The organism is Arthrobacter sp. GAS37, from assembly GCF_044908325.1.
Lineage (GTDB): Bacteria > Actinomycetota > Actinomycetes > Actinomycetales > Micrococcaceae > Arthrobacter > Arthrobacter ramosus.
In genome coordinates this window covers 55867-112476 of record NZ_JBIYDB010000012.1, presented here as the reverse complement: position 1 = coordinate 112476, position 56610 = coordinate 55867, and the positions used below count along the sequence as shown (strand labels likewise).

Genomic DNA, 56610 nt, shown 5'->3' with positions numbered 1-56610 from the left:
CAATTCCGCGTCGATGTGCATCGCCGGGAACATGCCTTCCTTGTACCAGTCAAGGTGGCCGGAAACTTCGTAGAGGTGTCCCTTGGTGATGTGCGGGGTGTAGACGAACTCGTATCCGGCGTCGACGTGACGCTGGCGCGAATAGTCCTCCATCGCCTTGCGGATAATCCCGCCCTTGGGATGGAACACCGGCAGGCCGGAGCCCAGCTCATCCGGGAAGGAAAACAGGTCCAGCTCCGCGCCGAGCTTGCGGTGATCGCGGCGCTCGGCTTCGGCGATGCGCTCCTGGTACGCCTTCAGCGCGTCCTTGGTGGGCCAGGCGGTGCCGTAGATGCGCTGCAGCTGCTGGTTGTTCTGGTTGCCGAGCCAGTATGCCGCCGAGGAGCGGGTCAGGGCGAAGGCGTTGGAGATCAGTTTGGTGTTGGGCAGGTGCGGGCCGCGGCAAAGATCGCACCAGGCGCTTTCACCGCTCTTGCGGTCCACGTTGTCGTAGATGGTGATGTCCCCGGCGCCCACTTCGACGTTGACGCCCTCGCCGGCGTCGGCGGCGTCGTTCTTCTTGCCCAACAGCTCGAGCTTGTAGGGCTCGCCCTTCATGGCTTCGCGGGCTTCGTCTTCGGTGACGACGCGGCGCACGAACTTCTGGTTCTGGTTGATGATCTTCTGCATCATCTTCTCGAGCTGGCGCAGGTCTTCAGGGGTGAAGGGCTCGGCAACATCGAAGTCGAAGTAGAAGCCGTCTGTGATGTAGGGGCCGATTCCGAGCTTGGCGTCCGGACGAAGCTGCTGCACGGCCTGGGCCATGACGTGCGCGGTCGAGTGGCGCAGGACGTTGAGTCCGTCCGGCGAGTCGATGGTGATGCCATCAACCTGGGCACCCTCGGGCAGTACCTGGTCAAGGTCCTTGAGTTCGCCGTCGACACGGGCCACTACGACGTCGCGGCGCTCGAAGAAGAGTTCCGCGCCGGTGGTCCCTTCCGTCACCTTGGTCTCTTCGCCATCGACGATGAGGGTGATCTGCTGGGCATCTGACACGGGTGTCTCCTATTCATTGATAAGGCTTCATAGCTTGTGGCGTACGGGGACCACAGCCAGCCATCGTCCATCGTATCCGCTCCGGCTGGGGCAGCCAAAGCAGGAGCGGGCATGCCGTTTTTCGCCGAGAAGACCCGGTGCGGGAGGGATTTTTTGGCATGCGTAACTGCGACCCGTCCAACCCGTAATGGGGAGGACCGCGGGACCGGACTGTGGGGCGGTCTGAAACCGCGCTATCGCAGGGCTACAAGCGGCCTGCGGCGCTTCTCACTTCGTGTTTCCGCCATGCCGGTTGGTGGAGCAGATGCAAGCGGTGGGCCTGACGCTCAAGGGACGGGGTCCACCGGCCATGGCTTCTGTCCTTGATCAGGGCCGTTCCGGCGATCTCCCTGAGCGTGGATATCCCGCGGACAGCCGACTGCTTGGTGGCGAAAGTCGTAGACATCGCCAGAATGTCGCCGTCGCCGTCGCGTAGTGCAATCCTGTACCCATCGTCGGGTCCGTCGATCAGCTCAAAGTATCCAGCCATTGTGTAGCCTCCTTTGAAACCTGAGGTTGTAAAGGACACCAACCAGTCTACCAAGCCAAACCCATCTGGGCGGTAGGTTTTTGGGACTACTGCGACGGTTCCGGCAGGTCTGCTAGGGCTTGGCTTGCAGCAATGCAAGGAGGGCACTGCCGTCCGGACTGCCCAGGCCCGTGCAGGGGTCCCAGCCGGTCCCGGCATGGTAGCTCCCGTTGGAGCCTGTGGTGATGTCATGGAAGCCCGACGCCGGTTGTGTGCCGTTTTGGTACAGCAGCGGCTGGATCAGCCCGAAGCGCCTGTTAGTGGCCTGGGCGAGGCGGGCGACCAGCGCCGCCCAGAGTGGTGCCACCGCACTGGTTCCGCCGATCACCATGTCTTTCCCGTCGACGCGCACCCGGTAACCGGTCTGCGGGTCGGCGACACCGCTGACATCGGGAACGCCCCTTCCGGCCTTCTTGGGCGCAGGCTTGTGTTTGGCGTGTCCCGAGATGCCCGACTGCCAGGAGGGAGCCGCAAAGACGTCGCTGTATCCTCCGCCGGTAGCCGAGTTGGGGCCGTCGTTCCAGACAGTTTCCGCGCTGATGACCCCTGTCGCGGTGTCTGCTTGAAGGCGGGTTCCGCCGCAGGCCAGTACATGCGGGCTCGACGCCGGGAAATCGGCGTGATCCTTATTGTCCGTTGCGCCGTCCGCACTGCCGTTGTCCCCGGCTGCGGCTGTCACCGTCACCCCGAGGGCCGCAGCGTCGGCCATGGCCTGGTCGAAAGCCGTCCGGGCTTGGGCGGTCCAGGCGTCTTCGCTCTGGCCCCAACTGATGCTGATCGCGGCCGGCGCCGGATTTGCATGGGAGGCTGCGACAATCGCATCCAGGAACCCGGCGTCGGTGTTGGGGGCAAAATAGACCACGATCCTGGCCTTCGGCGCCAAGGCGCCGACTACTTCGATGTCGAGCAGGACTTCCCCGTCGGCGCCCGCCGGATCCAGCCCCGGCTGGTTCGCCCCGCCGTCGACTCCCACTGCGGTGACGCTCGGCGTGGCGATACCCAGGCCCTGGAAGTAGGTGTCAAGGTCTTGCTGTCCGTAGCCGCCGCCCAGCTCAAGGATGGCAACGGTTTGCCCCGTTCCGTCCGTTCCCTCGGGGAAGTTGTAAATCTTTCCCAGCTGGGGCGGGGTGTAGCTGGTACCGGCCGCGGCCAAGGGAATGGCGCGGAATTGGGCCCGGGCCTGCGGCCGGTCGTCAAGGCCGAGAACGGCGACGACGACGCCGTCGAGGGTTGCAGGTACTTGGAGGCCTCCGGTGCGATGCCGGTGGGTGACAGCGTTGCCGTCCGGGCCGCGGCTCGTCAGCTCGTCAAGGGACGTTCCGAAGATGCTGCCCATCCGCTCCACGGTACCTGCCAGCCGGATCCTGCGGCTTGCAGCGTCCGACTCCACAACGTCGAGACCGAGGTTGGCGAAAGTGCGTACAGCCAAATCCAGGTCTGCGGCCGATGCGCCGTATCGGGAGGCCAGTTCGTCCCGCGAAAGCGCTGCGGAGGGAACTTCGGGCATTTCTTCCTGGCGCCTAAGGATGACTGTCGCCTCGATCCGACGGGAAGGATCGACGGGACCGAGAACGTCCCGGACGCCTGGAGCCGGAGCCCTGTCTGATCCTGGCAGCGGAACGCTTTGCGTTTCCTCAGGCTGTCGATCTTCTGGAGTGTCCTGCATCGACATTGGTGCCTCCTACGCTCGCTGTGAGAGAGCTTCGTCACCTGCGATTATGCACCAGGAGCCACTTTGGCACCATGGAGTGAAGCAGGCATGGTCACTGGCGCCGACTCGAGCGATGACGGCTTGAAGGGCTTGGGCACGGCGGCCGCCCACGGTAGCGTGGGGCCTTGGCGGGCCATGCCACAGCAACGGCCGGCGCAGCGGCGAGTCAAAGGAGCGAACCATCATTAGGTCACACCGAACATCAGCCCATGAACCCGACACTGCAGTTGAATTGAACCCGGTGTTCAGCCGACCGGGAGAATCCAGTATTTTTCCACGGTTCACCATTCCGGACAGCGAGTCCCTTCCTTCGACTGCCTATCAGGTTGTCCACGACGAAGCCATGTTGGACGGCAACTCCCGCCTGAACCTGGCCACGTTCGTGGGAACGTGGATGGAACCGGAGGCGTCGAAACTGTACGCCGAGACGTTCGACAAGAACATGATCGACAAGGACGAATACCCCCAGACGGCTTTGATCGAGACCCGCTGCTGGCGGATGCTCGCAGACTTGTGGAACGCGCCCGATCCCGCCAAGTCCGTGGGGACCTCCACGATCGGTTCCTCCGAGGCATGCATGCTGGGCGGCCTGGCCTTGAAGCGTCGCTGGCAGCATGCGCGGCGGGCGGCCGGCCTTTCCACCGACAAACCCAACCTGGTCCTCAGCTCGGCGGTGCAGGTGTGCTGGGAGAAGTTCTGCAACTACTGGGACGTGGAGGCCCGGTACGTGCCGGTGTCGAAGGAACACCAAATGCTGGACGGCTACGAACTGGACAAGTACGTGGACGAGAACACCATTGGCGTTGTAGCCATCATGGGCGTGACCTACACGGGGGTCTACGAACCCGTGGAAAAGATCTCGGCGGCGCTGGACGAGATCCAGGAAAAGCGCGGCCTTGATGTTCCGATCCACGTCGATGGTGCCTCCGGAGCCATGGTTGCGCCCTTCCTGCAACGGGAGACAGTCTGGGACTTCCGTCTGCCGCGGGTTGCCTCGATCAACACATCCGGCCACAAGTATGGCTTGGTCTATCCCGGCCTTGGCTGGATCATTTGGCGTGACGAGCAAGCGCTCCCCGAGGACCTGATCTTCCATGTCAGCTACCTGGGTGGGAATATGCCGAGCTTCGCCCTGAACTTCTCACGCCCAGGCGCCCAGGTCCTCCTTCAGTACTACTTGTTCCTCCGGCTCGGATACGAGGGATACAGATCCGTTCAGGCAACCTCCCGGGATGTGGCGCTCTACCTATCGAGTGAAATAGGGGCGATGGAGCCGTTTACTTTGTGGAGCGACGGATCGGACATCCCGGTCTTTGCCTGGCAACTCACCGACGGCTACACGGAGAACTGGAGCCTTCATCATCTGTCCGAACGGCTGCGGATGAATGGATGGCTCGTCCCCGCGTACCCCATGCCGGAGGGATTGAGTGAGATCACAGTCCAACGGATCGTTGTCCGCAACGGTTTCACACGAGACCTCGCATCCAGTTTCCTGGCCGATCTCAAGAAGGAAGTCGCCTACTTGGACGGCCTCACCTCACCGATGCCCGCCGGTGGGCAGACCCAGGCGTTCCACCACTAGCCAGCACCTTCAACTCCAGCCGCTTCAAAGAAGGATGTGTGCCATGTGCCGATTGTTCGGCTTGCATGCCGGTTCGCAAGCAGTCCGCGCCACTTTCTGGCTTTTGGACGCGCCGGACAGCCTCGCTGACCAGAGCCGGCGCGAGCCCGACGGCGCCGGCATAGGCACCTTTGACGGTGACGGTAAGGCCCATGTCGCCAAACAGCCGCTCGCCGCATGGGAGGACCACGCCTTCGCGCGTGAGGCAAGGGTCCTGAAGAGCACGACGTTCCTGGCCCATGTGCGGTATGCCAGTACCGGCGCGCACACCATGGTCAACACGCACCCGTTCGAGCAGGACGGGAGGTTGTTCGCCCACAACGGCGCCTTCGGCGATCTTGAACGGCTCGATCAGCGGCTGGCTGAGTTCGGAGTTGAGGATCTGGTGAAGGGCCAGACAGACAGTGAACGCCTCTTCGCATTGGTCACCGCGGAGAGCAGACGCGCAGATGGCGACGTCGGCGAAGGTATCACCCAAGCGATCAGCTGGATCGCCAAGGAGTTGCCAGTGTTCAGCTTGAACCTCATCCTGACGACGGCGAGCGACGTTTGGGCGGTCAGGTATCCGGACACGCATGAGCTGCACATTCTGGAACGGTTGCCCGTGCGGTCCGAGGAAGCGGCTCCCCTGGACGCACGGAGTTCCCGAATCCGCGCCCACAGCAAGGATTTGGCCCGTTCCGGACACGTCCTCATCGCTACCGAACCGATGGATGACAACCCGGAGTGGAGAGCGCTGCCCGGCGGTGCGCTGGTCCACATCAATCCGGATCTTGGTGTGACCATCAGCCGCCCTTTCCCGGCGGCTCCGACACATCCGCTCACGCTAGCCGACCTCTCCCCCTCCGCGGCCGCATCCCAGAAGCCGTGATCCTGGAACACAAAACAGCGTCCGGCGTCTTACCCTGAAGGTCGCGTGTTCATCATGGATGTTGGCCTCGCCGCGCATAAGATCGATCCATGACCGCTGAAGTCGAATCCGAAACCGCCTTCGTCCCGGCCGTCCAACTCGACGGGCAAATGAGCATCAACGACGTCCTGCTTGAGTTGGGACGGGAACCCGTTGTGTACCCGTCCGCGAACGCCGACGCCGGCGACTTCCACATTTTCTAGGACGACGCCCGGGCCTAGGACGACGTCGGGGCATCACCGCCGCTGGAGAATTTCCTCTGATAGAGGTACTGGCAGGGACTCCCTCAGGGCGCTGAAAGGTCACTATCGTTGATCGCATGGACAACCGGAACGACGCCCGCGATTTCCTTGCTTCCCGGCGTGCGAAGATCACGCCCGAACAGGCGGGGCTGCCGACGTCGGGAGGGAACCGGCGAGTACCCGGGCTCCGCCGCGGAGAAGTCGCAACCCTGGCCGGGGTAAGTGTTGAGTATTACACCCGGCTCGAACGCGGAAACCTTGCGGGAGTGTCTGAAAGCGTCCTGGAAGCATTGGCTAGGGCGTTGCACCTTGACGAGGCTGAGCGTGCACATCTGTTCGATCTGGCCCGCGCCGCCGGAACAAGCAAGCGGCAGCGTCGATCTGCGCCTCAACATCTTCGACCAAGCGTCCAGTTTGCTCTTGACGCGATCACTGACGCGCCGGCATTTGTCCGTAACGCACGCATGGACATCCTCGCCGCCAATAGGCTCGGCCACGCATTGCACTCGGAGATGTACGTCAACCCGGTTCGGCCGGCCAATTACGCGCGCTTCATTTTCCTGGATGAGGAGCGGGCCCGGCGGTTCTTCCCGGATTGGGAACTCGCTGCCAACAATATGGTGGCCATCCTGCGCACCGAGGCTGGCCGCGACCCCTTCGACCGCTGGCTGAGCGACCTCGTAGGAGAGCTTTCCACCCGCAGCGATGAATTCCGCACTCGCTGGGCTGCGCATAACGTGCGCCGCCACTACAGCGGTTTCAAGCATTTCCATCACCCCGTGGTGGGCGAACTCCGACTGCTGTTCGAGGCGATGGAATTGTCAGCGGATACCGGCCTCTCGCTGTTCATCTACCCTGCAGAACCTGGTTCCCCCTCGGAGGACGCCCTGCGTCTCCTCGCGAGCTGGGCTGCCACGCAGGAAATGGCGGAGCAACCTCAAGACGCACCCAGTGCGGGTGGAGTGTGACGGCTGACTAAGGCGTTGATCGGGCTTCCGTCAGGCGGGACTTCAGCCACGAAATGGCGTGTCTTCTCTGAACGGCGGGAAAGGCGTGGCCGCCTTCGAAGGGAACGAAATCGGCCACGCCTTCCCTGAAGGAACTGACGAGGCCCTGGACGTCCTGAAACGGAAACAGCGGATCGTCCTGTCCGGCGACAACTAGGACACGTTGGTTTTCGATGGCTTGGACGACCAGATGCACGTCGCCGGCTTTGCGAAGTTCGGGCACAAACCAGGCCGGGTTATGGGAAATGCCCTCTCGTTCGAAGGACTCAAGCGTCCCGATCCCGCAACTGAGAACTCCGGCACGCAGCCTCGGATCACAGGCGAGATTGAAGAGCCCCACCTGGCCGCCCAAGGAATGACCGATAATCCCGAGCGGTCCGCGCACGTCATCGCGAGCTTCGAGCCACGAAGTAGCCATGGCAATATCCCTGGTGTGGACGCCCTGCAGCGTTGACCCACCAGCGAGCAGATCCTCCGCGTCGCGGTTTTCAGCCAGCTGAGGGTCAATGGCGTCACGCTGCCGCTCTTCGAATCCCAGGAGGTCCGGGACGAGTGTCGGAAGGCCGGACTCGGCCAATTCGACGGCGAAAGCCATCTGCGGGTCACCTTCAAGCCCGGCAAGCTCGCTCTTCCCCAGCGCATAGTTTCCCGCGTGTTGGTGGACCGCCACCACGGCACCCACCTGATGAACGTCATCGATTGGCCTAAGGAACAGGCAAGGGACCACATCCCCTCGATCCGTCCAAAGCTCGATCCGCTCCCCCAGGACATTTCCCTGGCGCACCAGCGGGCCGCGGACGACCTCTTCCGCAACATAGGACCGGATAGGATCCAGGCCAATAAGTGAAAGGACCTCAGACCGTGCCGCATCCACCACGCGGGTTCACCTCCATGATCGGTGCTGTCGATTCGCCAGCTGAACCGCCCTTGGCTTCGAAGCGAAGTTGCCGCCATGTACCGTCCAGATCTCGCCTCGGATCACTCCTCGTCCCAGACTACGGACACGGCATCGACAAAGCCCTGATCATCCGAATACTAAGATCTCGAACCTCGGCGCCCCTCCTCGTCGCCTTGGTTATCGTCGCGGTCTCGCCGGTTTCCGTCACCATTCGGGTCCGGGCGGTTGCCCGCGTCGGGGTCCAGCTCTTCTGCCCGACGTAGCCTGTCCTGCGAGACTTCGTTGGCCCGCTCGGCGGCCTTCTGCTTGTCCGCGGCCTCTTTGTGCAACCGTTCCGCTTCGTTCTCGGCACGGGCGGCGTCAGCCGCCGCTCGAGCGGCCTCAGCGCTGCGCTCATGAGCTCCGAGGGCGTCGGCACGGGCTTTCTCGCGGAGGTCCGCAGCGCGCTTGCGGTTAGCGGCGTCCTTCGCACGGCGCCCATAAGCGACGACGGCGACGATCACCGCGATGATCACAATCGCCACCACGATCCAAATCCATAGTTGGCCGTTCATTGCAGCTCCCCTCGAAATTCACTGTGCTTCCGGTGCGCGCCGGTTCTATCGTTCGGCCGACCCGTCGTTGGCCAGCCGGGATCGGCGTCCCCGGACAGCACGCGGATGCTGGTCCCTTGAGTCAACAACTTCGCGTGAAGCATGGCACGAGTAGCCTGTACTTGTTTTCCCCAGAGGTTCAAGCGGATTGCCGCGGCTGATCTACTCAACGGCTGGCGACTGTCGCCGAACACCAAAGGACAGCGAGGGCTCGTCGGGGGTGGCGAGGGTCAGCACCGCCTCCTCGACGGTCTCCTCGTCCTCCAGTTCCCGTTCCACACGGCGCAGTGCGACGGCTACTTCATGCTCCCGAAGGTCGCCCGTGATATCCACAGCCGCCACGAGGTACAGCTTGCGCGGCCCGACAAACTCCAGGTGCAGATACGTCAGGCGCTCGATTTCCCGGTGTTCCATGACCCTGATCGCCATCGACTTCTCGAGTTCCGGAGTAACGCCCTGACCGACGAGGAAGCGACGATTGCGATCTATCAGCACCACCGCGATGACACCGAGAAGGATGCCGACAAATATGGATCCGAGAGCATCCGGAAGTGGCGATCCAGTGAGCTGGTGCAGGAAGATCCCCGAGAAGGCAATGAGCAGGCCTACTAACGCCGCACTGTCCTCCGCGAAGACTGCACGCATGGTGGGATCTGAACTCTTGAGCACTTGCTCCAAGGTGCGGCGTTCAGGCTGCCTTGCCGACTTGCGGGCCTGCCGGAACGCTTGGATGAACGAGGCCCCTTCGAGCACGAACGATACCGCCAAGACGACATAGGCGACCCCGAAATCACCGGCGGGCTCCGGTGCGAAAAGCTGTTGGACACCGTGCATCACGGACACAACAGCACCGGCGGTGAACAAGCCAAAGGCGGCAAACATCGACCACACGTACGCTTCCCTGCCGTAGCCCATCGGATGGGCCACGTCCCGCTTCTTCGAGGATCTCCTTTCGGCCACCAGCAGGAAGATCTGGTTTCCAGTGTCCGCCCAGGAGTGGGCGGACTCGGCGATCATCGAAGCGGAGCCGGTAAGTATGGCGGCGACGGTTTTTGCCGCGGCAACAAGAAGATTTGCCGCAAAAGCCAAGATCACGGTCATGAGAGATGAAGATGGCATCTTGACCTTCTTGGTTTCAACCATGGAACCTACGGTACCCAACAACCGTGGAGGCCACGCCTAGTGCTTGCCGAGGAAGGAACGGAGCGTGTGGGCGTTACGGACCGCGTTGCCGCCGCCGTCGTTATTGAAATAGACGAAGACCTCCTTGCCCGTGAGTTTCCGCCCTGCCAGCCTATGGTCGACCTCATTTAATAAGTAAGCTGATGATATCCGGGATTGATGAGAGGTTGGTCGAAGGCCATGCGATTCGGGGCGATTTTCGGGCTGATCGTGGTGATCTGGCTCATAATTGGAGCGGTAGCCGCCGGACAACGTGGCTACTTCAGTGCAGTTCCCGCGCAGTGTTCCCAGTTGGCAACAATCAGCCTGAATATTGTTGCCGGTCCTCTGAACTACATGGGACTGAACCCTGTGGCAGGTTGCGAACTGCCGCGGCCGTCGTGAGCGGACCGGAAGATCCTCCACTCCCCGGGCCGGCAGCCGACACCAGGCATGAGTCCGAAGACCAGCGGATGGACCGCAACTGGAATGAGCTGCTCCAGGAGATACGCGTCCTCCAGACAGGCGTGCAAATTATCGGAGGGTTTCTGCTAACCCTTCCGTTCCAGCAGCGATTCGGCACCCTGACCGAGCTGCAAAAGTGGTGGTTTCTCCTGCTGGTTGTTCTGGCGACCATGACCACCGGCCTCATGCTGGTTCCGGTCAGCCTGCACCGGCGGCTCTTCCAGCATCACGTCAAGTACCGGCTGGTAGCTGCAGGGGACATGATCGTCAAGGCCGTCGTGGCGTGTGTATCCCTGCTGATCGCAGGATGCGCCGGACTGATCTTCAGCGTTGCCGTGGGGCCCGAGGCTGGCCTCGCCGCCGGCGGCATCATTCTTGTCGCTCTCGCGGCGATTGTACTGATGTACCCGCTGCTTTCCTGGTCTCCCCGGCGCAGGAAGGCAGAGCCGCAGGCCTAGTTCGCGGCCCAGAAACCGAGCTAGTGTAGGCCTTTTCGATCAACATAGTAAGTTTGCTGATCAATTTCCCCGAATCCATGGACAAGAGTCCGTCCGGCCTACTAGTTTCGATGAGGAAGCAAGCTCACGCAGGCGCCGAGAGAAGGCGGGCGTCCTTCTCGTCCGGGGCCAAAGGGCGTGCATCGCTGAGGCCGTTCTCCCGGTCACCGGCGGAAAGGCCTTTAGCAGCCGGTCCTTGATTTTCCCTCAACAAGTCAACCAGCACGGAAAGGACGGTTTGGACATGGACATGGACAAGCAGCACGCAGCCGAGGAAGGGGAAGCCGGAGGCTACGGAACTCCGACGCCCGAACAGGAAACCGCAGGACGCGAGGCCGAGCAGGCGAATCCGGGCGGGCGCAACGGATTAACCGCGGTGCCATCGGCCGATGCCGAACTGGATGACTCGAACTCTGATGGAAGCAAGCCAGGGGGCTCTTTCTCGTCCGAACCGAAGGGCGATGCAACAGGGCTGCCCGAGGATAAGTCCCCGAAAGACGACGACGGCGAAACATTCGACGCTGGCTAGACCGCCCAAACGACCCACCAAACTCCGCAGGAACAAGCCCAAGCAAGGAGCACGAACATGGCTACCGTTAACCGAACAATCGACGTAGAAGTTCCCGTTTCAGTGGCTTACAACCAATGGACCCAGTTCGAGTCTTTCCCGGAATTCATGAAGGGCGTCGAAGCGGTGGAACAAATCGACGAGACCGCCCTGCATTTTTCCACCAACGTGGGCGGCGTCAAGCGCGACTTCAACGCCCAAATCCTTGAGCAGGTCCCGGATTCACTCGTCAGCTGGGCCAGCATTGACGGACCGAGGAACGCGGGCACAGTAAGCTTCGAGCCACTTGGCGCGGACCGTACCCGCGTGAGTGTGGAAATCGAATGGGAGCCGGAGAGCTTTGCCGAAAAGGCCGGCTCGCTGGTGGGCATCGACGATATGCGGGTTTCAGCCGACCTCGACAAGTTCAAAAAATTCATCGAAGAGCGCGGCTACGAGACTGGCGGCTGGCGGGGCTCCGTGGCAGCCGGCGATGTCGACGACTCCGGGACAGCAGTATCCCGTACCGCTAACACTTCGGAACTGCCCGCCGTCGATCCTGACTTGACGGCCCCTGCGGCTACGGAAGCGGCCGACGGCGGCGACGCGGCCCGCGTCGGCCAGTACACCGAGGGCGACTACGGCACGGAGCGCGTCACGGATCTACCCGCAGAGCGGATCGAAGGCGACTACACCACGGAAGAAACGCCCCGTGATCCTTCGGTGGAACGCGGCGGCGAACCTTGGCCCGCTACGGAAGCCGGCCCAGACACACAAACACGTCCGCGTCCGTCGGACCGCTGAGCCCCGTGGGGCCGGCCACGAACAGGCCGGCCCCACGGAAGTCCGCCCGGACTTCATTTTGATTCGAGGAGCAAACAATGAGCGAGTTCCCTCCCGACCCGACACGCGACCCTGACGCTGACCCCACCCGAGAGCCTGGCCCAAGCCCGACGCCGGAGCCGGTGCCGTTGCCGGAGCCAGGGCCGACACCTGTGCCGACCCCTGGCCCGGAGCCCGAACCCGGGCCGCGCCCAGGAACGCCCGAGCCGGTTCCGCTGCCCGAACCGGGACCTTCCCCGGTCCCCGAGCCGGGCCCGGACTTTCCCTCGCCGCCCTCGCGCCCCTTGGGAGAGCCGCCCCTCACGATCTTCTAGGCCCGACACGTAGTGCAGGCCGCCCGCTCGGAGCATATGAAAGGCAACTGAGATGTCAAAAGATCCAGAAATGCGGCCTGCACCGATGCAAGCCGAAGAATCGGATTCCATCCGCGCACTGGCGACGCAATTGCGTGTTGATTCCATCAGGTGCAGCACCAACGCCGGCTCGGGTCATCCGACGTCGTCGTTGTCGGCCGCGGATCTCATGGCGGTCCTCCTGACGCGGCACCTTCGCTACGACTGGGAACATCCGGCCTTGCCGAACAACGACCACCTCATTTTCTCCAAGGGACATGCTTCACCGCTTCTGTACTCCATGTATCGGGCCGTGGGCGTCGTCGAGGAAGATGAGCTGCTAAACACCTACCGTCAGTTCGGTGCCCGGCTTCAGGGCCACCCGACCCCGGTTCTCCCTTGGGTCGATGTGGCTACCGGCTCGCTCGGACAGGGGCTGCCGGTCGCCGTCGGGGTAAGCCTCGCAGGGCGTTACCTGGACAAGCTGCCCTTCCATACCTGGGTGTTGTGCGGAGACAGCGAGCTAGCAGAAGGGTCCATCTGGGAGGCCCTCGACAAGGCGGCCTACTACAAGCTCGGCAACCTCACCGCCGTCGTGGACGTCAACCGGCTTGGCCAGGACGGCCCTACCGAACTTCAGTGGGATATGGACGCCTACGCCAGGCGGGTTGAGGCTTTCGGGGCCCGGGCCCTCATCATCGACGGACATGACCTTGGACAGATCGACGACGCCCTCAGCCGGGCCCGGAGCGAACCTGATAAGCCGACCGCCATTCTGGCCAAGACGATCAAGGGCAAAGGGGTACCTGAGATCGAAGACCAGAACGGCTGGCACGGCAAAGCGCTCCCGGCGGACATGGCCGAGAAAGCCATAGCAGCCCTTGGAGGGCCAAGCAGCGTCCACGTGACCACCCGTCCCCCGGAGTCCGGCACCCCGGCAATCACGCCGGACGCTCACGTTGCCGTCACACTTCCGGATTGGAAGGTTGGCGACAAGGTGGCGACCAGGGCCGCCTTTGGCGCCGCCGTGTCCGCCCTTGCGGACCGCCCCGAAGTGGTGGTCCTGGACGGTGAGGTGGGGAATTCGACCCACGCCGGGGAATTCAAGGAGGTGGCCCCTGGGCGGTATTTCGAAATTTTCATTGCCGAGCAGCAACTCGTCGCCGCCGCCATCGGCCTCTCGGTCCGCGGCTACGTGGCCTTCGCCTCAAGTTTCGCGGCTTTCCTGGTTTCGCGGCCATTCGACTTTATCCGCATGGCGGGAGTCTCAGAAGTGAATATCCGGCTCGTCGGCACGCATGCGGGTGTTGAAATCGGGCAGGATGGTCCTTCGCAAATGGCCTTGGAAGACATTGCCGCTATGCGGGCGGTGCACAGTTCCACGGTGCTCTATCCGTCCGACGCCCCGTCCACAGCGCAGCTTGTGAGCGCCATGGCAGACACGCCCGGAATCTCCTATCTGCGGGCCACCCGCGGAGCCTATCCCGTGATTTACGGGCCGGACGAACAGTTCCCCCTTGGCGGAAGCAAGGTCCACGGAGCCAGCGCCGATGACCAAGTGGCGCTTATCGGCGCGGGAATCACACTCCACGAATGCCTCGAAGCCGCCGAGCAACTGGCGCAGTCGGGAATCAAAGCCCGTGTCGTCGACCTCTATTCCATCAAGCCGATCGACGTCGATACCCTGCGCCGGACGTGCCTCGAAACCGATGGCCGGATTGTTGTCGCAGAAGACCACTACGCACAGGGCGGCATCGGCTCGGCCGTCCTCGAGGCCCTCGCGAGTGCCAACACTCCGAAACTCCATCTGGCACTGCTTGCCGTAAGGGAACTGCCGGGTTCCGGCGAACCCAAGGACCTGCTCAACGCCGCAGGTATTTCCGCACGCCACATTGCCGCCGCCGCGCGCGACCTAGTCATGGACTGAGGCCGCAACACCGCGACCGCCAGCACCGCACACCCGCACGTCCGCCGTCGTCGCTTGCTGAACGAATCTAGACTCTCGCGGTGCGCGGTGTTGCGACCGATCCCCGCCGGATCAGCCGGGCGGAAAATTCAGGTCCGTCGGCCGCGGGCTTTCGGCCCTCGATTTGCCGGATCAGGGCACTGGCAGCGGCCACACCCATTTCGTACACGGGCTGGGCGATGACGGTCAGCGGGGGGCTGGTCAGGCGTGTCCAGGAAAAGTCGTCATACATCAGGAATGAGACGTCGTCGGGGATTGAGAGGCCAAGTTCCTGGATGGCTTCGACGACGCTGAGTGCTATGAGGCCGTCGGACGCCACAATGGCGGTGGCCGGCTCCGGCATGAGTAGAAGCCCGCGGGTAATGGTCCGGATGGAATCCGCGTCGCCGGCGTTGAGCCTCACCTGGTCTTCGGAAAAGGTCAGTCCGCTTTCCGTGAAGGCGCGCTGCATGCCCTCCAGGCGCTCGGAGATCTGCGAGGAGTCCAGCGCCATTCCGGCCCGGTACGGGGAGTCGGTTTTGAGGGTGGAGATGAACGCAATCCGGCGGTGGCCGGCCTCGAGGAGATACCGGGTGGACTCGTAGGAAATCCCGGCCATGCTCACCGCGACGGTCTCCACGTCCAGCCCCTCGGCCTTTCGGTCCAGGAGCACCAAGGGCCGTCCGGTTTCGTGAACGTACTGTAAATGTTCTGTTTCAATGGACGACGCGGGGGCGACGATCAGTCCGTCCACGCGCTTGTCGAGCAGGACGTGGACCGCCTCGATTTCTGCCGTGAGTTCCTCGTCGGTGTTGATCAGGATGACGTTGTAGCCGCTCTTCTTGGCGGTGTCCGTGATGCCCCTCGTCGCCAGTCCGAAGTGCGGGTTTTCGATGTCGCCCACGACGACCCCGATCGTGTTGGATTTCCCCGTGTTCATGCTGCGGGCCAGCTCGTTGGGCCTGTAGGAAAGCTCCTCGGCCGCCGCAAGAACCCGGCCCCGCACTTCTTCACTGACGGCCCCGTAATTTCCCAGTGCCCGCGCGGCCTGGGCCTTGGACACTTGTGCCGCTTTCGCGACGTCGGCGACTGTAATCTCGCGCCGCCTCGAACTGTTGCTGCTCATGCGTGCCTTCCGAAGGGGCCTTGACGGCCTGTGTGGTTTGGGTTACATTTTTTGCAACCCCTTGTGAGTCCGGTCTCAATCCTAGCCACTGAGACCGGACTCAACAAGAGGAATCCCGAAAGGCTTCAAGCCGCTTACCGCTTCTCATGATTGGAAAATTTGCTGTGACTAAACGACTGAACTTCCGCCCCGGGGTGATCGTCGCGGCTGCTGTCGCAGCCCTCCTGGCACTGAGCGGGTGTGGCGGATCGACCCCTGCCTCGTCGTCGACTGCTGGAAACCCGTATGGCCTCATAGAACCCGGCACCATCCGCGTGGCCAGCCTGGGAGATGCCAAGCCTTACACGTTCACGGACGCCACCGGAAACTTCACAGGTTTCGACGTCGAACTGTTCAAGGATGTCGCGCACCGCGCAGGTGTGGACAAGGTCGTCTTCACCGGACAGGACTTCTCGGCGATCCTGCCGGCGGTCGCAAACGGCCAGTTCGACGTCGGGGTCGCGGCCATCGGCATCACGGACAAGCGCAAGCAGACCGTGGACTTCTCCAACGGCTACCTTGCCGGATACCTGACCGTCCTGACGACCAAGTCCTCGGGCATCAAGGATGTCGGCGGCCTCGCGGGCAAGCGGCTTGGCGTGGTCCAGGGCACCCTGCAGGAAGCCTACGCGGTGAAGAACTTCCCCACCGCGAACCTGGTGCGCTTCCCGGACAACAACTCCGCGATCTCGGCCGTGAACAGCGGTTCGGCTGACGCCCACTTCCTTGACTACGAGGCCGCCAAGTCCTATGAACAGCAGTTCGGCCTGGTCAGCGCCGCCGATATTCCCTCGTTTGACGCACCGGCCGGCTTCGCGCTGGCCAAGGACAAGACGGCCCTCAAGGATGCACTGAACAAGGGACTGGCCGCGGCGATGGAAGACGGCACGTGGGAGAAGCTCTACCAGAAGTGGTTCCCGGGATCGCCGATGCCTACGCAATACCTGCCCAAGGCTGAGCAGACCGCCAGCCCGGCGCCCAGCAAGTAGCCCAACCGTCTGGTGGGCGGGCGGACCATTCGCGGTCCGCCCGCCCGGCAGCCACCTAAGTCTGAGAGCAAACCATGGACTGGTTAAGCACCATCACACGTACATTCTTCGATTTCGGCGCGATGGCCGAAGTCTTGCCGCAACTGATCGGCGTCGGCCTGCTGAACACCCTGATCATTTCGGTCTCCGCCACGATCATTGGCGTCGCACTGGGCATGGCAGTTGCCGTCATGGGGATCTCATCCTCGGCCTGGCTGCGCGTCCCTGCCCGCATCTACACCGATCTGTTCAGGGGCCTCCCGGCCATCCTCACCATCCTGCTGATCGGCCAAGGCTTCGCCCGGCTAAGCCAGTCGATCTTCGGCCCCTCCCCCTACCCGCTCGGCATTATCGCGCTGAGCCTCATCGCCAGCGCCTACATCGGTGAGATCTTCCGCGCCGGTATCCAAAGCGTCGATAAAGGCCAGGGCGAGGCGTGCCGAGCCCTGGGCATGAGTTACGCCAAGTCGATGCGGCTCGTGGTGGTGCCGCAAGGCATCCGCCGGGTGTTGCCGGCCTTGGTGAACCAGTTCATCGCCATCGTCAAGGACTCCTCGCTGGTGTACTTCCTCGGCCTGCTGGTCAGCGAACGCGAGCTCTTCCGGGTGGGCCAGGACGCCGCAGTTCTCTCCGGAAACCTCTCACCGCTGGTCATGGCCGGCGTGTTCTACCTCGTCATCACCGTCCCGCTGACCCACCTCGTGAACTACTTCGACAGCCGCTTCCGCACGGGCCGCCGTCGTCCGAGCGCGCCGAGCAGCGGCCTGAAGGAAGTCACAGAACTCGACGCGGCATCGCCGCTGATCACCGGGAGCAACACATGAGCGCCAGCACCAGCACCAACAACACCGCCGCCGGTGTCCAGACGTTCCACGGTTCCAGCCTGGAGCTAAGGAACCTGACCATGGCGTACGGGGACATCGAGGTGCTGCGCAACGTCAGCCTGAACGTGGCTCCCGGCACCACCACCTGCATCATCGGCCCCTCCGGATCCGGCAAGTCGACCCTGCTCCGGGGCGTCAACCGGCTCCACGAACCCAAGAGCGGCGACGTCCTCCTGGCCGGTGAAAGCGCACTCACGGTCAAACCGGACATCCTGCGCAGCCGCATCGGCATGGTGTTCCAGCACTTCAACCTTTTCCCAGACCACACCGCCCTCGAGAACGTGGCCCTGGCGCTCTGGAGCGTGAAGGGAATGTCCAAGGCCGCAGCCAGGGAACGTGCCCGGCGAAGCCTCGCCGAAGTGGGGCTCGCCGAACGCGCGGACCATCGCCCCCGCGATCTCTCCGGCGGCCAGCAACAGCGCGTCGCCATCGCCCGGGCACTGGCTATGGAACCCGAGGTCATGCTCTTCGACGAAGCCACGAGCGCCCTGGACCCCGAGCTCGTCAAAGGCGTACTGAACCTCATGGCCGGCCTGGGACGGCGCGGCATGACCATGCTGGTTGTCACCCACGAAATGGGCTTTGCCCGGAAGGTCGCTGACCAAGTGGTGTTCATGGACGAAGGAGAAGTCGTGGAGTCAGGCACCCCCGCAGAGCTTTTCGACAACCCCCGCAGCGAACGGCTCCAACGATTCCTCTCGGAAGTGTTGTAATGCCGAACCCTGCCCCCGCACCCATCCGCACGGCCGTCGTCGGATTCGGGGTTTCCGGAAAGGTCTTCCATGCGCCCCTGATCGCCGCAGACCCCGGCTACTCCCTTGACGTCATCGTCACGGCAGATCCGCAGCGTGCCGCGGAAGCGGCAAGACTTTACCCCGGCGCGCGGATTGTCCCCACCCCGGAAGCGCTTTTCCTGCTGGCCCCGGGCCTGGACCTCGTGGTCCTCGGCACTCCCCCGCTCACCCACTTCGATCTCGCCGCGACTGCGATCGCCAATGGTCTCGACGTGGTGGTGGACAAGCCCTTCGCCACAACGTCGGCTCACGGGGAAGAGCTCATCGCCAGGGCGTCCGACGCCGGAGTGCGGCTGACGGTATTCCAGAACCGCCGGTGGGACGCCGATTTCCTGACACTCCGGAACGTCATGCGGGAAGGTGCGCTGGGCGAGGTCCGAAGCTTCGAATCTCGATTCGAGTGGTGGCGCCCCGAAGGCTTCGGCAATTGGCGTGACAGCGCGTCCGTGGCCGAAGGCGGCGGCATCCTCCATGATCTCGGCGCCCACTTGATCGACCAGGCCATCCAGCTGTTCGGTCCGGTTGAAGATTGCTACGGCGAAACCGCAAATCACGGACAACACCCGGCGGGCGCCGATACTGAGGCCTTCGTGTCGCTGCTCCACACCTCGGGAGTGCGGTCCAGGCTATGGATGAACGGCATGGCTGCCCAGGCAGGACCGCGGTTCCACGTCCTGGGTTCGAAGGCCGGCTACACCAAGTGGGGACTGGACAGCCAGGAGGCGGCCCTCGCAGCCGGCCTGTCGCCGTCGGATCCCGCCTATGGCGTTGACCCCGTAACTTCATGGGGCGTCCTGGGGACTGACGGAGACCCAGAGTCCGTGCCTGCTCAAACCGGTGCCTACCCCCGGTTCTATGCCGAACTCGCGGCCGCGATTCGGGGGGACGGGCCGTTGCCCGTGGACCCCGCGGAATCACTTGAAACCCTCAAAGTCATCGAAAGAATCCACGCCTTCGCGTAGGTAGATCTTCCAGCTATGCCATCGTCCGCCCCGCGCGGCCAACAACCACACCCCAAAGAAAGGGAGAGCCATGTCCTCCACGCCCCCTACCAAACACGTCGTCGTCATCGGCGGCGGGATCCTCGGAGTCTCCACAGCGGTCCACCTGCTCCGCGAAGGCGCCTCAGTTGTCCTGCTGACCGAAAAGGGCCTCGCGAGCGAGGCCAGCGGCCGCTCGCTGTCCTGGCTCAACTCCGCGGGAGAACGCTCCACCCCTTACCACCAGCTGCGCCTCGCCGGGGTCGACCGTTACCGTACATTATTCGCCCCGGATCCCAACCGTGAATGGCTGCAATTCGGCGGCGGCCTCATGTGGAACGCCGCCGGACAGCAAGCCGTCACGGAAGCTCGCCACGCTTACGAGAAGTCCGTCGGGTACGACTCCAAGCTGCTGGCACCTGAAGAGATTGAGTTCGCCACCCCCGGCATCAATGCAAGCGCAGTGCGGGATTGCGCCATTTTCAACCCCGGCGAAGGCTGGGTCAGCCTGCCGGACCTGATCGAATTCCTCATGGAAGAATTCCACGCCCGCGGTGGCCGGCTTGTCCTCAACTCCGGCAAGGCTTCCGTCACGGTCGAAGGCGGCCGTGCGACCGGCGTCGAGACCGTCGGCGGCGAAAGCTACCGGGCCGACGCCGTCCTGGTGGCTTGCGGTGCCGCCACGCCTGCCGTCGTCGCACCCCTCGGCGTCGACATCCCCAACGGCTCCCCCGTCTCCATGCTCGTGCTGACCAAGCCTGTAGACCACGAGGTGAGAGCCGTCATGAACACCCCCCGCGCAGCCATCCGGCCAAACCCAGGAAACACCTTTGCGCTCGACCACGACTGGTACGAGGAGCACATCACCGAGCACGAGGACGGTTCCTTCAGCATCCCTGATGGCATCGTCCAGGAACTCGCTGACGAAGCGTCAAAACTCATCGCCGGCAACCCCGAGCTCAAGCCGGCCTCCTGGAAGATCGGCTACAAGCCCATTCCGGGCGACGGTGAACCGGTGCTCGGCGAAATCAGTCAAGTGCCGGGCTGCTATGTCGCCTTCACTCACTCCGGAGCCACGCTCGGACTCATCGTCGGCGAACTGCTGGCGGGTGAGATCTTCACGGGAAGCAAGCACCCCATGCTCTCCACCTTCCGCCCGGGCAGGTTCTCCTAGGCGACCACGCTGGATGGTTGGCACCCCAAGGAAAGGCCCGGCCATCCGCAAAAGCATTCGCGTCACAAACCGTCGTTTCGAAGCCATTTTCATCGTTCTGATCCGCAAGCGATGAACAATCCGGGCGCCCTCATTACTATCTAGAGTGGATGGGGGCGAATTCCGGACTCAGCTGGGACTTGCCGGGATGAAATATCAGGAGCTGGCAGTGTCGGAACCTTTGGACTCTGAAGACCCATTTGTCGAGCCGGAACCTGTTCTGGTTCCCGGGGACGACAGTGACAGCCTGGCGGGCCTGCGTGAGCAAGCGCAGGACATCATCGACGAAGTCCTCAGCGGAACCGAACCGAGCGGTGAACACCTCCGGGCAAAACTGAGGTCCAGCATTGCCCGACATCCTGGATTCCCGGAACTGGCGCTGCTCGAGCACCTGATGAACCGGGCGAGTGGCAATTGAGTTGCTGCGCCGCTGCGATTCGGGGGGGCAACCGGCCCCGGTAGGCACGGTCGGCTAGGGCCCGATTGAGTCAAAGAATCGGTAAACGGGGGCTTCTTGGCGGGCTTTGGCCTGGATGAACGCCCTGTCTTCTTCCGTGAGTAAGGTTCCGCCGTGCAGGTCAACCTCGGCGTTTTCGTCGGTCTCCCCGTTGATCGTGGCCGTGATTGTGCGGGGCACGATCACGCATCCCGGATTGTCCATGAACCACTGCTGGGTGACCGGATCGAGTCGGTTCCATTGTTCCTTAAGGTGCATTTCGGCCATTGCTGCCTTTCGGGCGTCGGTTCGGGTCAAACAGGGCGATGATGCTGATCAGAAAACCGGACCATGATTGCGCAGTGATCTTCATAGAACCGAACCGGTGCAACAGACGTTGAGATCTAGCTGGATGTCCGCAAGGCTTAGCGCCAGCAGCGTTGTCGACGGCGCCAGGCGTCGTCCTTTGCTCCGGCTATTTCAACCCTAGGCTCCTTCGCTCGCAAAGGACCGCCCGCGAAGATCTCGGTTTGCCTGTCAATCCGGGCATTCGCTCGGTATAGCGGGCACCCCCCGCTTTGGTCGGGGAACCGGGTGTTGCACACGTTTTACACAGGGTTTACTCACGCGGTCTTGTTAGCGTCAACGGAGTCAGCACAGACTGAATATCACGTGAAAGACGATTCACGGTGGTTGTTCAACCAGAGCAGCGGACGAGGAATGCAGTGATGCTCCGTCCCGCTCGTAGTGAAGTCGCTACGGCGCAGGATCCGCAAACCGGGAGGTAGCAGTGGCCGGCATATTTGAAGTGTTTGTTGACGGGGAGTCCTTTTTCAGGTTCCGCCTCAAATCACCTGACGGAGTCGTCATCGCTGTTTCGACGCCGTTCGAAGACAAGCCCTCGGTTGTCGCCGGCATCGCCGCTGCGCGGGAGTGCGCAGGCATGGGACTGGTCACCGACCTTTGCCCGGCTGCGGGCGCACGCGAACCGGCCTCGACCGTTCGTCCGAGCGCAATCCCCCACGGTGCAGGTGCCCAGGCATGCGACGAACCGCGCAAGGCGTCCGACGGATTCCGCACCCGCGCCAAGGAACTCCGGCGCGCGGCAACCGCGCCCAGATGGACCGGCGCGGCGTAAGAGTTCGGCAACGTCAGGACCGACGGCGCACTGGGGGACTCACCTGGGTCTCAGCAGGCAAGATGCGCCGCCGGCCGTTTTGGTCCAGCCCTAATTCTCCCACTCATTGTCTGCCGAGGCCACCTTCCCGGCCCGTCAGTCAGTCGTGCTTGCGCGCTCGACTTGGCTGTACACGCGGTGGTTCGCCCGGCATCTTCGGGTAGTCCGGCGGGAACGGCAACTCCCCGAGCCCGGCGCCGACGTCGCGTTCCCACCATTGAAGCAGGACGTCAATTTTCCCTGCTTTGGAGTTCATGTCACCCCAAGGGTCCCCCACGGATTTAAGCCTTCCGGGCACGGTGAGGATCGTGAAGTTCTTCGGGTCGGCAGTTTCCAGTTCCTCCCAAGTGATTGGACATGAGACCGGAGCATGAGCGAGCGCGCGCGGGCTGTAGGCGCCGGCTATCGTGCGGTCGCGGTTGGCCTGGTTGAAGTCCACGAACACCCGTTCGCCTCGTTCTTCCTTCCACCAAGCCGTGCTGACCTTGTCCGGCATCCGCCGCTCGAGCTCCCGTGCGGCGGCAATCACGGCATGCCGGACGTCCAGGAACTCATGCGAGGGTTCAATCGGGGCGTAGACATGAAGTCCCCGGTTTCCTGAGGTCTTGATAAAGGTGGTCAGCCCGGCCTCGGCAAGTACGTTCTTCAGCTCAAGCGCGGCGGGAATCGCGTCGTCGAAATCTGTTCCGGGCTGCGGGTCCAGATCGATCCGCAACTGGTCGGGGTTGTCCGTGTTTTCGGCACGTGACGGCCAAGGATGAAAGACCACCGTATTCATCTGGACGGCCCACACTGCCGCGGCCGGCTCGTCGAGGACCAATTGGGGATGCGAGCGCGCACTCGGATAGATCACCTTTACCGACCGGACAAAGTCCGGGGTTCCTTTCGGCGGATTCTTGGAGAAGAACTGTTCTCCGTCGATGTTGTCCGAAAAGCGCTGCAGCGAGACCGGCCGGTCACCGTTCGCCGCTAGGAATGCTTCCCCGACATCAGCAATGTAATGCGCGAGGTCCAGCTTGGTCAGGCCCAACTCCGGCCAGAGAATCCGGCTGGGACTGGAGATCCGCATTTCCCGGGAACCGTTCGGCCCATCAACGGTGAGGGTGATTGCTTCGGTAGCCATGGGGACAAGTTACCCCAGCGCTGCCCCGGACGTCAGCACCACGGCGCTCTCAGCGACTCGGACACCATGCTTGCCCTCTGGATTCAGCTCCGGCCCACCTTTGCGGCGGTAAAGAACCGCCCTTGTCCATACACATCTCATGGCGACGGTTTCAGCACCATCGCCGAGCCGCCGCCGCGTCTGACCGGCTCGGCGGCCGCGATCATGCGCCCGTTCGGCCTGAACTCGATCGCGGTTGCGGCACCGATCTCGGCCGCCGAAGTGAAAGCGTCGCCGGATGGCGTGAACCGGTGGCCATATGGTGTGAGTTGGCTCCCGTACGCCGTGATGAACTCCGGTTCGGCCGTGACCGTTGCCGTGTTCCGTTGAGAGGCGCGCGGTGCAGCGATCGCGTCGGAAATGCTCATGCCCAGGTCCACCCTGTTCAAGATGGTCTGCAGCACCGTGGTGATGATCGTCGATCCGCCGGGCGAGCCGAGAGCGAGGAACGGCTTGCCATCCTTGAGGATGATGGTCGGGGACATCGAAGAGCGTGGGCGCTTGCCGGGATCGATTCGATTGGGGTCGCTCGCGCTGTAAACGGCCGAGAAATCGGTCATCTCGTTGTTGAGCAGGAACCCGCGTCCCGGCACCACGATGCCTGATCCGCCGGTCTGCTCGATGGTGAGCGTGTATTCGACCACGTTCCCCCACTGGTCAGCGACTGTCATGTTGGTCGTCGAGATGTTTTCGGTGTCCTTCCCGTCGGCGAGTGCCGCCGCGGAAACCGGGCACACGCCGTCGTACGTGGACACATCTCCCGGCGCGACGGGCTTCGTGGCCGCGTGCTGTGGGTCGATCTTGCAGGCGCGCTCCTTGCCGAACAGCGGGTCAGTGAGCGCGGCGGTGGGAACGTCGACGAACGCAGGGTCGCCCACGTACTTTCCACGGTCGGCGAAGGCGAGCGCGCTCGCCTCGAGGTAGTGGTGCAGGGCAGTTGGCTTGGACATCTCCGAAAGGTTGACGGTGTCCAGGATGTTCAGCGCCTCGCCTACCGTGGTACCCCCGCTGCTCGACGGCGCCATGCCGTAGACGTCGAGGCCGCGGTAGTCGACGTGGGTGGGCGCTTGGTCCAGGGGCTCGTACGCGGCGAGGTCGGCTGTGGTCATGTGCCCCACGGGGATGGGCAGCGTGGTGGTGGCGGTCTTGGGCGGGGCCTCGACAGTTGCCGCGATCTCGGCTGCGAGCGGACCGCTGTAAAAGGCCTGGGTGCCCTGCTTCGCGAGAAGCCGGTACGTCGCGGCGAGGTCGTGGTTCTGGAAGATGCTGCCGACGGCGGGTGCGTCGCCTCCCGGTAGGTACAGCTTGCTGGTGGAGCTGAACGCCGCGAAGCGGAGCTTGTTGTCGAGTGTCTGTTGGCGGAAAGTCGGGTCGACGACGAAGCCGCGGGTCGCGACCTTGATGGCAGGCTGGAGGGCGTCGCCAAGGCTCAACGTACCCCAGCGTTCCAGTGCGCGCTCCCAGGTGGCCGCCGTGCCGGGGACGCCTACAGAGACCCCGCTGGTGACGAGTTCGGGGGTGAAGTTGTACGGCTTCCCCGTGGCGGGATCGATGAACGCGTCATGCGGCATCGCCGCCGGGGCGGTCTCGCGCCCGTCGATGGTGCCGATCTTGCCGGTCTTCGCGTTGTAGAACACGAAGTAGCCGCCACCACCGATCCCGGCACTGTACGGTTCGGTCACGCCCAGCGTCGCGGCGGCGGCGACGGCGGCGTCGGCTGCGTTGCCGCCCTTGCGGAGGACCTCGATGGCGGTAGCGGATGCTTCAGGGTCTACGGTGCTGACCGCGCCGCCGTATCCGGTGGCGGTGGCGGTCTTTTCAGTCTGGCGCGGATCGGCAAAGGCGGGGTTGGCGACGGCGCCGCTCGTCACGCTCAGCGCGAGTACTGCCGTCATGGTGGCCAGTCGAAGTTTGCGATGTGACATGGTCGCTCCTCAAATGGTGGTGCGAGGTGGGTGGGGCCACCCTACTCCGCGGCTACGCGACGCTCAACGGGTCCAGGCAACCCGGCAGTCCCAACAACCTTGTGCAAGCCATTGACAAACTTGTACAAGTCTTTCCATACTTGCAGGACAAGGTTTCAACGAAGCAACTGGAGGACAGATGTCGGCAAAACTCACGGATGTCGCAAAGCTGGCAGGGGTGTCCCTGGCAACGGCGTCGCGGGCATTCGGAGACCCCGGTCGCCTGGCAGCCGAAACGCGGCAGAAGGTCATGTCCGCGGCCGAGCAATTGGGTTACGACGTACCCGGAGTCACGGGCAGCCGAACATTCGGCGTCATCGTCCCGGACATTTCCAACGCCGTTTTCGCTGCCCTCATCAAAGCCATCCAGGACCAGGCATGGCACGGCCGCCACCGGATGGTCCTCGCTGACACCTCGGAATCCTCCTCGCGGGAACGCGCCCACCTCGAATCCTTCTCCACCGGCGTGGACGGCATCATCCTTTGCTCGCCCCGCCTGCCTTCCGCGGAGATTCACCATCTCGCGGGTAGCGCACCGCTGGTTGTCATCAATGGCGAGGCCGAGCACGCCGCACGGGTGCTCATGGAGGCCGGCGAGGGAATCCGCCAAGCCGTCGAGCATCTCTACGCCCTCGGCCACCGCAAGCTGGCCTACATTCCTGGACCCGCGTCGTCATGGGCCAACGGCCAGCGCAGTGCAGCGATCACCCGCTTCTGCGCCGACTGGGGCATCGAACTGGTGACCGTGGGGAACCAGAATGCAACGGTCGACGGCGGACTGGCCGCGGCGGCTTCGGTAGTCGCCAGCGGCGCCACCGCAGTTATTGCGTACAACGATCTGGTCGCCATCGGCATGCTCGCCGGCGCCCGGACCCTCGGCTACCACTGCCCGGAGGACATCAGCGTTGTCGGCATCGACGACCTCGACATCGCCGCCGCGGCAGAACCCGGACTTACGTCTGTCCGCGTACCCATTGACCGAAGCGGCGCCCTCAGCCTTGAGCTCCTCCTCGAGCAGATGGCCGGAAAGCCCACCGCAACGGAGGCCGTCCACCTCAGTTCACAACTCATCGTGCGTGGCTCCACTTTTGCTGCGCGCACCGCAGAGCAAGCCCTCCAGGGAAAGTAACCATGAGAATCGTCATCGCAGACCCCAACCTGATGCCCCACCGCTCCACTTTCGAGGCCGCGCTCCCCGAGGGCGCCCTTACCTCCTGGCACGACAGCTGGAGCGAGCATGCAGTACTCACCGACCTGAAAGATGCCGACGTCTACGTCGGACCACGCTTCACCGAGGCCATGGGCGCGGCCGCCAGCAATCTGCGGCTCGTGCATGTGGGTGGTGCCGGCTACGACGGCATCGACGCCTCCGCGTTGCCCGCCGGGGCGGTCTGCGCGAACACCTTCCACCACGAAAGCTCCATTGCCGAACACATCGCCTCCGTTTTGGTGGCCCTCCGGCGCAACCTGATCGGCCAGGACGCGGCGCTTCGCAGCGGCGTCTGGTCTTCGTCTGTCTATTCCTCAGGGATCCGCCAGCCGGAAACACTCCGCGGTGCTGTGGTGACTTTCCTCGGGTTCGGGCACATCGGCGGGATGGCATGGTCGCTCCTGACAGCCTTCGGCGCCGAGGGTATCGCCATTACCCGTAGCGGCAGCGTGGACGCAAAGGCCAACTCCTTGCGCTGGGCCGGCACTACCGAGCGGCTCGGCGAGGCCCTCAGTGAATCGGACATCCTGGTGGTCAGCATCCCGCTTACGGAGCAAACCACCGGCATCATCAGCGCAGCTGAACTCGACGACCTTGGCCCGGACAGCTTGCTCGTCAATATTGCCCGCGGACCCGTCGTCGACGAAGCCGCACTCTACGAAGCCCTGAAAGACCGGCGGATCGCGGGGGCAGCGATCGATGTCTGGTACCAATACCCGGGCACTGACGGCCGCGGCGAACCATCCACCCTGCCGTTCGGCCGGCTGGACAACATCATCATGACCCCGCACTCCTCCGGCGTCACGGCAGAGACCTTCCGCAGCCGCGCACTCGAGATCGCCGAAAACATCACCCGCCTTTCCACAAACCAGCCGCTGAAGAATGTAGTGATTTCCCGATGACCCGAAAAATCGTCGACGTCGACGTCCTGGTAACCAGCCCGAGCCGCAACTTCGTCACCCTCAAGATCACCACCGACGACGGCATCGTCGGATGGGGTGACGCCACACTAAATGGCCGGGAACTCTCCGTTGCGAGCTACCTCCGCGATCACCTCGGCCCAGCTTTGCTGGGCAGGGACGCAGACCGCATCGAAGACACTTGGCAATACTTTTACAAAGGCGCGTACTGGCGGCGCGGGCCGGTGACCATGGCCGCGATCGGCGCCATCGACCTCGCCCTCTGGGACATTAAAGGCAAGGCCCTTGGTGTTCCCGTGTACCAGCTCCTGGGCGGCGCAGCCCGGGACAAGATCCTCACGTACACGCATGCCACCGGCTGGGACCTGCCTGAATTGCTGGACTCGGTGGACCAGCGCCGTGAACAAGGCTTCCGCGCCGTCCGTGCGCAGTCGGGCGTGCCGGGGCTCGACAAGGTTTACGGGGTCACCAAGGGTGCCGCGAGCTACGAACCCGCCGGCCGCGGCGCCGGTCCAGTCGAGGAAGACTGGGATACCGCGGCCTACCTTCGCCACGCACCAAAGATCCTCTCCGCGGTGCGCGAGCACGTCGGCCCCGAGCTCAAGCTCCTCCACGATGTCCACCACCGCCTCAACCCCACCGAAGCCGCCCGGTTGGCCCGCTCGCTGGAAGACGTGGACCTGTTCTGGCTGGAGGACGTCACCCCCGCCGAGAACCAGCGCTTGCTCCGTACGCTGCGCCAGCAGACCACCATTCCGTTGGCGATCGGCGAAGTGTTCAACACCGTCTGGGATGCCGAGTTGCTCATCACGGAACGGCTCATCGACTACATCCGCACCGCCGTCGTTCATGCCGGAGGCATCTCCCACGTCCGGAAGATCCTGGCTTTCGCCGAGGTGTACCAGATCAAAGGCGCACCCCACGGTCCGTCCGATGTCTCCCCCATCAACCTGTCCGCATCACTGCACCTCGGCCTGGCCACGAGCAACTTCGCCATCCAGGAATACATGGGCTACGACCCCACGGTGTCCGAAGTCTTCCAATCGAGTTTCCGTTTCGAAGACGGTTACCTGCACCCTGGCGACGAGCCCGGCCTGGGCGTCCAGGTGGACGAAGATGCCGCTGCGAGGTTCCCCTACACGCAGGCTTACTTGCCCATCGCCCGGGAGCTCGACGGCTCCATGAAGGACTGGTGAAACATGGCCAGGTCAAGCCTCCCGCAGCTGAACGCGGAAACCCCTGGAATCCTTCGCCGGACCGTCGCCCCTGCTCCCGGCATCGTGCACCTCGGCTTCGGAAACTTCCATCGCGCGCACCAGGCGGTCTATACGGATGCCGCCGTCGCGGCGCAGGGCGGCGACTGGGGAATCATCGGGATTTCCAGCCGTTCCTCAGCCATCACCGATGCCATGCACGCCCAGGACATGCTGTACACGGTCGTCGAAATCTCGCCCGAGGGATCCACGTTCTCTACTCCGCGCGTGCATACAGATGCCTTCGTTGCGGCAGAGGACCCTCAACGCGTTGTGGCCGCCATTGGTGCCGAGACCACGCGAATCGTGTCCCTGACTGTCACCGAAAACGGCTACACCTATAGCCCGGCAACAGGCTCGCTGAAAGTTGCCGATCCTGACGTTCAGCACGACCTCGCCAACAGCTCAGTCCCACGCACGCCGATCGCTCAGATCGTCCGCGGACTCCAGCAGCGGGCCCGGACCCACGGTAAGCCGCTGACGGTCCTCAGTTGCGACAACCTCGCTGACAACGGACACCACACCCAGCGGCTCGTCCGCGAATTCGCATCACTATTGCCCACAGCTGAGGCCGCCGAAACGTTGCGCTGGATCGGTGCCAACGTCACGTTCCCGTCATCGATGGTGGACCGGATCGTGCCCGCCACGACGGATCACTACCGCAGCCTCGTCGCCGAGCAACTCGGCTACGCGGACCAGATCCCGGTGCCCGCCGAGCCCTTCACGATGTGGATCCTGGAGGACAACTTCATCGCGGGCCGCCCGGCCTGGGAGGCTGGAGGTGCGATCTTCACCGACGACGTCGCGGCCTACGAGCAGCTCAAGGTCAGGCTCCTCAACGGCACCCATTCTCTGATCGCCTACCTTGGAGCCCTGTCTGGTGCAGCCACCATTCCGGACGCCACGGGCATCGGCTACATCGAAGCCGCCGCCCGTCACGTCCTCCGTGATGAGTACCTGCCGAGCGTCACGGTGCCCGCAGCCGTCGACGTGGAGGCCTACGAGGAGCAACTCTTCTCGCGTTGGCGTAACTCGGCATTGGGGCACCGGACCAGCCAGGTAGGCAGCGATGGTTCCGTCAAGCTCCGCCAGCGGATCCCGATCCCAGCCTTGGAAATGCTCGACGCAGGCGTGATGCCCCACTACCTCGCCCTCACCGTCGCCGCGTACTTGTCGTGCATCGCTCCTCTTCGGGGATTCGACCCCGGCAACCACGCCAACGAAATGCAGGACCCCGCCCGGGAAACTCTCCAAGAGCTCGCAGCGGGATCCGGCTCCGGGCGGGACCTCGCCGCCAAGGTACTCGGCGAACACCATCTTCTAGGTGACGAACTCGCGACTCGTGAAGACTTCATCCGCCGCACTGGTGAGCTGATCGACGTCATCCACCGGCAAGGCCCCCTCGCCAGCGCAAGCGCGGCAGCCGAATCCACCTCACTTGTTCCCGCACAGACCCGGAGCATCCGATGACCACCCAAGCAATCCGCCGTGCCGACGGATCCTTTCTGCCGCTGACCACGGAAGCGGCCGTCCTGCACGGCGCAGGAGATCTCCGCATCGAACAGAAGCCACTGAAGACCCTCGGGCCGAACGATGTCCTCGTTGAAATGCGATCGGGCGGCATCTGCGGCTCGGACATGCACTACTTCGCTGACGGCCGCAACGGCACCAATGTCCTCCGGCAGCCTACTGTCCTCGGCCACGAGGGAGCGGGCGTCGTCACTGCGGCCGGTGAGGCGGCCAGCGTTGCCGCGGGCACCGCCGTCGTGATTGAACCGGCGTTGCCATGCCGGAACTGCCCCGCGTGCCTCTCCGGACGCTACAACCTCTGCCCGGCGGGGACGTGCTTCGGTTCCCCGCCCACCGACGGGCTGTTCGCCCGCCACGTAGTGGTTCCCGAAACCGCGCTTCACGTTCTGCCGGAAATTGTCCCGGCGGAGATCGGGGCGGCCATCGAACCGCTCGCCGTCGCCGTCTGGGCGGTTGAACGCGCTCAGGTGCAGGCCGGACACCGGGTGCTGATCACGGGCGCAGGGCCGATCGGCCTGCTCGTGGCGCAAGTGGCGGCCTCCCGCGGCGCGTCCGAGGTCATCGTGACTGACGTCAACGACGACCGTCTGGCTGTTGCCGCCCGGTTCGGCGCCACCCGGACGATCAACACCTCGGTCACGGCCCTGGATCTGAAAGACATGGATCGCCTGATTGAATGCTCCGGCAACACCAGGGCGCTGGCTGACGGCATCCTGACACTGGCCCCAGCCGCCCGGGCAACCGTCGTCGGCCAGGCTCGCCCCACCGTCGACGGGATCCCCCTCGGTTTCCTCCAACGTTTTGAAATCGATCTGGTGACCGCGTTCCGGTACGCGAACGCGTTCCCGACGGCGATTCAGCTCGCCTCCACGGGGGTGGTGGACCTCCGGTCGATCATCACTGCAACATTCCCCCTCGCCAACGCCGCGGCCGCACTCACGGCCCCCGTGACAGACCCCACCAACCTCAAAGTCCTCATCACCTACTGACTCGGCCCAAGTACGGGCCAGCGGACATCCATTCAAAGGAGTATGGAAATGACCACAGCAGCAAACCTCCCGCCCACGCCGGTGGACCAAAGCAAGGTCCGGAAGGCCGCCGTCGCCGGCCTCATCGGCACCACGCTTGAACTGTACGATTTCGTCATCTACGGCACTGCATCGGCACTCGTCTTCAGCAAGCTCTTCTTCCCCAACATTTCCCCCGCGGCGGCGCTGCTGGCCAGTTTCAGCACTTTCGCCGTCGGATTCCTGTTCCGGCCCCTCGGCGGGATTTTCTTCTCCCACTTCGGTGACCGCCTTGGCCGCAAGTGGGTCCTGGTAGTCACTCTGCTCCTCATGGGTGGGGCGACCCTGGCGATCGGGCTTCTGCCGACCTTTGGCCAGGTAGGACTCCTTGCCCCGATCCTGCTGTGTGTCTGCCGCGCGGCGCAGGGCTTCGGCGCCGGAGCGGAGCAATCGGGCGGCGCAACACTGCTCACCGAATCCGCCGCGCCTGGAACCCGAGGCAAACTGGCCTCCCTCATCATGGTCGGCGCCGCCGCCGGAACGGCACTCGGAGCACTCGTGTGGATCGCGGCCCAGTCGCTTGCACCCAACGACATGCTCACGTGGGGCTGGAGGCTCGTCTTCCTCTCCAGTATCTTCGTCACCATCGCCGCGCTGGTCATCCGGCGGAAGCTTGACGAATCACCCGTCTTCGAAGAGATCAAGCAGGCCCGCACCGAACCCCCGGCACCGTTGCGGGAGGTTGCCAAGTACGGCAAGGCCAACGTCCTGCGCGTCATCCTGATGAACCTCGGCGTCAGCACCCAGTCCTACACCATCCAGGTGTTCATGGCCTCGTACCTCATCACCGTGATCGGAACGGACCCGAAGTTCATTCCCCCGGTGCTCCTCATCGGCTCGCTCTGTGGCGGAGTCGCGGCGGTGTCCTTCGGAATCCTTTCCGACAAGATCGGGCGCCGGCGCGTCGTCTCACTCATCACCGGGGCACTCATCCTCTTCCCCGCCCCTGCGTTCCTGCTCCTGACCACCGGCTCGCCGGTAGCCATCGTGTTGGTGATCGTGGTCGGCTTCGTCCTGGCATGCCAAGGCGTGGTGGGCGTGCACATGAGCTACTTCCCTGAGATCTTCGGCAGCCGTTACCGCTACGCGGGTGTCACCTTGGGCCGCGAATTCTCGTCCATCATCGGCGGAGGCATCGCTCCCATGATCTGCGCGGCGCTGCTGGGCATGTTCAGCAACTCATGGATTCCTGTGGCGATCTATATGTCGGTGACCATGCTCATCAGCTTCATCGCCACCCGCATGTCACCGGAAACCCTCAACCGCGATTTGACGGATCCTGAGGACGCCGCGCACGGCAAAAGCGGGGTTGTCCCGGTAACCTCCGAAGCGCAGCACGCCCAGTAGCACCCAGGCCCCCCGACGGCGGCCCGTGCCGCCGTCGGGAACGCCCGCCAGCCAACCACGATACGAAGGACATCCAATGCTCAGCCTCGAGAACCCGGGCACTGCCTCCCGTCCGGCCCCGTCCGCAATCCTCCGCTCCTCCAGGGTCGTGGCAGTGCTGAGGGCCCGGCATGCAAAGGACTACGCCCCCGTCATTGAAGCCCTCCGGGACGGCGGGGTGCTCAGTATCGAGCTGACGCTAAGCACACCGGGAGTATTCGAGGAGCTTCCCCTGCTGCTGGAGCGGTTCGGCGAGTCTGTGGAAATCGGCGTCGGCACGGTGACCACTCCTGCCGAGGCCGAAACGGCACTCAACCTGGGCGCCGCGTACATCGTTACACCCATCACCGAACCGGACGTCATCACCGCCTGCACCCGACGCGGCGTGCCGGTCTTTCCCGGCGGGCTCACCCCCACCGAGCTCCACACCGCTTGGAAGCTGGGCGCCACCGCCGTCAAAATCTTCCCAGCTTCCACTGTCGGCCCCGGCTACGTGTCCCAACTGCGCGGCCCCTTCCCGGACATCCAAGTGGTCCCGTCCGGCGGCGTCGACATCGATGACGTCCCGGCTTGGATTCGCGCCGGCGCATTGGCCGTCAGCCTCGGAGGACCGCTCCTCGGCGACGCGTTCAAAGGCGGGAGCCTGGCTGAACTGACCGCGCGGGCCCGGCGGGTCCGCGCCCTCGTTGACCAGGAAGGTGGCGAGAAGAAATGACCACCAAGCCTTACGTCGTCACCCTTGGCGAAACCATGGCGCTCATGGCTTCGGAGACACCTGGCCCGCTGGCCCATGCGTCCACCTTGAGCCTTGGCATCGGAGGGTCCGAGTCCAACGTGGCCATCGGCCTGCAACGCTTGGGCGTCCAAGCTGTTTGGTGCGGCCGCATCGGGGCGGATTCCCTCGGCCGGCTTGTTGAGCGGGAGATTCGCGCTGAGGGGGTGGATGTCCGCGTTGCCGTCGACGACGACGCGCCCACCGGCCTGATGATCAAGGAACGCCGCACCCCCACGGCCCAGAAAGTTGCGTACTACCGCTCCGGCAGTGCCGGTTCCCGGATTGCCCCCGACGACGTCGACGATCAGCTGATCGCGGGGGCGGCGTTGCTCCATGTCAGCGGCATCACCCCGGCGCTTTCTCCCCAGGCAGCGTCCACTTTCCGCTATGCCATCGCTGCAGCCAAGGCGTCCGGCGTTCCGGTATCTTTCGACCTGAACTACCGCAGCAAGCTCTGGAACGCCGAGACGGCCGGAAGTGCCTACCGCGAGACTATCCCGGACGTGGACATCGTTTTCGCCGGTCTTGAAGAGGCCGAACTCGTGGTCGGGACAGTCCGGGACGCCGAACAGGCCGCCAGGTGCATCGCCGCCATGGGTCCCAGCCAAGTGGTGATCAAGTTGGGTGCAGACGGCGCCTTGGCATTCGTCGACGGCAAGGTTGTCAGGCAGGACGCACTCGTCATCGAAGCCATCGATACTGTGGGCGCCGGCGACGCTTTCGTCGCCGGCTACCTGGCCGAATTCGTAGAGGGCTTGCGGGCTGAGGAGCGTCTTCAGACAGCCGTCAGCACGGGTGCTTTTGTGTGCCTCGTACCCGGCGACTGGGAGGGACTCCCCCGGCGCGACGAACTGCGGCTCCTTGGCAGCCATGAACCGGTCAGCCGATGAGCACATTCTTTGTAGGGGCCATGCGGCTGCGCCAAGCTTGAGCGGATGGGATCCGTCGGGTGAAGGCAATCGGGATGGGCGTGCTGGCGCCGGCCTTCTGGCGGGGAATCCCTCCAGGGGACTTTCGGCTGAACCATGATTTCCAAACATTCCGCCAATCTTCACTTGAGGTTCAGGTTACCGCCGGTCCACAGGGATAGATTGCGTAGGCAAGCAGCCATTGTCGTTGGTGGACCAGGCAGGAGAACGCCATGGCCGGAGCGGGTTTTCGCAGCGACTCCCGGATTCCAGCAAGATTTGGACAGAACGACCCAGGGACGAGCCAGTTGCTGCTGATCCATTCCGACCGGGAAATCATGCTCTCCGTCCGGATGGGCGAGCATGTGCGCGGCCCGGGCGAAATCCTGGTGGGCTTCACCGCAGACGCCATCTTTGCCGGTAGCGTCCGATGTCTGGGCATTCGGTTCCGTGAGCGAAGAGTCTTGGGATCGTTCGACCTGCTCCGCGCATCGTCCGCGGCGCGTTTCAGCGCGTCGTTCGGTCGGGAAGACGGGTCGCCGGATGCAACATTCCTACTCGACGATACGGTTTCGGTGCTTTTCCCGATGGCAGGGCTCAAGGAATTGGATGTCGGGCGGCTCTATCCGTTCAAGGTCCGTGACGGCAGACTTACCGGAGAGAGCCTTCGATTTGCACGCCTTGACGCCCAGGAGTGACCGCCGGACTACAGCTTTTGCGTCGCCAGTACCCAGCCAAGGTTTACGCCGGGGGCCTCCGATTTTGCAGTCAGGGGGCGAAGCGACGGAAGCATCTGCGAGAGCGGTAAACCATCGAAGTCCATTTGCCGGCCGCTATCTCCGACGGCACCATCGATGAGCTTGGCGAGTGATGGGGACGGGCCGACGCCGAATTCCTGTCTCAAGTCGGCAGCGAAGCTCCGATAGGTTTCAAGGGCGGAGACGAGGTCGCCGGTCGCGAGGTGCGCCTGTATGAGCAAGCGGTACGAGGACTCCCTGAAAGGTTCCAGGGCAATGGCCAGTTTGCTCGCAGCTTTGGTTTCCTCGGTGTTTCCCTGGCTGAGGTGGTATGACGCGATGGAGTCGAGGGCCGCCGTACGCAAAGCCCGGAACCGTTCCTGTTCGACCAGAATCCAGTCCTCGTACCATCCCGGAAGAAGCTCCGCCGTTCGTAGCCGTTCCCATCTAGGGTACGAATCGCTCAGCTTAGACGCCGGGGCGTCTAGTTCGCGTTCAAGGGCGATGATATCGACCATGACCTCGCGGCTAAGGGCTACGGAAACGTCGGTGTTTCCGTCGGCGTCAAGCAGGCCGGGGAGCTCATGGTTGATGTGCCAGATACTCACCCTGAGGCCAACGGCAGCCTGCGCGTCGGACGAGTCGGGCCAAAGAAGTCCGGAAAGGAAGGTACGCGGTCGCTCGCCGAGCAGTGCCAGCGCCGTGATCAGGCGTTGCTGCCGATGCGCAACCTTCTGTCGGCGGCCGTCCCGGGTCAGCCTCCACCCGTTGAGCAGGGTCAGGGACCACTGCGGATCTGATGATAAAACCACGTCTATACCCCAATCGAACGCCGAATCACTGGCGGGCAAGCGTCATGAGAATAGACACTATTGAATAATGACCAGCCCGGTCGCGAGTGGCCGCTACTTGAATCGGGGCACTCTATCGGATGCCCTACTTACTCGGTCCAGTGATCGCCCGGCACTCAAAACTCCCCTACCTTCACCAACTGCCCGAACATCCGGTAACGGCGCTGTAACGGGCACGGTTTCATGCTCGTCATTACACGCACCTGACCAGGCGCATGTAACCGCGAGCGAGATCGAGGTGTGGCCATGAACCATACAGACCTCCTGTCCCGGCGACCACGCAGTCGTTGCCTCGGGACTTTTGTCAGACGGTGTGCCGTCTTCGTGCCGATCGATGGTCAGGGGTGATGGCGATGTCTATCGGACAGTTGGAGCCTGCTGCCGGCCGGACCCCGGCGGAGTCGACATCGGGGAATTCGCTCCCGGCTGCGTCGATCAGCGTGGTCATTCCTACTTTGAACGAGGCATTGAATCTGCCGTGGGTGCTCAAGCGGATGCCGTCATACGTTGACGAAGTCATCGTCGTGGACGGTCGATCCGAAGACCTCACCGTGGATGTGGCGCGCGCGCTTCGCTTCGACGTCGTCGTGGTGAATGAGCTGCATGCCGGCAAGGGCGCCGCCATGCGCGCAGGGTTCGCCGCGGCCACCGGGGACATCATCGTCATGCTCGATGCGGACGGGAGCATGGACCCTAGGGAGATCGGCTGGTTCGTTTCACCCCTTCAGCACGACCACGATTTCGTCAAGGGCTCCCGATATGTCACCGGCGGCGGTTCCGACGACTTGACGCGGTTGCGCAATCTCGGGAACCGTGCGCTCACAGGGCTGGCAAACAAGGCCCTGCACTGTAACTTCTCGGATCTTTGCTACGGGTATATCGCCTTCCGCAGGGAGTGCCTGGAGGTCCTTGAACTCAAGTCCGATGGTTTCGAAATCGAGACCGAGCTGGTGTCGCGGGCGGCCCGGGCGGGGCTTCGCATCGCTGAGGTGCCAAGCCACGAGTTGTCCCGCATCTCAGGCAACTCACATCTGCAGACCTTCCGCGACGGGTGGCGCGTCCTGCGAACGCTGACCCGTGAGTGCGTCGGATGGGATGCGCCGACGGCGGGGGTACGTCCGGAGGCCCTTCGGCGCGTGAAGTACCGGTATCCGGACATGAGGTTTCCTCATGTTCCAACCGACCCGCAGACGGTCCTTGCGATGCTGGCGGACGGCTAATGCCCGGCGGTGCCGACTGGCCCAGTGTCAGCGTCGTGATCTGTTGTTTCACCGAAGCCCGGTGGGAGTTGCTGCTCCACGGGCTCGCTTCGGTTCAGTCTCAAACGCTCCGGCCGGAACAGCTTGTCCTCGTGGTTGACCACAACGAGGATCTGTACCGGCGGTTGGGTGTGTACCGGCGACTGACGGGTGCGCTGCTGGGGGTCGAAGTAGTGGAGAACTCGGGGCCCCGGGGGCTTTCCGGCGCCCGCAACACCGGAGTGAAGGCGGCAACCGGTGACATTGTGGCCTTCCTCGACGATGACGCCGAAGCCGCCCCGGACTGGCTGGCCCGGCTCGTCCTGCTCTATGACGATCCGGATGTGTTGGCGGTCGGGGGCAGGGTTGAACCCGTGTGGGAATCAGGTCGTCCGGCGCACTTTCCCGAAGAGCTTGATTGGATTGTCGGGTGCACCTATAAAGGCTTGCCCAGAGTCGCGGCTCAGGTGCGTAACGTGATCGGCGCGAACATGTCCTTCCGCTGCGATGTCTTTGAGCGGGTCGGCGGGTTCAATGCTTCCCTTGGCCGGCAGGGTGATCGTCCGCTTGGATGCGAGGAGACCGAATTGTGCCTGAGGGCATCCATGGCCTCTCCCGGCACCCGCGTGGTTTACGAACCGGCAGCCGTGGTGCGCCACCATGTGCCTGCGACGCGCGGTACCCTGCGCTACATGTTGTCGAGAGCCTGGTCAGAAGGTGTTTCGAAGGCTCAGGTGACCCGGCTTCTCGGGCGGAGCCAAATCCTTGGACCGGAACGCCGATATGTCCGCCGAGTGCTGCCGCGCGCTGTTCTGGCCGGACTGCGCTCCTGCGCACACGACGGCGACGTCGGAGGACTGGCCCGGGCGGGAGTGATCGTAGCTGTCCTTGCTGTCACCGCGATTGGCTATCTGCAGAGCCTGTGGCAGTCGTCATCGCTTCCGGCGCGCGCATCCGGCTCCGTTATATACCGGCTTATTCGCGACAACAGTGGAGGCCGGCCCAGTGATTAACCAGCAGATTGCCACGTCACCGGCCGTTGCCTTCGACATCCACGGACGTGTCGGAATCAGGGTCGCCCAGGGGACGCCAGGTGAGGCACAGCTACGTGACATGCTTGCCCCGTTCCTCGGCCCTTCGGCTTCAAACCTTCAGTTGAACATCAGCGGCGGCGTCACTCCGGTTCCCGCGCAATCCCACGCCGAAGACGCCTACCGGTATACAGACGATTCACTGTTCCTCCCGGAGGATCGGGTTCAGGTCACCCGCACGGAAAACGGCTTCACGGTCGAGGGGTCGGGCGAACTGCTGACGGCGGTCGTGCCGCTGTTGGACCACTTGTGCATCAGGCAGGACACAGCGATGGTTCACGCGGCGATGGTGAACTACCGGGGAGCGGGCATCCTGATGCCCGCATGGGGCGGCGTCGGGAAAACAAGTACGGTCGCGAAACTCTTGGCCATGCCGGGCGTCGGGTTCATGGCCGATGACTGGGGATTCATCACCGCGGAGGGCACGCTTCTGTCCTACGCAAAACCGATGTTCATCAAACCCCACCACCGGCCAATTTATCCGGACCTCTTCCAAGGAATCCGCAAGCCCCTCGCGCCGGGCTGGCTGACTTCGACCATCAGCAGCGTGGCCACCGCTGTACACCCTGTCATCGTCCGCTATCCACGCACGGCGGCGTTCACGCGTCGGTGGTCACCCGAGCACAGAATGGTCCACCCGGCAGACGTATTCGGCCCAGGGAAGATCGTTCCCCAGGCGCCCGCCCGGATCGCCGTCTTCCTCGAACGCTTCGACGGAGCGGAGGCCCGGTTGGAGCGCCGGACAGAAGCCTGGATGGCAGCGCGCATTGTGGGCAACTTTCATTCGGAATTGCCTTTGGTGTCGCGGCGACTCATCGAGGCCTTGGGGGCCACGGGTCTTGTGCCGTTGGGCGAGCATTTCTCCGCAAAAGCCTCCGTCATCACACGTGCGTTGAGTGATGTTCCTTGCTTCGTGCTTCGCCTTCCCGTGGCCTGGTCCGCCGACCGGACCTCAGATTTTGTCGCAGGCACCGTCACCTCCATGGTGGACGGCCGGCCGTGAGCAGGAATGCGGACGCTGGCCGCGTTCTGGACGTGTCTGTCGTGATCCCGGCCCGCAACGCTGCCAACTGGCTCGGCGAATGCCTGAAGTCTGTCTTTGACCAGAACCCCCGCGAGGTGATCGTCATCGACGGATGTTCGCACGACTCCACCGTGCAGATCGCCCGTTCCTACGGGGCACGCGTCATCTCCGACAAGGGGCGCGGACTCCCGGCGGCGCGGATGCTCGGTGCCAGGGCCGCGCACTCCGATCTTGTCGCGCTCATCGATGCCGACGTCGTCGTACCCACAGGCGTCCTGGCAAAACTGATTGCGGAGTTCAAAGCAGGCGGCTTCGACGGTTTGCAGTTTGGACTTGTGAGCGAGCCCGACGGCGCCGGCTACTGGGGAGCCGCCCTAGCCTGGCACCATAACCACAGCAGAGTCCGCTCATGGTTTGGTGTCAGTGCCACGCTCATGCGCCGCAGCGTGCTGCTTGAGGCCGGGTTCGATGAAAGCTTCCGGTCGGGCGAGGACATCGAGCTCCGGATCCGGCTCGAGGACGGTGGATACCGCCTCGGCGTCTCCCCCACGACTTTCGTGAGGCACCGGTTCGCTGACACCTTCGGGTATGCCCGCGACCAGTGGCTCCAGGACGGGGCAGGCTTGGCGCGCACAATGTACAAGCACCCCGGCCGGGCCGGATGGCTGGTGCTGTTGCCTTTGCTCGCAACGGTACGAGGCGTCCTTCTCTCCCTAGCCACAGCCCCCCGATATCTGCCCTACTGGGCTGGCTTCCTCGTATACAACTACGGGGCCTTTTGCAGCACCTTGCTGCGCCTTCCCAAGCAAGGACTGTCCCTCGGCGGGAATGCGGTGTGGCTGGCCGCTGCCCGTATCACGCCAATGGCGGCCGGGCTCGTGTTCTGGGCGCTCGCCGCGGTCATGATTCCTCCCGATCGGCTGGGGTTGGCCTCTGCCGTGGTCTCCGCCACCATGCTGACGGTGCAATTGGGCATGCTTGGCGTCGGCCCCGCAACCCTGACGCTTCTGCCAGCCCAAGCGGACCGTGGCGGAAACCTGATACCGGCAAGCGTCGCAGCCGTAGGCTTCTCGTCGCTGCTCACGGCAACCGGGCTGGTCGTTGTGACCTATTTCTTGGGATCCGGCGTCGGGACCGCTTGGAAAGATCCGGCCGTGAGCGCCGCCTTTTTCGCGGCAGCGCTCCTTGCCGCTGTCGCGTACCAGTTCGACCACATCGCCGTCGCCCAGGCAAGGGCAGATCGGGCACTGACGCGCAGCCTGATGCAGGCGGTGTTCCAGCTTGTTACCTTAGCGGTTTGCCTGTTTGCGGGTTACCGAGCCCCAGCCGCGATCGTCATCTCCGTGGCCACGGGCGCCTTGGCGAGCGTACTGCTTGGCCTGCACCAGCTCAGACGCACCGATACGGTTCCGGACTGGACGCGGGTGAATTGGCGCGACACGATGAAGGTCTGGGCGCCGAGCCTCCGGCAGCATGCACTGATGCTTGCCGACCGCGCGCCCGGCTACGTCCTTCCACTCGTCGTAGCAGCGGCCCTGAGCACGTCGGCCGCGGCGGCCTGGTACGTCGTCTGGATGCTGGCTTCAGCAATCTTTTTCGTGCCGCAATCAGCTGGCTACTCGCTCCAGACCGCCATCGCGGCGGACACCCCCGACCCTCATCTTTCCTCACTCCCGGCCTTGATCCGAAAGGCCTTGCGGACGAGTCTTTTCCTTACCGCCTTTGCCGGGGTTCTGCTGCTGGGAGCCGGTTCACTGTTGCTGCCTCTTTTGGGGTCCGGCTACGCTTCGGCGTGGGTGCTGCTACCTGTGCTGGTCCCGGCGCTGATGCTCACCTGCTTTACACAGGTCTATTACGGGGTGTGCCGATCCACCGGACGTTTAGCTGAATCCACGGTGGTCGCGATTGCGGCGTGCGTCCTCGCTGTGGCGCCGGCTCCGGCCGTCGCCCAATACTACGGGCTCACAGGGGTATCCGTACTCTGGTTGACCACCCAACTGTGCGCGGCCTTAGTCGCCGCGGGGCGGCTGCACCGCTTCGTACGCGGCCGTCGCATTGCCCCCGTCAAACACAATATCGAGGGGGCGGCCGGGTCGCGTGCGCACGGAGTACCGGCTCCGTGATGGCCGAGCGAACCCTCCGAGGGGTCTCCGTCACCCGCGTGCACCGACCCGACGTCGGCATAGTCACCTTCGGCACAACCGGCAGGAACCGTCCCCACAAAGCCCAGCATCGGGCCGACCGGGGAGACCCCCGGGTTGTGGCGGTACTCGCGGGGATAGCGGCGATCGCCTTGATCCTGGGCGTTTGGACGCTCAAGACCGTGAACACGCAGGACATCGGCGGCGCCGGCCTGATCCAGGCGCTCCCCGCCACCTACTTTGTCGCGTTGGGGCTGAGCCTGACCGGTTTCGTCGGCGCCCTTGGACAAAAAGTTCCTCGCCCGTGGTTGCTCGCCATTCAGCTTTTGGTTCTCATCGTCGTCCTGCACGGGGCTGATCCGATCATTCACGGATTGCCCCGGCTGGAAGCCAGCTACCGCCACTTGGGCATCACCGACTTCATCGCACAGTCGGGCGGCCTGGGCCGGAAGCTGGACGCGTATTTCAACTGGCCAGGGTTTTTCGGCATGCTGGCGATGCTCTCCAACACCACCGGAGTCCATGACCTGACCTGGGCGGCCACCTGGGCGCCTGTCGGCGTCAACGTCTTACTCATGCCCGCCCTGCTGGCCCTGGCCCAGCGCCTCACCTCCGGCCCAAGGCAAGCGTGGGCAGCGGTGTGGATGTTCTACCTGGCCAGCTGGGTCGGGCAGGACTACCTCGCCCCTCAGGCCTGCGCTTTGCTGCTGCTCCTGACCCTGACGGCCTGTGTCCTGGCGGCATTCCCCGGGTGGCCGTGGAAGTCGACAGGAAAACTCGCCCACCGGCTTAAGGACCTCGTGCATCGACTTGAACCCGGGCGTCCGGCTCCGGTGCCAGCCGAACTATCGTCGGCCGGCACCGTCATGCCAGCTGTGGTGTGCCTTGTATTCCTGGCAGGGATGACCGTTGCCCATCAGCTCACGCCTTTCGCCGCAATCCCTGTCCTGATGCTACTGGCCCTGAGCGGACGGTGCCGGCTACGGTCCCTACCGGTCCTGGCGTTGCTGTTTCCCATCTGCTGGCTGGTCCTGGCCGCTACCCCCTTCCTCATCGGACATCTGCAGACCCTCTTCGGGTCCATCGGCAACATCAACGCCGCCACGTCCGCCTCGCTGCTCAACCGGGTGGGCGGCAGCCCGACCCATCAATTCATTGTCTATTCCCGGCTCGCGGAAGGAGCCGTGGTCTGGATCCTCGCGGGACTGGGTGGCCTCCAAGGACGACGGCTACGGATGCCATGGCTAACTGCCGCGCTGGGCACCGCGGCGCCTTTCGTCCTGTTCCCGCTCCAGTCCTACGGCGGCGAGCTTCTGCTACGGATATACCTTTTCAGCCTCCCGTTCGCCGCCAGCCTCGTCGTGCTTCCGTTCTTCCCCCGTGACTCCAGTCCACCCGGCGTGCGCCGCATGATCGCCCTCCTGCTGCTCGGATCCGTCATCGCCACGAGCACGGTGGCCGCCCGGTATGGCAATGACGCCATCGAGAATTTCACACCCGACGAGATCGCCCTGGTCGACCGGCTCTACACCACCGCGCCCCCTGGTTCAGTCCTTATCGAGGCAGTGCACGACACGGCCTGGCGGTACAAGCACTACGCCGGATACCGATACCACACGGTCCTCCAAGCAGAGCCGGCCCGCCCTGGCGATCCGCCGCCCGGCTGCGCATCGATAAACCAGCTTGTCCCTTCCACCGGCGCCTATCTCGTCGTCACTTCAAGCCAGGCCATTGCTGCCGACGTGCTCAACACCGGACCGAGCGAAGGCCTGCAACACTTCATCGACAGGTGCGCCCAGCAAGGAGGCTGGTCAATGGAGTACCGCAACGCTGGCGGAGTGATCTACCACCTGCAAGGAGCACCGAATGGCATATGAGCAAAGGGCAGTGGGCATCACCAGCGCCGTCATAGGCGCCGTGGCACTTGCTTCGATTCCCCTATCCTTCACCGGACCAGCGGAGCTGCGCCTTGCCGTCATAGGGCCGTTCCTCCTCGCCGGACCGGGAACGGCGCTCATCCTGTTCCTGAAACCGGCCCGGCTTCAAAAAGGAACCGGATTCGAGGTGCTACCACTGGCCGCCGCAATAGCGGTGAGCTTCAGTCTTGCCTCCGGGATCCTGCTCTCAACGGCGATGCTCTACACCGGTTTCTGGCATCCATCGGTGGCTGTGTCCCTCCTGGCTGTGCTCACTCTGGGCCTCCTCGCCGCCGTGGACCGACGGTCCCGGCGAAAGGAAGCGGCGCGATAGCGAATGGGCGGGCAATGCACCTACCCTTTCGCCCAGATTGCCACCCAGGCCACCTGCAGGTGCCCGGCTGTTGCCGGTGCGGGGCAGCCGGTCAGGCAGGATTCGGTCTGGAGGATGTAATGCATTGGCTTGTCGGGGATGCCGACAGCGTTGACACCGATCGAGACACCGTCGAGGAAGAACTCAACGCGCCCAGGCGTCCATTCGGTTGTCGCGGTATGCCAGGCCGTGAACCGCGCACCAGACTGGTTTTCATGGAAGATGTTCTTGTCCGACCCGGCCTGATGGACGGCACCGTAAAAGGACTTGGACAGATCACCTTCGGGGTAATCGATCTCTCCGTCACGCGGCCACACTCCGCTATCGGGCCACAGCAGCCACGCCGTCTTGAACCCCTGCAAGGCCTCGGACCTGAACCGCACCGAATACCGCCCGTACAGCAGGCTGTCGTACGGGCGCCCGTTGGCCGGCTGAAGCTTTGGCGCGGGTGCCGCCCCCATCGAGACACCCTTTTCGGTGTGCAGGTACATGTCGAGCATCCCGTCCTTGACGCTGAGCACCTTCGATGGGTAGTACCCCGACCTACCGCCGCTTTGCTGACCGGCTGTGTCCGGTGTGCCGTCAGCGTAGTTGACACTCCACTTCGCGCTGTACGCCGGCCCGGGGAAACCCCCAAGCGGGACGTCCCCCTCGCTGAAATCTTCACCGAATACCCGCCGCCATCCGGGCAAATCCCCCACGGGCATTTGTCCGGTCGCCGCGGACTGCCCTGTGCCAGCCCCAGCCGTCGAAGGTGCGGCGGTCTTGTGTGGGTCAGTGGGGCCCGCGATCGTCGGAACGTCGGCGACACATCCGGAGGCGGCCAGCGACAAGGCCGCGACGAGCACGATCATCATGTTGGCACGGAGGACCGCCCCCACGGCCTTTTTGTTTCGCCGTTGCTCGGTGCGCATGGGAGCAAGTTTGGCGGCAAATCCACGCCGAAACAAGGCCCGGGCGGCGATCCGTCTGCGCCCTTCCGTCAGCGCGCCCATCCTTCGGTCCGGACCGGAGCCACTGCATCCGCAGGCCGGGCACGGGCGCAAACTCACAGGGAACCCGAAGCTGGGGACCATAGCCCAGTTGAACTTAGTGTGCGACAGTGTCCGGACCGGACGCTTCGTAATACCTGATACACCAAGACGAGGCATGCCCCTTCGTCGCAGGCCTGCCAGCAGGCCAGTCACGGCCGCTGACCACGGTCGGAGGAATTGGGAGGAAGCAGGATCACATGAGACTCAAAATGAAATCCGGCGGAAGGGTCCCGGGCCACCGCCGTCCACGGGCTGTTCGCGTCGTCGTCGCAGCCGCGCTTTTGGTGATCAGCTCGGCTTGCCAAGGTCCGTCCGGTGGCGGAACACCGGTTCCCGATCCCACCACCACCATCACCGGTTCCTCCCCGTCCCCAACCTCTGCTTCTTCGCCCCCCGGCAGCCCCGCGCCCACAGCCGCCGCCGGGAAGATCGGGCACGTCTTCGTGATCAATTTGGAAAACCAGAGCTACAACAAGACCTGGGGTCCGGATTCGGCAGCCCCTTACCTCTCCCAAACTCTGCGCAGCCAAGGCGTCCTCCTGACCCAGTACTACGGCGTCGCTCATCATTCCAACCCCAACTATCTGGCCCAGATCTCCGGACAGGCATCCAACCCGATGACGCGCAATGACTGCACGACTTACGCGCCGTTCATCCAAACCGGAACCGCCGACCCGGGCCAGGTGCTCGGATCGGGCTGCGTCTACCCCGCTTCAGTCCCGACGCTGGCCGGGCAACTTAGCGACGCCGGGAAGACCTGGAAGGGATACATGGAAGACATGGGCACGCCGTGCCGTCACCCTAACCCAGGTGCAAAGGACAACTCCCAGAACGCCAAGATCAATGACCAGTACGCCACGCGCCACAATCCCTTCGTTTATTTCACCAGCATCACTTCCTCCCCGGGCTGCCGAGACAACGTAGTGGACTACTCCAACCTCGCGAAGGACCTGCAGTCTGCCGCAACCACTCCGGACCTGGCTTACGTCAGCCCCAACCTCTGCCACGACGGCCACGACAGCCCTTGCGTCGACGGACAACCCGGCGGACTGGAGAGCGCCGACCTCTGGCTTAAGGAACAAGTTCCGGCCATCCTCAATTCACCGGCCTATCGGCAGGACGGCGTGCTCGTCATCACCTTCGACGAGGCCGACGGTAACGCAACCGGCCCTTCCGGCCTGCCAGGCGGAACAGCTGGAGGCCTTGTCGGCGCGCTTGTGCTCTCCCCGTTCACCAGTCCGGGCACCAGCAGCGGAACGATGTACAACCACTACAGCCTGCTCGCCACGATGGAGGACATCTTCTCCCTCCCCCGCCTGGGCTACGCAGCGGCCCCGGGACTGCCCAGCTTCGGGCCGGACGTCTTCAGCGCCCACCCGTGACCTTGCGGAGGTCAACCGGTGATGGCTCCACGCGACCGATGTTATCTACACACCCCCGGATTTGGTAACGCACCTGTAACCACCCCCGTGGTGCCATAGGTTCTCGACGGTGTTGCCGGGTGCCTGGGCCACGAACCTCCGCACCTACCGGCAGCTTTTCGGCACCACTGTGGTGGCGGACGATGACCGAAGTGGGAGGACAGATCAGTGAAACGACTGCTTGGCTTGGGCTTCATCAGCGCACTTGCTGCGCCCGTAATGGCACTGGCCCTTGTGTCCGGTCCGGCCAGCGCCGCTGCCCCGCCGCCGACCACTTGTTCAGCGGGAGTTCCAGCTCCCACGAACACTTATCCCGGAACAACGGTTGTGGCCAATAACTTCGAATCCGGAACGCTGGCCGGGTTCACCGTTAATACCGGAACAACCGGAACGGCAACCATCGACAACTCACAGGCCCACTCAGGCTCGTGTTCGGCCCACTTGCATGTGACCACCGACCCCGGTTCCCTGGCCAACCTGGTGACCACGCTCCCCGCAAACTCCAATGATGTTTATGCGGACGCGTGGTTCAATATCACCACCGCGGGCGTTGCAGGAAACGATGTCCCCTATTTCCGGTTCTTCTTCGACACCACAAGGTTCGTGGACATCTACCGCTACAACAGCAACGGCCAAATTTGGCTCCGGGTAACATCCTCGACGGGCTTTACTTACACCAAGCTGGTGTCCGGCTCCATTGCGTTGAATGCGTGGCGGCATGTTGGAATGCATGTCATAGCCAACGGGGCTGCGTCCACGGTTGAAGTCTGGGTTGACGGAACATCCATCTTTTCAAGCAACCAAGTCAACACGACAGCGACCACCGTGACGGCACTCCAGCTCGGTGCTGAGCATCTGACGCAAATGGGTGACGAGTATATCGACGATCTCGTCATAAAAGTCGGAGCAGCCGCGGCCGGAGGAACGTCCGGCGCGCTTATCCCGATAGCACCGACCCGCTTCCTTGATACGCGGAATACCTCGCCTGTAGCTGGGGGCTCCGCGGTCTCCTTCCAGGTTGCCGGCGTGAACGGCATTCCGGCAACGGTCTCGGCGGTGACCTTCAACCTCACGGTGGCCAACCCGACGTCGTTCGGATTCGTCACGGCCTACCCATCGGGAACCGCCCGTCCGAACGCTTCCAACGTGAACTACGCGAGCGGACAGATCGTCCCTAATCTGGTCACGGTTCCCGTGGGGTCGGACGGGAAGGTCACCCTTTACAACCAGTCGTCGGGATCCGCGCAACTCATCGCGGACGTCTCCGGGTACTACCTCCCGGCTGCTGCGTCGGCGCCCGGGGACTTCCAAGCGCTGGCGCCAAGCAGGTTCCTTGACACCCGCAACAGCACCGCGGTAGGGCCGGGCGGCACGGTCTCCTTCCAGGTCGGCGGGGTCAATGGCATCCCGGCGACGGTCTCGGCGGTGACCTTCAACCTCACGGTGGCCAACCCGACGTCGTTCGGATTCGTCACGGCGTTCGCGTCCGGAACAGCACGGCCGAACGCCTCCAACGTGAACTACGCCAGCGGACAGATCGTCCCTAATCTGGTCACGGTTCCCGTGGGCGGGGACGGGAAGGTCACCCTCTACAACCAGTCATCGGGAACCGCGCAACTCATTGCGGACGTCTCCGGGTACTACCTGGCCGGCACCGCAACGGCATCGGGAACGTTCCAACCCATCGCACCAACTAGGTTCCTGGACACCCGCAACAGCACAGCGGTGGCACCGAACGGAACAGTGTCCTTCCAGGTCGGCGGTGTCAGCGGCATCCCGGCAACGGTCTCGGCAGTCACCTTCAACCTCACGGTAGCCAATCCGACGTCGTTCGGATTCGTCACAGCTTACGCATCCGGAACCACTCTGCCGAACGCCTCCAACCTGAACTACGCCACCGGACAGATTGTTCCGAACCAAGTCGTTGTACCTGTCGGAGCTGACGGAAAAGTAACCCTCTACAGCCAATCTGCCGGCACGGCACAACTCATCGCGGACGTTGCAGGTTACTACCTGCCATGAATCAATAGGCATTTCAACAGGCATGGATCGGCGGCTCCTGGTTTAGTCCGGGGCCGCCGATCCACGTAGTAGCCTTTCGGCGGTCAGGGTCGCTCAGCGTTAGCTGAGGCGGTCGCACCTCGTATGATGAGGTTGCGTCAGTCGGACCAGGCATGTGGCCGAGGCCGGCCCGGGTTGCCTGGAGGACGCAGGATTTGTCGGGTTGAAGAAGCGAGGTGAAACCGTGCCGGATGGCCGTATTACTGGAGACAGCGATGCTCTTGTAGCGGGTCGGTACAGGCTGGGAACCTTGATCGGCCGCGGCGCGACGGCGTCGGTGTACCGGGCGCAGGATGAGAGGCTAGGCCGCGACGTGGCACTGAAGCTCTTTGCTCCCCTGCTGGGCGGGCCGGATGAGCTTGCCCGGCATGAAAACGAGATGCGGCTCCTGGCGACATTCAACCATCCGTCACTCGTCACTCTCTTCGACGCCGGTACCGACCATCGGGATCCGGAGCATGCCCGGACATTCCTCACCATGGAACTGATTCACGGTCCGGACCTGTATGCCAGATTGCGGGGCCGACCGCTGGCGCCCCAGGACGTAGCCCACATCGGGGCGGATCTGGCTTCGGCCCTGGAATACGTCCATGGGCGTGGGATCATCCACCGCGATATCAAGCCCGCGAATGTCCTCTTGGCTGATGCCCCCGCAGGATCCCCCATCCGGCCCAAACTCACCGACTTTGGAATCGCCCGCATCATCGAGGGAACGCGCCTGACCGCAACAGGCACCATGGTGGGAACCGCCGCATACCTGAGCCCGGAACAGGCCACCGGCTCTGTCCTCGGACCGTCAAGCGATATCTACTCCCTCGGACTTCTCCTCCTCGAATGCCTGACCGCAAAGCTCGAATACCCGGGAACGAGCGTGGAGTCGGCCGTTGCGAGGCTCCACCGCCCACCCCGTGTACCGGAGGACCTTGGGACGCGGTGGGTTGACCTCCTCACGGCCATGACATCGACTGAGCCTTCTGCACGGCCCGGCGCACTAGAGGTTGAGCAAGCACTTCGGAGTGCCTTCAGTTCCGGCGTCCCTGCGGCGACGCCCGCTCGCGCCAACGGAGCCACGCAGACCCTTCCCCGCATGCCCGACCGCCCGCCCCGCACAGCCAAGGCAACCATCCAGATGCAAGTGCAGCCCGCGGCAATGGCGGGCGTAATCGCGGGCGTAAGCGCGGGCGTAAGCGCGGGCGGTGGCGCCGTCGTCGGGCCGGCCGTACGAAACAGGCGCCAATGGCGAGGGAAACCGGCAAGCCGCGCACGCAGATCGGCGTGGGCTGTCGGCGCCGCACTCCTTACGACCGCTCTGGTGACCATTGGTGTGAGCGCCTTCCAGCCGCCTGCTCCCGCCGCCCCGGACCCGTCCGTCTCGGCAACGCCCAGCACCCAAACGCCAACGCCCTCGCCGGGCGTTGAGACATCTCCGCCGGTTGCGCCGGTTCCTTTAGCGCCGGCGCCAGGACGCCACAAGAGCAACGGCAAGGGCAATGGCGGTTAGGAACCGGCGCTGAGCTGACAAAAGCTAGCTTTGCGGGTCGTACATGAACTCGCGGAGCTCCTGCGGGCATCGGCAAGCCACCGCGATCTTCCTCGCCCACTCGACCGCGTCCCCGCGCGTCGGCAGCTCCAGCACGGTGAACCCACCCTTGATTTCGGAGCCCGGATAGATATCGGTGCTCACCGAGCCGTCGGCGGAAACCAGCACGGGATCGGTTTCCTCCTCGATCCCGCCGCCGAAGACGTAGGCGCCTGCCGCCTTCGCCTCCTCGATCACAGCGTGGGCTTCGGCGGAAACGATAGGGAGCTCCTCGTCGGTGATCATCATGGCTTCGCTCGGGAAGGAGATGAGGTATTTGGTCATGCCTCGATGGTCCCCCACGGACGGGCCGGACGGCAACGACTTCCTGCCGTTGCTAGATTCCGCCGTCGCGGGTGTCCCTCGTCACGATGCGGTCCCCCGTGACCGGGTCCACTGTGGCGCGGCTTTCGCTGATTCGGCGGGTCCGGCGCGGGCCGAACACGAAGAGGGAAACGATCAAGCCGATGACGCCGACGACCATGAGGATATAGCCGACCATATGGAGATCGATGAATGACACGACATCTCCAGGGATGGCGAAGGCCAGAATAGCGCCGATCGCGATAAGGAAGATGGATGATCCGATACCCACTGCTGTACCTCCTGCTGAACCGCGGACCCGGCGGTGGCGGGTATTACTAAGGTTACTTGGCATCGCCAAAGCTACACGTCAGCACCTCATCCGGCAACCACGCGCCGCCGATCCGGCACCTGGGCGGCACAAAAAGCAAAACACTAAGGGTGCTTTGCTTTTTGTTGACCTCCGGGTACGGTCGATGAAGGACCATATGTCTCTATTGGGGAGGTCAGCGAATGGTAGGAAAGTTTGAACTGTTTGTCGATGCCCGGGAACGCTATCGGTTCCGGCTGAAGGCAGCGGACGGGACTGTCATGGCGGTCTCGAAGGATTTTGAGACCAAGCGCGCCGCAGTGGTGGGAATCCGCGAAGTGCGGGCGTGCGCGGGGATGGGACTGATCACTGACCTGTGTCCGAGCCAGCCGGCAGCATCCGGACCAGCACCGGAAATCTCCTCGCCGGCCCTGGCCGAAGAGGGGCCGGCCCGGGTCCGGAATTGGCTGGGCCGAACCTCTATCGTCCGTAGGCGCGGCCACAAAGCCCTGACGTCCAAGCGCTGGCTGAACCTGGTCAAATAGAACCTGGTCAAATAGCGCCGGACCGCAGAAATGGCCGGGACTCAAAGAGTCCCGGCCATTTCCATTGCGCTTAGTAGGGCTTTATGGCTTCTGGCGGCTGGGTGGTCCATTCGGTCTCGGTGGCCCGCATCCAGGGATAAGGCAGGAGTTCCCCTAGGCCGACAGTTCCAACCTCTCCCCCGGCATCAACCAGGACAGTCGCCTCGGCCCCATAATTCCGAAGCAACTCCCGGCAAACGCCACACGGATTGGTGACCTGGGGTTCGCCGTGTTCGTCCATGCTGACTGCGACGGACGACCGGATGGAGGCTTCCTGCGCAATGCGGGCGTTGGCGAGGGCGCTGGATTCGGCACACACGTTGATTCGTTTCGAGCCGATGTGAAGGCCGAGGTAGATCGCCCCTGAGGCGCCCCGCATGGCGGCAGCCACCCGGTGGTTCTCACTGTGATGAGCCGTGAGGAGCAATTGACGGGCCGCGGTGTAGAGCTCCACATCGGATTGACTGAGGTCAAACGAGATCACATTCCTAGCTTCCAATGAAGATGTCATTCTTCTGCCGTGCGAGCACGTAGAACACAATGCTCAACACGGACAGGACGGCAACGTAAACCGGGAAAATCCACGATGCATTCATGGACTGGAGCCAGACCAGGAGGTAGGAAGCCGTGCCGCCGAAGATCGCGACGCCAACACCGGCGAAGTACTTCCCAGCGGGCCTCCAGGACACCACCATCACCACCCGGCGCGAGCCGCTCGGCGTCGTCGGGCTCACCACCCCCTGGAACTTCCCCATCGCCATCCCCGCATGGAAGGCCGCCCCGCACTCATCAGCGGTAACGCGGTGGTCATCAAGCCGGCCGAACTGACCCCGCTCTCCGCGACGCACCTTGCCCACGCCCTGCAGGACGCCGGACTTCCCGCCGGAGTATTCAACGTGGTCCACGGCAAGGGCCGCGTGGTCGGAGACGCTTTGGCACGCGATCCCCGCATCGCCGGGCTGTCCTTCACCGGATCCACCAAAGTGGGGCTCGGACTCCAGGAAATCCTGAATGCGCGCCGCGCCCGCGTCCAGCTCGAAATGGGCGGCAAGAACGGCGTCCTGGTCCTCGACGACGCCAATCCGCAGAAGGCCGCCGCGGTAGTCGCAGCCGGCGCGTTCGGACTCACGGGCCAGGCGTGCACCGCAACGTCCCGCGTCTACGTCACCCCGGGCGTCCGCGATGCCTTCCTCGACGCCCTTGTTGCAGAGGCCGCCAGCTACACCGCCGGTGACGGGCTCGACGGCGCCAAGATGGGCGCCGTGGTGAGCAGCCAGCAGTTCGAGCAGGACCAGGCAGCGGTGCGCACCGCCGTCGAACGCGGCGCTACCCTCCTTCACGGAGCGTACGACGGCGACCCCTCCGGTGCGTTGCTCTTCCCGGCCGCTGTCCTCACCGATATTCCGTTTGACGACGCCGCGGTGACCGAGGAAATCTTCGGTCCGGTGGTCGCGGTCCTCGAAGTCCCCGATTACGAGGCCGGACTCGCCGCGATCAACGAGTCCCGCTACGGCCTCACCGCAGGGATCTGCACCGACTCCTTGGCCCTGGCCACGGACTTCGCCGCGCGGGCGCAGGCCGGAGTGATCAAGGTCAACCGTCCCACGGCGGGCCTGGATTTGAACGTGCCGTTCGGTGGCGTCAAGGACTCCTCCACGAACACCTTCCGCGAGCAGGGCAAGTCGGCACTGGACTTCTTCACCTGGGGCAAGACCGTTTACACCGGTGTGTAGCGCGTCATGACCTACGTGATCGCGCAGCCCTGCGTGGACGTCAAGGACAAAGCCTGCATCGACGAATGCCCAGTGGATTGCATCTACGAAGGCGAACGCTCGCTCTACATCCACCCGTCCGAATGTGTGGACTGCGGCGCCTGCGATCCCGTCTGCCCGGTCGAGGCGATCTACTACTCGGACGACGTTCCGGATGAGTGGACGGATTACGTCCGGGCCAACGTCGAGTTCTTCGAGGAACTCGGATCCCCGCAAGGAGCATCGGCGCTGGGGAACCTCGGGCGGGACCACCCGGTGGTTGCGGCGGCACCAGTTCCGGGCTGATGTTAAGGGGCCCGCCTGGCCTGGATCGCCTGTCGAAGCGACTCCAGGCTGGGCAGGCCCGAGAGGCCCCCGGCCGTACGGTAGACGCGACACGTCATGGCTGGTTCTGCCATCGAGGGGAAGAGGTCAATTCCGTCCACCATGAATGTCGGGGATCCGTGGAATCCGGAGGCTTCGGCCTCTTCGTCGGTCAGGATCTGCCTGACCTCAATCAAGGCCGGGTCGTTCCCTTCCAGTTCCGCAGCCCGGGAGAACAGTTCCCGGGCCGCAGAGCTGTGCGGACAGTCCTGGATGGTGAGCAATTCGAAGTCCATGGCCCCATTATCGGGCCCCGCACGGTAAAGGTCACAGCAGGTCGGCGTGATGCTCTGCTACGACGTTCGGGTGGGCCCGAAGCCGGTAGCGGAGGGCGTTGTCCCCGTAGGTGTCCAGAATCGGACTGTTCGTCGGGTCAACCGACAAGCCGCGGGCTTTTGCCTGGAACTCCGGACTGACGGCAAGCTGCGGCATGGTCGCGTCAAGTGCAGGATTGTAGAAGAAGGGAAGGGAAATCCGGTCCGTGCCTCGAAGCGGCGAGATGACCCGGTGCAGGGTCGCCTTGAGGTAGCCGTTGGTGGCCAGTTCCAGCATTTCGCCGATATTGACCACGAAGGTCCCCGGCACTTGCGGCGCGTCAATCCACTTCCCTTGGTACTCCACCTGGAGACCCCCCTTGCCGGGCTCAACCAGTAGAAGCGTGAGCACTCCCCCGTCACGGTGGGACCCCACGCCCTGCTTGGGTTCCGGATTCGACTCCCCCGGATATCTCACGATCTTGAGAACAGGGAAAGCCCGTGCAGCGAATGCTGCGTCAAAGGTGTCCTCGGGCGCTCCGAGGGAAACGGCCAGAGCCCTCAGCAAGGCCAGCGAGACGGTGCTCAGCCGTTCGGTCCATTCCGAGACAATTTCCCGCATTTCCGGCAGCGCGGCCGGCCACAGGTTAGGCCCCTCCAGGCGCCAATATTCCGCGACACCCGGGCCTGGCTCAACGGCGTCCCGCTCGACGCCGATGTCGATCTGCTCCCGCCAGTCGATCCCGCCGTCCGTAAGCTCGCCGCCAACGCGGGTGTAGCCGCGGAACTGGGGGCTGTGGACATTCTCGATCGCAAGCTTTTCTTCTTCCGGCAGCTCAAAGAAGCGGCGCGACACGTCGAGGATGGCGTCCGTCAACTCCTGCGGGATTCCGTGGCCGGCGAGGTAGAGAAAGCCAACCTCATGCATGGCGTCGCGCAGTTCGTCACGGAACCGAGAGGCCTCCGCCGGGCCTGCGTCCAGACGGGAGAAATCGATTACGGGCAATGTATCGAGTGTCAATGCACTTTGTCCTTTTCATCGAATGTCGCAAGCGTGCGCATTGTCCGTGTAGCTTCAGCCCTGCTGTTTGAGATGCCACACACCGAAACGGTTGCCGTGCGGGTCCAGGAGGTGCGCAAACTCGATCGTGCCGTTGTCAACGAACGGGATGGCCACGCTCGCACCGAGCGACTCGGCCCTGGCGATCGCGGCTTTCACATCGTCGACTTGCACGTAGAAGATTGCCCACGACGTTCCCTCGGGCGAGGACGTGTCCCACAGCCCACCCTGGTCGCCATTCACCATCTGGTAGCTGGCAGGCGAGGACTCACCGAAAGTCCAGTCGAAGAGTGGGCCGTAAAAGGCCCGCGCGCTCTCGGGATCGGGAGAACCGATTTCGAAGTAGTTCACTATGGAGGCCATGACTTTTTCCTTTCCACTTCCGCCGCTGATAGACGAAGGCCGCCCGCGAGACCTGGGGGCGGCCTTCCGAATAGTTACGGCATGATCTTGTAGAGATCGACGACGGTCTCTTCCGGGGGCGACTCGAATCCGCCCTCGATGCCCGCCTGCAGGAGACCCTCTCCTGGGTGGACAGCGGCAATAGACGCCTCGTATTGGTCCTTGGTGCCGCCTGGGAAGAAGTGCACGACTCCGTAGGGCGCGGCTTCCATCTCTGCTCCTTGCTGGTGTGGACGGGTGTGGACATGCCAAGCAATAGACCCCGCTACGCGGGATGTCAATGAGTTTTCATGGGCGGGATCCGAATCCGATATTCAGGTCCAGAATTCGTCTGCCTTGGCCGTGTCCTCGGAGAACTCCCGGCCTTCGACAACCTTTCCGTCGCGGAGTACGAAGGAGATGGCAGTCGCAATGTCCAGCGTTTTTCCATCGCTTTCGGCGCGGCTTTGCTGGAGCCCGATTGTGTGGTTTTCTCCGCCGACGATGTCCTGGACCGTCGCTTGGAAGGTACCTTGGGAGCGCGCCCCGAGCTCGCCGAAATACGCCAGGATCGCGTCGCGTCCTTGCTTCGTCCCGGACAGCACGCCATTTCCAGCTGCGTACCAGACTGCGTCCTCCGCGAACAGCTCGCTGAGTGCCGCCAGATCACCTGTGTTAAAGGCCTCGTATCCCCGCCGGACCAATTCGGCGTTTTCTGTAGCTCCCATGTCGGATACCTCTCCGTCATCCTCGTCGGTCAATGGGACGGCTTAAGGCTATTCCTGGGCAAGGTGCCTGTCGATGGAAAGCTCGAAGTTCGGGAACCACAGTGGCAAGCTTGACCACAAAGACGCCGCACCCACAGGGAGGGTAAAGCCGTGATTGACACCGCTGAGGCCGTTCTTCACGACGGCACGATCATCGCCGTAACCATCCACGGAAACGGACGCGCCCTGATGCTCCCGGCCCGCTTCGCCCCCTATCCCCCGGACGAAGCCGAAACGATGCGCCGCTGGGGCGCTGACCCGGATCTGGGACCCAAGCTGGTGAATGGACTCGCGCGATCCCACCGTGTCGTCGTCGCCGATTATGAAAGCCACCGGATGGGACACCCCGCACCGGACACCCTTACTCCAGGGAATGTCACGGCTGATCTCCTTGCCATCGCCGACGCCGCTGATGCCGGCAGCTTCGCCTACTACGGTTACTCCTGGCTGGCACTCTGCGGGCTGCAACTCGCAATCCGTACCGACCGGCTCTGGGCACTAGTGATGGGCGGATTCCCACCCCTCGATGGGCCTTACGAGAGCATGTTGGCGGTGACCCGGGCAGCACATTCGATGTCCACGCAATCCGCCGACCTGGTTCCTTCACCTAGCCCTGACGTTGAGCCCGGGGACTGGGATTCGGTGCCCGTTCAAACGAACGACGCACAGACCCGTCAATTCGTCACCCTCTACGAAGCCCTTCAGGACTTCGACGATTCCTCCGCCGAAGTCCCGCCGGGCTTGCCCCGACTCGCCTTCGCAGGGGCGGACGACCGGATCGATTACGGCCCGGCATGGGGCAACGTTCACGTAAGGATCGGCGAACCCCTGACGACACACAAGCAAGCCCTCATTGACGCCGGGTGGGATGTCCAAGTGCTCCCTGGCCTCGATCACATCGGGGCGATGCATAGCTCCGTCGTCTTGCCTCTCCTGACGGACTGGCTACGGAAGGTCGGCTAGGCCTGCTTGTATTGACGCCTGCTTGTATTGCCGAGGCTCTTGAGACACATCCGGGCCGGTGGGACGATGAAGCCGTGAATCCCTTCCTCGAATTTGTCGGCCACTACTGGTGGCTGGTCTTTCCGCTGAGCGGATTGGCTGGTGGTTGGGCGCGGTCCTG

General features: G+C 63.7%; 57 protein-coding genes and 3 pseudogenes (2 of these 60 cut by a window edge). 38 read left to right on the top strand and 22 right to left on the bottom strand.

Annotated features, from left to right (window positions below; genetic code table 11):
* The 3 genes from thrS to ABH924_RS12325 form a co-directional block, all read right to left on the bottom strand.
* Positions 1–1035 carry the 5' portion of a threonine--tRNA ligase gene (thrS, locus tag ABH924_RS12335; protein ID WP_404499167.1) on the bottom strand. 975 nt of this gene lie to the left of the window's left edge, so 1035 of the gene's 2010 nt are visible here — the first part of the coding sequence; it begins with the start codon at positions 1033–1035; its stop codon lies off the left edge, out of view.
* Positions 1036–1279: 244 nt separating this feature from the next.
* Positions 1280–1564, bottom strand: coding sequence for a YegP family protein (locus tag ABH924_RS12330; RefSeq protein WP_234753639.1), 285 nt, complete (start codon positions 1562–1564; stop codon positions 1280–1282).
* A gap of 112 nt (positions 1565–1676) precedes the next feature.
* Entirely contained in the window at positions 1677–3275 is a 1599-nt protein-coding gene (locus ABH924_RS12325; protein WP_404499165.1) for a protease pro-enzyme activation domain-containing protein, read from the bottom strand.
* Positions 3276–3495: 220 nt separating this feature from the next.
* Here ABH924_RS12325 and ABH924_RS12320 point away from each other — a divergent pair, with 220 nt between their 5' ends.
* The 4 genes from ABH924_RS12320 (at position 3496) to ABH924_RS12305 (ending at position 7055) form a co-directional block, all read left to right on the top strand.
* The gene (locus ABH924_RS12320; RefSeq protein WP_234753734.1) at positions 3496–4896 is read left to right on the top strand and encodes a glutamate decarboxylase; all 1401 of its coding nucleotides are present in this window, start codon (positions 3496–3498) and stop codon (positions 4894–4896) included.
* 43 nt (positions 4897–4939) lie between these two features.
* Positions 4940–5806 carry a class II glutamine amidotransferase gene (locus ABH924_RS12315; protein WP_404499163.1) on the top strand — a complete coding sequence of 289 codons (867 nt, stop codon included), beginning with the start codon at positions 4940–4942 and terminating at the stop codon, positions 5804–5806.
* An 89-nt stretch (positions 5807–5895) separates the two neighbouring features.
* The gene (locus tag ABH924_RS12310) at positions 5896–6048 is read left to right on the top strand and encodes a hypothetical protein (RefSeq protein ID WP_172465612.1); all 153 of its coding nucleotides are present in this window, start codon (positions 5896–5898) and stop codon (positions 6046–6048) included.
* Between the two features lie 116 nt (positions 6049–6164).
* The gene (locus tag ABH924_RS12305; protein WP_404499161.1) at positions 6165–7055 is read left to right on the top strand and encodes a helix-turn-helix transcriptional regulator; all 891 of its coding nucleotides are present in this window, start codon (positions 6165–6167) and stop codon (positions 7053–7055) included.
* A gap of 7 nt (positions 7056–7062) precedes the next feature.
* Here ABH924_RS12305 and ABH924_RS12300 read toward each other — a convergent pair whose 3' ends face one another.
* From ABH924_RS12300 to ABH924_RS12285, 4 genes and pseudogenes are all read right to left on the bottom strand, one after another.
* Positions 7063–7971: a dienelactone hydrolase family protein gene (locus ABH924_RS12300; protein ID WP_404499159.1), complete on the bottom strand. Its 909-nt coding sequence runs from the start codon at positions 7969–7971 to the stop codon at positions 7063–7065.
* Positions 7972–8129: 158 nt separating this feature from the next.
* Complete coding sequence (locus tag ABH924_RS12295) at positions 8130–8546, bottom strand: hypothetical protein (protein WP_404499157.1); 417 nt, start codon at positions 8544–8546, stop codon at positions 8130–8132.
* A gap of 201 nt (positions 8547–8747) precedes the next feature.
* Positions 8748–9728 carry a cation diffusion facilitator family transporter gene (locus ABH924_RS12290; RefSeq protein WP_404499155.1) on the bottom strand — a complete coding sequence of 327 codons (981 nt, stop codon included), beginning with the start codon at positions 9726–9728 and terminating at the stop codon, positions 8748–8750.
* 36 nt (positions 9729–9764) lie between these two features.
* A pseudogene (locus ABH924_RS12285) lies at positions 9765–9857 on the bottom strand (DUF72 domain-containing protein); the annotation flags it as partial.
* 269 nt (positions 9858–10126) lie between these two features.
* On the opposite strand from ABH924_RS12285, the gene ABH924_RS12280 reads away from it, so the two are divergent.
* The 4 genes from ABH924_RS12280 (at position 10127) to ABH924_RS12265 (ending at position 14357) form a co-directional block, all read left to right on the top strand.
* A complete protein-coding gene (locus ABH924_RS12280) occupies positions 10127–10669 on the top strand; it encodes a DUF6328 family protein (protein WP_404499153.1) in 543 nt (180 codons plus the stop codon).
* A 289-nt stretch (positions 10670–10958) separates the two neighbouring features.
* Positions 10959–11237 carry a hypothetical protein gene (locus ABH924_RS12275; protein ID WP_404499151.1) on the top strand — a complete coding sequence of 93 codons (279 nt, stop codon included), beginning with the start codon at positions 10959–10961 and terminating at the stop codon, positions 11235–11237.
* Positions 11238–11294: 57 nt separating this feature from the next.
* Positions 11295–12059, top strand: a complete 765-nt coding sequence (locus tag ABH924_RS12270) for an SRPBCC family protein (protein WP_404499149.1) — start codon at positions 11295–11297, stop codon at positions 12057–12059.
* 405 nt (positions 12060–12464) lie between these two features.
* Positions 12465–14357, top strand: a complete 1893-nt coding sequence (locus tag ABH924_RS12265) for a transketolase (protein WP_404499147.1) — start codon at positions 12465–12467, stop codon at positions 14355–14357.
* Positions 14358–14424: 67 nt separating this feature from the next.
* Here the strand turns inward: ABH924_RS12265 and ABH924_RS12260 are convergent, their stop codons facing one another.
* Positions 14425–15501 carry a LacI family DNA-binding transcriptional regulator gene (locus tag ABH924_RS12260; RefSeq protein WP_404499145.1) on the bottom strand — a complete coding sequence of 359 codons (1077 nt, stop codon included), beginning with the start codon at positions 15499–15501 and terminating at the stop codon, positions 14425–14427.
* A 164-nt stretch (positions 15502–15665) separates the two neighbouring features.
* On the opposite strand from ABH924_RS12260, the gene ABH924_RS12255 reads away from it, so the two are divergent.
* From ABH924_RS12255 to ABH924_RS12230, 6 genes are all read left to right on the top strand, one after another.
* Positions 15666–16529: an ABC transporter substrate-binding protein gene (locus ABH924_RS12255; RefSeq protein ID WP_404499143.1), complete on the top strand. Its 864-nt coding sequence runs from the start codon at positions 15666–15668 to the stop codon at positions 16527–16529.
* Positions 16530–16603: 74 nt separating this feature from the next.
* Positions 16604–17392, top strand: coding sequence for an amino acid ABC transporter permease (locus tag ABH924_RS12250; protein ID WP_404499141.1), 789 nt, complete (start codon positions 16604–16606; stop codon positions 17390–17392).
* Entirely contained in the window at positions 17389–18165 is a 777-nt protein-coding gene (locus ABH924_RS12245) for an amino acid ABC transporter ATP-binding protein (RefSeq protein WP_404499139.1), read from the top strand. The genes ABH924_RS12250 and ABH924_RS12245 overlap by 4 nt, the downstream gene beginning before the upstream one ends.
* Positions 18165–19208 (top strand): Gfo/Idh/MocA family oxidoreductase, encoded by a 1044-nt coding sequence (locus tag ABH924_RS12240; RefSeq protein ID WP_404499137.1) that lies wholly within the window; start codon positions 18165–18167, stop codon positions 19206–19208. The genes ABH924_RS12245 and ABH924_RS12240 overlap by 1 nt, the downstream gene beginning before the upstream one ends.
* A gap of 70 nt (positions 19209–19278) precedes the next feature.
* Positions 19279–20400 (top strand): NAD(P)/FAD-dependent oxidoreductase, encoded by a 1122-nt coding sequence (locus tag ABH924_RS12235; RefSeq protein WP_404499135.1) that lies wholly within the window; start codon positions 19279–19281, stop codon positions 20398–20400.
* Between the two features lie 208 nt (positions 20401–20608).
* A complete protein-coding gene (locus ABH924_RS12230) occupies positions 20609–20857 on the top strand; it encodes a hypothetical protein (protein ID WP_234753650.1) in 249 nt (82 codons plus the stop codon).
* Positions 20858–20911: 54 nt separating this feature from the next.
* On the opposite strand, the gene ABH924_RS12225 is transcribed toward ABH924_RS12230, so the two are convergent.
* A complete protein-coding gene (locus tag ABH924_RS12225; protein ID WP_308193886.1) occupies positions 20912–21163 on the bottom strand; it encodes a hypothetical protein in 252 nt (83 codons plus the stop codon).
* Between the two features lie 502 nt (positions 21164–21665).
* Here ABH924_RS12225 and ABH924_RS12220 point away from each other — a divergent pair.
* Positions 21666–22013, top strand: coding sequence for a DUF1508 domain-containing protein (locus ABH924_RS12220; protein ID WP_234753651.1), 348 nt, complete (start codon positions 21666–21668; stop codon positions 22011–22013).
* Between the two features lie 139 nt (positions 22014–22152).
* Here the strand turns inward: ABH924_RS12220 and ligD are convergent, their stop codons facing one another.
* Positions 22153–23175, bottom strand: a complete 1023-nt coding sequence (ligD, locus tag ABH924_RS12215; RefSeq protein ID WP_234753652.1) for a non-homologous end-joining DNA ligase — start codon at positions 23173–23175, stop codon at positions 22153–22155.
* 137 nt (positions 23176–23312) lie between these two features.
* Entirely contained in the window at positions 23313–25139 is a 1827-nt protein-coding gene (gene ggt, locus ABH924_RS12210) for a gamma-glutamyltransferase (RefSeq protein ID WP_404499132.1), read from the bottom strand.
* A gap of 178 nt (positions 25140–25317) precedes the next feature.
* Between ggt and ABH924_RS12205 the strand changes: the two genes are divergently transcribed.
* The 9 genes from ABH924_RS12205 (at position 25318) to ABH924_RS12165 (ending at position 34925) form a co-directional block, all read left to right on the top strand.
* A complete protein-coding gene (locus ABH924_RS12205; protein ID WP_404499130.1) occupies positions 25318–26307 on the top strand; it encodes a LacI family DNA-binding transcriptional regulator in 990 nt (329 codons plus the stop codon).
* A 2-nt stretch (positions 26308–26309) separates the two neighbouring features.
* The gene (locus ABH924_RS12200; RefSeq protein WP_404499128.1) at positions 26310–27290 is read left to right on the top strand and encodes a 2-hydroxyacid dehydrogenase; all 981 of its coding nucleotides are present in this window, start codon (positions 26310–26312) and stop codon (positions 27288–27290) included.
* Positions 27287–28504, top strand: coding sequence for a D-mannonate dehydratase ManD (manD, locus tag ABH924_RS12195; protein WP_404499126.1), 1218 nt, complete (start codon positions 27287–27289; stop codon positions 28502–28504). The genes ABH924_RS12200 and manD overlap by 4 nt, the downstream gene beginning before the upstream one ends.
* A 3-nt stretch (positions 28505–28507) precedes the next feature.
* Entirely contained in the window at positions 28508–30031 is a 1524-nt protein-coding gene (locus ABH924_RS12190; RefSeq protein WP_404499124.1) for a mannitol dehydrogenase family protein, read from the top strand.
* A complete protein-coding gene (locus ABH924_RS12185) occupies positions 30028–31080 on the top strand; it encodes an alcohol dehydrogenase catalytic domain-containing protein (RefSeq protein ID WP_404499122.1) in 1053 nt (350 codons plus the stop codon). Before ABH924_RS12190 ends, ABH924_RS12185 begins: the two co-directional genes overlap by 4 nt.
* 48 nt (positions 31081–31128) lie before the next feature.
* Positions 31129–32505, top strand: a complete 1377-nt coding sequence (locus ABH924_RS12180; protein WP_404499120.1) for an MFS transporter — start codon at positions 31129–31131, stop codon at positions 32503–32505.
* Positions 32506–32581: 76 nt separating this feature from the next.
* Entirely contained in the window at positions 32582–33259 is a 678-nt protein-coding gene (locus ABH924_RS12175; RefSeq protein WP_404499118.1) for a bifunctional 4-hydroxy-2-oxoglutarate aldolase/2-dehydro-3-deoxy-phosphogluconate aldolase, read from the top strand.
* A complete protein-coding gene (locus tag ABH924_RS12170) occupies positions 33256–34209 on the top strand; it encodes a sugar kinase (RefSeq protein ID WP_404499116.1) in 954 nt (317 codons plus the stop codon). Before ABH924_RS12175 ends, ABH924_RS12170 begins: the two co-directional genes overlap by 4 nt.
* Positions 34210–34460: 251 nt before the next feature.
* Positions 34461–34925 (top strand): hypothetical protein, encoded by a 465-nt coding sequence (locus ABH924_RS12165; RefSeq protein ID WP_404499114.1) that lies wholly within the window; start codon positions 34461–34463, stop codon positions 34923–34925.
* An 8-nt stretch (positions 34926–34933) separates the two neighbouring features.
* Here the strand turns inward: ABH924_RS12165 and ABH924_RS12160 are convergent, their stop codons facing one another.
* Positions 34934–35776, bottom strand: a complete 843-nt coding sequence (locus ABH924_RS12160; protein ID WP_404499112.1) for a BTAD domain-containing putative transcriptional regulator — start codon at positions 35774–35776, stop codon at positions 34934–34936.
* A 392-nt stretch (positions 35777–36168) separates the two neighbouring features.
* Here ABH924_RS12160 and ABH924_RS12155 point away from each other — a divergent pair, with 392 nt between their 5' ends.
* From ABH924_RS12155 to ABH924_RS12130, 6 genes are read left to right on the top strand one after another with little or no spacing between them, the layout of a single operon-like run.
* Positions 36169–37035 carry a glycosyltransferase family 2 protein gene (locus tag ABH924_RS12155; RefSeq protein ID WP_404499110.1) on the top strand — a complete coding sequence of 289 codons (867 nt, stop codon included), beginning with the start codon at positions 36169–36171 and terminating at the stop codon, positions 37033–37035.
* Positions 37035–38066, top strand: coding sequence for a glycosyltransferase family 2 protein (locus ABH924_RS12150; RefSeq protein WP_234753665.1), 1032 nt, complete (start codon positions 37035–37037; stop codon positions 38064–38066). Before ABH924_RS12155 ends, ABH924_RS12150 begins: the two co-directional genes overlap by 1 nt.
* Positions 38059–39147, top strand: coding sequence for a hypothetical protein (locus ABH924_RS12145; RefSeq protein ID WP_404499108.1), 1089 nt, complete (start codon positions 38059–38061; stop codon positions 39145–39147). The genes ABH924_RS12150 and ABH924_RS12145 overlap by 8 nt, the downstream gene beginning before the upstream one ends.
* Entirely contained in the window at positions 39144–41291 is a 2148-nt protein-coding gene (locus ABH924_RS12140; protein ID WP_404499106.1) for a glycosyltransferase, read from the top strand. Before ABH924_RS12145 ends, ABH924_RS12140 begins: the two co-directional genes overlap by 4 nt.
* Positions 41291–43186 (top strand): hypothetical protein, encoded by a 1896-nt coding sequence (locus ABH924_RS12135; protein WP_404499177.1) that lies wholly within the window; start codon positions 41291–41293, stop codon positions 43184–43186. Before ABH924_RS12140 ends, ABH924_RS12135 begins: the two co-directional genes overlap by 1 nt.
* Complete coding sequence (locus tag ABH924_RS12130; RefSeq protein WP_404499104.1) at positions 43176–43559, top strand: hypothetical protein; 384 nt, start codon at positions 43176–43178, stop codon at positions 43557–43559. Before ABH924_RS12135 ends, ABH924_RS12130 begins: the two co-directional genes overlap by 11 nt.
* A 20-nt stretch (positions 43560–43579) precedes the next feature.
* On the opposite strand, the gene ABH924_RS12125 is transcribed toward ABH924_RS12130, so the two are convergent.
* Positions 43580–44512: a glycoside hydrolase family 16 protein gene (locus ABH924_RS12125; RefSeq protein WP_404499102.1), complete on the bottom strand. Its 933-nt coding sequence runs from the start codon at positions 44510–44512 to the stop codon at positions 43580–43582.
* 317 nt (positions 44513–44829) lie between these two features.
* On the opposite strand from ABH924_RS12125, the gene ABH924_RS12120 reads away from it, so the two are divergent.
* The 3 genes from ABH924_RS12120 to ABH924_RS12110 all read left to right on the top strand — a co-directional run bounded on the left by ABH924_RS12120 (position 44830) and on the right by ABH924_RS12110 (position 49615).
* Positions 44830–46014 carry an alkaline phosphatase family protein gene (locus ABH924_RS12120; RefSeq protein WP_404499100.1) on the top strand — a complete coding sequence of 395 codons (1185 nt, stop codon included), beginning with the start codon at positions 44830–44832 and terminating at the stop codon, positions 46012–46014.
* A 207-nt stretch (positions 46015–46221) separates the two neighbouring features.
* Complete coding sequence (locus ABH924_RS12115) at positions 46222–48075, top strand: hypothetical protein (protein ID WP_404499098.1); 1854 nt, start codon at positions 46222–46224, stop codon at positions 48073–48075.
* 223 nt (positions 48076–48298) lie between these two features.
* Positions 48299–49615, top strand: coding sequence for a serine/threonine-protein kinase (locus tag ABH924_RS12110; protein ID WP_404499096.1), 1317 nt, complete (start codon positions 48299–48301; stop codon positions 49613–49615).
* A gap of 24 nt (positions 49616–49639) precedes the next feature.
* Here ABH924_RS12110 and ABH924_RS12105 read toward each other — a convergent pair whose 3' ends face one another.
* Complete coding sequence (locus ABH924_RS12105; protein ID WP_234753674.1) at positions 49640–49978, bottom strand: YciI family protein; 339 nt, start codon at positions 49976–49978, stop codon at positions 49640–49642.
* 52 nt (positions 49979–50030) lie between these two features.
* Complete coding sequence (locus ABH924_RS12100) at positions 50031–50288, bottom strand: DUF6458 family protein (protein ID WP_078107972.1); 258 nt, start codon at positions 50286–50288, stop codon at positions 50031–50033.
* Positions 50289–50509: 221 nt separating this feature from the next.
* Between ABH924_RS12100 and ABH924_RS12095 the strand changes: the two genes are divergently transcribed.
* Positions 50510–50851, top strand: a complete 342-nt coding sequence (locus ABH924_RS12095) for a YegP family protein (protein ID WP_404499093.1) — start codon at positions 50510–50512, stop codon at positions 50849–50851.
* Between the two features lie 70 nt (positions 50852–50921).
* Here ABH924_RS12095 and ABH924_RS12090 read toward each other — a convergent pair whose 3' ends face one another.
* Positions 50922–51374, bottom strand: a complete 453-nt coding sequence (locus tag ABH924_RS12090; protein WP_404499091.1) for a hypothetical protein — start codon at positions 51372–51374, stop codon at positions 50922–50924.
* 4 nt (positions 51375–51378) lie between these two features.
* Positions 51379–51546, bottom strand: a pseudogene (locus tag ABH924_RS12085) (MFS transporter); the annotation flags it as partial.
* Between ABH924_RS12085 and ABH924_RS12080 the strand changes: the two are divergent.
* Together ABH924_RS12080 and fdxA are read left to right on the top strand one after the other, a co-directional pair.
* A pseudogene (locus ABH924_RS12080) lies at positions 51538–52623 on the top strand (aldehyde dehydrogenase family protein); the annotation flags it as partial. The pseudogenes ABH924_RS12085 and ABH924_RS12080 sit on opposite strands and share 9 nt — an antisense overlap.
* Positions 52624–52629: 6 nt before the next feature.
* The gene (gene fdxA / locus ABH924_RS12075; protein WP_404499089.1) at positions 52630–52947 is read left to right on the top strand and encodes a ferredoxin; all 318 of its coding nucleotides are present in this window, start codon (positions 52630–52632) and stop codon (positions 52945–52947) included.
* 2 nt (positions 52948–52949) lie between these two features.
* Here fdxA and ABH924_RS12070 read toward each other — a convergent pair whose 3' ends face one another.
* The 5 genes from ABH924_RS12070 to ABH924_RS12050 all read right to left on the bottom strand — a co-directional run bounded on the left by ABH924_RS12070 (position 52950) and on the right by ABH924_RS12050 (position 55448).
* Positions 52950–53261 carry a hypothetical protein gene (locus tag ABH924_RS12070; RefSeq protein WP_404499087.1) on the bottom strand — a complete coding sequence of 104 codons (312 nt, stop codon included), beginning with the start codon at positions 53259–53261 and terminating at the stop codon, positions 52950–52952.
* A 31-nt stretch (positions 53262–53292) separates the two neighbouring features.
* The gene (locus ABH924_RS12065; RefSeq protein ID WP_404499085.1) at positions 53293–54300 is read right to left on the bottom strand and encodes an isopenicillin N synthase family dioxygenase; all 1008 of its coding nucleotides are present in this window, start codon (positions 54298–54300) and stop codon (positions 53293–53295) included.
* A gap of 54 nt (positions 54301–54354) precedes the next feature.
* Positions 54355–54702: a VOC family protein gene (locus ABH924_RS12060; RefSeq protein WP_404499083.1), complete on the bottom strand. Its 348-nt coding sequence runs from the start codon at positions 54700–54702 to the stop codon at positions 54355–54357.
* A gap of 74 nt (positions 54703–54776) precedes the next feature.
* Positions 54777–54953 (bottom strand): hypothetical protein, encoded by a 177-nt coding sequence (locus ABH924_RS12055; RefSeq protein ID WP_404499081.1) that lies wholly within the window; start codon positions 54951–54953, stop codon positions 54777–54779.
* Between the two features lie 102 nt (positions 54954–55055).
* Positions 55056–55448: a nuclear transport factor 2 family protein gene (locus tag ABH924_RS12050; RefSeq protein WP_404499079.1), complete on the bottom strand. Its 393-nt coding sequence runs from the start codon at positions 55446–55448 to the stop codon at positions 55056–55058.
* Positions 55449–55598: 150 nt separating this feature from the next.
* Here ABH924_RS12050 and ABH924_RS12045 point away from each other — a divergent pair, with 150 nt between their 5' ends.
* Positions 55599–56450 (top strand): alpha/beta hydrolase, encoded by an 852-nt coding sequence (locus ABH924_RS12045; protein ID WP_404499077.1) that lies wholly within the window; start codon positions 55599–55601, stop codon positions 56448–56450.
* Between the two features lie 74 nt (positions 56451–56524).
* A protein-coding gene (locus ABH924_RS12040; protein ID WP_404499075.1) for a hypothetical protein crosses the window boundary here: on the top strand, positions 56525–56610 show its 5' end (the start). 598 nt of this gene lie beyond the right edge of the window; only the first 86 of its 684 coding nucleotides appear in the window; its start codon is at positions 56525–56527; its stop codon lies off the right edge, out of view.

Coding starts and splice junctions, on each gene's coding strand:
- ABH924_RS12330 (WP_234753639.1), bottom strand. CDS start 1,564: ATGGCTGGATACTTTGAGCTGATCGACGGACCCGACGATGGGTACAGG.
- ABH924_RS12325 (WP_404499165.1), bottom strand. CDS start 3,275: ATGTCGATGCAGGACACTCCAGAAGATCGACAGCCTGAGGAAACGCAA.
- ABH924_RS12315 (WP_404499163.1), top strand. CDS start 4,940: ATGTGCCGATTGTTCGGCTTGCATGCCGGTTCGCAAGCAGTCCGCGCC.
- ABH924_RS12310 (WP_172465612.1), top strand. CDS start 5,896: ATGACCGCTGAAGTCGAATCCGAAACCGCCTTCGTCCCGGCCGTCCAA.
- ABH924_RS12305 (WP_404499161.1), top strand. CDS start 6,165: ATGGACAACCGGAACGACGCCCGCGATTTCCTTGCTTCCCGGCGTGCG.
- ABH924_RS12295 (WP_404499157.1), bottom strand. CDS start 8,546: ATGAACGGCCAACTATGGATTTGGATCGTGGTGGCGATTGTGATCATC.
- ABH924_RS12290 (WP_404499155.1), bottom strand. CDS start 9,728: ATGGTTGAAACCAAGAAGGTCAAGATGCCATCTTCATCTCTCATGACC.
- ABH924_RS12275 (WP_404499151.1), top strand. CDS start 10,959: ATGGACAAGCAGCACGCAGCCGAGGAAGGGGAAGCCGGAGGCTACGGA.
- ABH924_RS12270 (WP_404499149.1), top strand. CDS start 11,295: ATGGCTACCGTTAACCGAACAATCGACGTAGAAGTTCCCGTTTCAGTG.
- ABH924_RS12265 (WP_404499147.1), top strand. CDS start 12,465: ATGTCAAAAGATCCAGAAATGCGGCCTGCACCGATGCAAGCCGAAGAA.
- ABH924_RS12260 (WP_404499145.1), bottom strand. CDS start 15,501: ATGAGCAGCAACAGTTCGAGGCGGCGCGAGATTACAGTCGCCGACGTC.
- ABH924_RS12250 (WP_404499141.1), top strand. CDS start 16,604: ATGGACTGGTTAAGCACCATCACACGTACATTCTTCGATTTCGGCGCG.
- ABH924_RS12245 (WP_404499139.1), top strand. CDS start 17,389: ATGAGCGCCAGCACCAGCACCAACAACACCGCCGCCGGTGTCCAGACG.
- ABH924_RS12240 (WP_404499137.1), top strand. CDS start 18,165: ATGCCGAACCCTGCCCCCGCACCCATCCGCACGGCCGTCGTCGGATTC.
- ABH924_RS12235 (WP_404499135.1), top strand. CDS start 19,279: ATGTCCTCCACGCCCCCTACCAAACACGTCGTCGTCATCGGCGGCGGG.
- ABH924_RS12225 (WP_308193886.1), bottom strand. CDS start 21,163: ATGGCCGAAATGCACCTTAAGGAACAATGGAACCGACTCGATCCGGTC.
- ligD (WP_234753652.1), bottom strand. CDS start 23,175: ATGGCTACCGAAGCAATCACCCTCACCGTTGATGGGCCGAACGGTTCC.
- ggt (WP_404499132.1), bottom strand. CDS start 25,139: ATGTCACATCGCAAACTTCGACTGGCCACCATGACGGCAGTACTCGCG.
- ABH924_RS12205 (WP_404499130.1), top strand. CDS start 25,318: ATGTCGGCAAAACTCACGGATGTCGCAAAGCTGGCAGGGGTGTCCCTG.
- ABH924_RS12200 (WP_404499128.1), top strand. CDS start 26,310: ATGAGAATCGTCATCGCAGACCCCAACCTGATGCCCCACCGCTCCACT.
- manD (WP_404499126.1), top strand. CDS start 27,287: ATGACCCGAAAAATCGTCGACGTCGACGTCCTGGTAACCAGCCCGAGC.
- ABH924_RS12190 (WP_404499124.1), top strand. CDS start 28,508: ATGGCCAGGTCAAGCCTCCCGCAGCTGAACGCGGAAACCCCTGGAATC.
- ABH924_RS12185 (WP_404499122.1), top strand. CDS start 30,028: ATGACCACCCAAGCAATCCGCCGTGCCGACGGATCCTTTCTGCCGCTG.
- ABH924_RS12180 (WP_404499120.1), top strand. CDS start 31,129: ATGACCACAGCAGCAAACCTCCCGCCCACGCCGGTGGACCAAAGCAAG.
- ABH924_RS12175 (WP_404499118.1), top strand. CDS start 32,582: ATGCTCAGCCTCGAGAACCCGGGCACTGCCTCCCGTCCGGCCCCGTCC.
- ABH924_RS12170 (WP_404499116.1), top strand. CDS start 33,256: ATGACCACCAAGCCTTACGTCGTCACCCTTGGCGAAACCATGGCGCTC.
- ABH924_RS12165 (WP_404499114.1), top strand. CDS start 34,461: ATGGCCGGAGCGGGTTTTCGCAGCGACTCCCGGATTCCAGCAAGATTT.
- ABH924_RS12155 (WP_404499110.1), top strand. CDS start 36,169: ATGTCTATCGGACAGTTGGAGCCTGCTGCCGGCCGGACCCCGGCGGAG.
- ABH924_RS12150 (WP_234753665.1), top strand. CDS start 37,035: ATGCCCGGCGGTGCCGACTGGCCCAGTGTCAGCGTCGTGATCTGTTGT.
- ABH924_RS12135 (WP_404499177.1), top strand. CDS start 41,291: ATGGCCGAGCGAACCCTCCGAGGGGTCTCCGTCACCCGCGTGCACCGA.
- ABH924_RS12130 (WP_404499104.1), top strand. CDS start 43,176: ATGGCATATGAGCAAAGGGCAGTGGGCATCACCAGCGCCGTCATAGGC.
- ABH924_RS12125 (WP_404499102.1), bottom strand. CDS start 44,512: ATGCGCACCGAGCAACGGCGAAACAAAAAGGCCGTGGGGGCGGTCCTC.
- ABH924_RS12120 (WP_404499100.1), top strand. CDS start 44,830: ATGAGACTCAAAATGAAATCCGGCGGAAGGGTCCCGGGCCACCGCCGT.
- ABH924_RS12105 (WP_234753674.1), bottom strand. CDS start 49,978: ATGACCAAATACCTCATCTCCTTCCCGAGCGAAGCCATGATGATCACC.
- ABH924_RS12095 (WP_404499093.1), top strand. CDS start 50,510: ATGGTAGGAAAGTTTGAACTGTTTGTCGATGCCCGGGAACGCTATCGG.
- fdxA (WP_404499089.1), top strand. CDS start 52,630: ATGACCTACGTGATCGCGCAGCCCTGCGTGGACGTCAAGGACAAAGCC.
- ABH924_RS12070 (WP_404499087.1), bottom strand. CDS start 53,261: ATGGACTTCGAATTGCTCACCATCCAGGACTGTCCGCACAGCTCTGCG.
- ABH924_RS12060 (WP_404499083.1), bottom strand. CDS start 54,702: ATGGCCTCCATAGTGAACTACTTCGAAATCGGTTCTCCCGATCCCGAG.
- ABH924_RS12055 (WP_404499081.1), bottom strand. CDS start 54,953: ATGGAAGCCGCGCCCTACGGAGTCGTGCACTTCTTCCCAGGCGGCACC.
- ABH924_RS12050 (WP_404499079.1), bottom strand. CDS start 55,448: ATGGGAGCTACAGAAAACGCCGAATTGGTCCGGCGGGGATACGAGGCC.